General features: G+C 61.0%; 58 protein-coding genes and 1 tRNA gene (1 of these 59 running past the window's edge). 36 read left to right on the forward strand and 23 right to left on the reverse strand.

Annotated features, from left to right (window positions below):
* Positions 1-899 precede the first annotated feature (899 nt).
* On the forward strand, positions 900-2,315 hold the full coding sequence (locus ACIP02_RS08480) for an NAD(P)/FAD-dependent oxidoreductase (RefSeq protein WP_400615191.1): 1,416 nt from the start codon (positions 900-902) through the stop codon (positions 2,313-2,315).
* A 78-nt stretch (positions 2,316-2,393) separates the two neighbouring features.
* Complete coding sequence (locus ACIP02_RS08485; protein ID WP_400615193.1) at positions 2,394-2,891, forward strand: RidA family protein; 498 nt, start codon at positions 2,394-2,396, stop codon at positions 2,889-2,891.
* Between the two features lie 191 nt (positions 2,892-3,082).
* Here the strand turns inward: ACIP02_RS08485 and ACIP02_RS08490 are convergent, their stop codons facing one another.
* A complete protein-coding gene (locus tag ACIP02_RS08490; protein WP_400615196.1) occupies positions 3,083-3,316 on the reverse strand; it encodes a hypothetical protein in 234 nt (77 codons plus the stop codon).
* 282 nt (positions 3,317-3,598) lie between these two features.
* Between ACIP02_RS08490 and ACIP02_RS08495 the strand changes: the two genes are divergently transcribed.
* Complete coding sequence (locus tag ACIP02_RS08495; protein ID WP_400615198.1) at positions 3,599-5,104, forward strand: hypothetical protein; 1,506 nt, start codon at positions 3,599-3,601, stop codon at positions 5,102-5,104.
* Between the two features lie 27 nt (positions 5,105-5,131).
* Here the strand turns inward: ACIP02_RS08495 and ACIP02_RS08500 are convergent, their stop codons facing one another.
* Positions 5,132-5,740 carry a hypothetical protein gene (locus ACIP02_RS08500; RefSeq protein WP_400615200.1) on the reverse strand — a complete coding sequence of 203 codons (609 nt, stop codon included), beginning with the start codon at positions 5,738-5,740 and terminating at the stop codon, positions 5,132-5,134.
* Between the two features lie 761 nt (positions 5,741-6,501).
* Between ACIP02_RS08500 and ACIP02_RS08505 the strand changes: the two genes are divergently transcribed.
* Positions 6,502-6,741: a hypothetical protein gene (locus ACIP02_RS08505; protein WP_400615202.1), complete on the forward strand. Its 240-nt coding sequence runs from the start codon at positions 6,502-6,504 to the stop codon at positions 6,739-6,741.
* 118 nt (positions 6,742-6,859) lie between these two features.
* Here the strand turns inward: ACIP02_RS08505 and ACIP02_RS08510 are convergent, their stop codons facing one another.
* The 16 genes from ACIP02_RS08510 to ACIP02_RS08585 all read right to left on the reverse strand — a co-directional run bounded on the left by ACIP02_RS08510 (position 6,860) and on the right by ACIP02_RS08585 (position 17,206).
* Complete coding sequence (locus tag ACIP02_RS08510) at positions 6,860-7,504, reverse strand: tail assembly protein (protein WP_400615204.1); 645 nt, start codon at positions 7,502-7,504, stop codon at positions 6,860-6,862.
* Entirely contained in the window at positions 7,504-7,863 is a 360-nt protein-coding gene (locus ACIP02_RS08515) for a hypothetical protein (RefSeq protein ID WP_400615206.1), read from the reverse strand. Before ACIP02_RS08515 ends, ACIP02_RS08510 begins: the two co-directional genes overlap by 1 nt.
* Positions 7,864-8,122: 259 nt before the next feature.
* Positions 8,123-8,320 (reverse strand): hypothetical protein, encoded by a 198-nt coding sequence (locus ACIP02_RS08520; protein ID WP_196166100.1) that lies wholly within the window; start codon positions 8,318-8,320, stop codon positions 8,123-8,125.
* A gap of 129 nt (positions 8,321-8,449) precedes the next feature.
* Complete coding sequence (locus tag ACIP02_RS08525; protein ID WP_400615209.1) at positions 8,450-9,586, reverse strand: phage major capsid protein; 1,137 nt, start codon at positions 9,584-9,586, stop codon at positions 8,450-8,452.
* A gap of 81 nt (positions 9,587-9,667) precedes the next feature.
* On the reverse strand, positions 9,668-9,898 hold the full coding sequence (locus ACIP02_RS08530) for a helix-turn-helix domain-containing protein (protein WP_230385999.1): 231 nt from the start codon (positions 9,896-9,898) through the stop codon (positions 9,668-9,670).
* A gap of 3 nt (positions 9,899-9,901) precedes the next feature.
* On the reverse strand, positions 9,902-11,191 hold the full coding sequence (locus ACIP02_RS08535) for a tyrosine-type recombinase/integrase (RefSeq protein WP_400615213.1): 1,290 nt from the start codon (positions 11,189-11,191) through the stop codon (positions 9,902-9,904).
* 251 nt (positions 11,192-11,442) lie between these two features.
* On the reverse strand, positions 11,443-11,736 hold the full coding sequence (locus tag ACIP02_RS08540) for a hypothetical protein (protein ID WP_196166103.1): 294 nt from the start codon (positions 11,734-11,736) through the stop codon (positions 11,443-11,445).
* A complete protein-coding gene (locus tag ACIP02_RS08545) occupies positions 11,736-13,007 on the reverse strand; it encodes an AAA family ATPase (protein WP_400615215.1) in 1,272 nt (423 codons plus the stop codon). The genes ACIP02_RS08540 and ACIP02_RS08545 overlap by 1 nt, the downstream gene beginning before the upstream one ends.
* Positions 13,004-13,411, reverse strand: a complete 408-nt coding sequence (locus ACIP02_RS08550) for a virulence-associated protein E (protein ID WP_400615217.1) — start codon at positions 13,409-13,411, stop codon at positions 13,004-13,006. The genes ACIP02_RS08545 and ACIP02_RS08550 overlap by 4 nt, the downstream gene beginning before the upstream one ends.
* A 2-nt stretch (positions 13,412-13,413) precedes the next feature.
* Positions 13,414-13,710 (reverse strand): hypothetical protein, encoded by a 297-nt coding sequence (locus ACIP02_RS08555; RefSeq protein ID WP_186673534.1) that lies wholly within the window; start codon positions 13,708-13,710, stop codon positions 13,414-13,416.
* Positions 13,707-13,976 carry a hypothetical protein gene (locus ACIP02_RS08560; RefSeq protein WP_400615220.1) on the reverse strand — a complete coding sequence of 90 codons (270 nt, stop codon included), beginning with the start codon at positions 13,974-13,976 and terminating at the stop codon, positions 13,707-13,709. Before ACIP02_RS08560 ends, ACIP02_RS08555 begins: the two co-directional genes overlap by 4 nt.
* Positions 13,973-14,131, reverse strand: coding sequence for a hypothetical protein (locus ACIP02_RS08565; RefSeq protein WP_400615223.1), 159 nt, complete (start codon positions 14,129-14,131; stop codon positions 13,973-13,975). The genes ACIP02_RS08560 and ACIP02_RS08565 overlap by 4 nt, the downstream gene beginning before the upstream one ends.
* 383 nt (positions 14,132-14,514) lie before the next feature.
* Positions 14,515-14,739: an AlpA family transcriptional regulator gene (locus ACIP02_RS08570; protein ID WP_182139103.1), complete on the reverse strand. Its 225-nt coding sequence runs from the start codon at positions 14,737-14,739 to the stop codon at positions 14,515-14,517.
* Between the two features lie 113 nt (positions 14,740-14,852).
* Complete coding sequence (locus tag ACIP02_RS08575) at positions 14,853-15,707, reverse strand: hypothetical protein (RefSeq protein ID WP_400615226.1); 855 nt, start codon at positions 15,705-15,707, stop codon at positions 14,853-14,855.
* Positions 15,694-16,914 carry a tyrosine-type recombinase/integrase gene (locus ACIP02_RS08580; protein ID WP_400615228.1) on the reverse strand — a complete coding sequence of 407 codons (1,221 nt, stop codon included), beginning with the start codon at positions 16,912-16,914 and terminating at the stop codon, positions 15,694-15,696. Before ACIP02_RS08580 ends, ACIP02_RS08575 begins: the two co-directional genes overlap by 14 nt.
* Positions 16,915-17,121: 207 nt before the next feature.
* A tRNA-Leu gene (locus ACIP02_RS08585) sits at positions 17,122-17,206 on the reverse strand.
* A 106-nt stretch (positions 17,207-17,312) separates the two neighbouring features.
* Between ACIP02_RS08585 and queA the strand changes: the two genes are divergently transcribed.
* The 6 genes from queA (at position 17,313) to ACIP02_RS08615 (ending at position 23,378) form a co-directional block, all read left to right on the forward strand.
* On the forward strand, positions 17,313-18,362 hold the full coding sequence (queA, locus tag ACIP02_RS08590; RefSeq protein ID WP_400615230.1) for a tRNA preQ1(34) S-adenosylmethionine ribosyltransferase-isomerase QueA: 1,050 nt from the start codon (positions 17,313-17,315) through the stop codon (positions 18,360-18,362).
* 14 nt (positions 18,363-18,376) lie between these two features.
* Complete coding sequence (gene tgt / locus ACIP02_RS08595) at positions 18,377-19,492, forward strand: tRNA guanosine(34) transglycosylase Tgt (RefSeq protein WP_400615731.1); 1,116 nt, start codon at positions 18,377-18,379, stop codon at positions 19,490-19,492.
* 42 nt (positions 19,493-19,534) lie between these two features.
* On the forward strand, positions 19,535-19,870 hold the full coding sequence (yajC, locus tag ACIP02_RS08600; RefSeq protein ID WP_027595530.1) for a preprotein translocase subunit YajC: 336 nt from the start codon (positions 19,535-19,537) through the stop codon (positions 19,868-19,870).
* A 63-nt stretch (positions 19,871-19,933) separates the two neighbouring features.
* On the forward strand, positions 19,934-21,796 hold the full coding sequence (gene secD / locus ACIP02_RS08605) for a protein translocase subunit SecD (protein ID WP_201198609.1): 1,863 nt from the start codon (positions 19,934-19,936) through the stop codon (positions 21,794-21,796).
* Positions 21,797-21,806: 10 nt separating this feature from the next.
* Positions 21,807-22,715 (forward strand): protein translocase subunit SecF, encoded by a 909-nt coding sequence (secF, locus tag ACIP02_RS08610; RefSeq protein ID WP_201198610.1) that lies wholly within the window; start codon positions 21,807-21,809, stop codon positions 22,713-22,715.
* Between the two features lie 120 nt (positions 22,716-22,835).
* On the forward strand, positions 22,836-23,378 hold the full coding sequence (locus tag ACIP02_RS08615) for a glycine zipper 2TM domain-containing protein (protein ID WP_400615234.1): 543 nt from the start codon (positions 22,836-22,838) through the stop codon (positions 23,376-23,378).
* Positions 23,379-23,546: 168 nt separating this feature from the next.
* On the opposite strand, the gene suhB is transcribed toward ACIP02_RS08615, so the two are convergent.
* Positions 23,547-24,365, reverse strand: coding sequence for an inositol-phosphate phosphatase (suhB, locus tag ACIP02_RS08620; RefSeq protein ID WP_003248548.1), 819 nt, complete (start codon positions 24,363-24,365; stop codon positions 23,547-23,549).
* 151 nt (positions 24,366-24,516) lie between these two features.
* On the opposite strand from suhB, the gene trmJ reads away from it, so the two are divergent.
* The 21 genes from trmJ (at position 24,517) to ACIP02_RS08725 (ending at position 43,145) form a co-directional block, all read left to right on the forward strand.
* Positions 24,517-25,272 (forward strand): tRNA (cytosine(32)/uridine(32)-2'-O)-methyltransferase TrmJ, encoded by a 756-nt coding sequence (trmJ, locus tag ACIP02_RS08625; protein ID WP_201198611.1) that lies wholly within the window; start codon positions 24,517-24,519, stop codon positions 25,270-25,272.
* A gap of 3 nt (positions 25,273-25,275) precedes the next feature.
* Positions 25,276-26,061, forward strand: a complete 786-nt coding sequence (cysE, locus tag ACIP02_RS08630) for a serine O-acetyltransferase (protein ID WP_201198612.1) — start codon at positions 25,276-25,278, stop codon at positions 26,059-26,061.
* A 179-nt stretch (positions 26,062-26,240) separates the two neighbouring features.
* The gene (gene iscR, locus ACIP02_RS08635; RefSeq protein ID WP_008092572.1) at positions 26,241-26,732 is read left to right on the forward strand and encodes a Fe-S cluster assembly transcriptional regulator IscR; all 492 of its coding nucleotides are present in this window, start codon (positions 26,241-26,243) and stop codon (positions 26,730-26,732) included.
* A gap of 46 nt (positions 26,733-26,778) precedes the next feature.
* Positions 26,779-27,993 (forward strand): IscS subfamily cysteine desulfurase, encoded by a 1,215-nt coding sequence (locus ACIP02_RS08640; RefSeq protein ID WP_400615238.1) that lies wholly within the window; start codon positions 26,779-26,781, stop codon positions 27,991-27,993.
* 47 nt (positions 27,994-28,040) lie between these two features.
* On the forward strand, positions 28,041-28,427 hold the full coding sequence (gene iscU / locus ACIP02_RS08645) for a Fe-S cluster assembly scaffold IscU (RefSeq protein ID WP_003248539.1): 387 nt from the start codon (positions 28,041-28,043) through the stop codon (positions 28,425-28,427).
* Between the two features lie 28 nt (positions 28,428-28,455).
* Positions 28,456-28,779 (forward strand): iron-sulfur cluster assembly protein IscA, encoded by a 324-nt coding sequence (gene iscA / locus ACIP02_RS08650; RefSeq protein WP_060511418.1) that lies wholly within the window; start codon positions 28,456-28,458, stop codon positions 28,777-28,779.
* 8 nt (positions 28,780-28,787) lie between these two features.
* Entirely contained in the window at positions 28,788-29,309 is a 522-nt protein-coding gene (gene hscB / locus ACIP02_RS08655) for a co-chaperone HscB (RefSeq protein WP_400615241.1), read from the forward strand.
* A 42-nt stretch (positions 29,310-29,351) separates the two neighbouring features.
* Complete coding sequence (gene hscA / locus ACIP02_RS08660) at positions 29,352-31,214, forward strand: Fe-S protein assembly chaperone HscA (RefSeq protein WP_400615243.1); 1,863 nt, start codon at positions 29,352-29,354, stop codon at positions 31,212-31,214.
* Between the two features lie 3 nt (positions 31,215-31,217).
* On the forward strand, positions 31,218-31,559 hold the full coding sequence (gene fdx / locus ACIP02_RS08665; protein WP_110735783.1) for an ISC system 2Fe-2S type ferredoxin: 342 nt from the start codon (positions 31,218-31,220) through the stop codon (positions 31,557-31,559).
* Positions 31,560-31,569: 10 nt separating this feature from the next.
* A complete protein-coding gene (gene iscX / locus ACIP02_RS08670) occupies positions 31,570-31,770 on the forward strand; it encodes a Fe-S cluster assembly protein IscX (protein WP_003248529.1) in 201 nt (66 codons plus the stop codon).
* A gap of 88 nt (positions 31,771-31,858) precedes the next feature.
* Positions 31,859-32,284, forward strand: a complete 426-nt coding sequence (gene ndk / locus ACIP02_RS08675; protein WP_023533373.1) for a nucleoside-diphosphate kinase — start codon at positions 31,859-31,861, stop codon at positions 32,282-32,284.
* Between the two features lie 28 nt (positions 32,285-32,312).
* Positions 32,313-33,458 carry a 23S rRNA (adenine(2503)-C(2))-methyltransferase RlmN gene (gene rlmN / locus ACIP02_RS08680; protein ID WP_400615247.1) on the forward strand — a complete coding sequence of 382 codons (1,146 nt, stop codon included), beginning with the start codon at positions 32,313-32,315 and terminating at the stop codon, positions 33,456-33,458.
* A gap of 14 nt (positions 33,459-33,472) precedes the next feature.
* Positions 33,473-34,234 (forward strand): type IV pilus biogenesis/stability protein PilW, encoded by a 762-nt coding sequence (gene pilW, locus ACIP02_RS08685; RefSeq protein ID WP_400615249.1) that lies wholly within the window; start codon positions 33,473-33,475, stop codon positions 34,232-34,234.
* The gene (locus ACIP02_RS08690; RefSeq protein WP_400615252.1) at positions 34,231-35,268 is read left to right on the forward strand and encodes a RodZ domain-containing protein; all 1,038 of its coding nucleotides are present in this window, start codon (positions 34,231-34,233) and stop codon (positions 35,266-35,268) included. The genes pilW and ACIP02_RS08690 overlap by 4 nt, the downstream gene beginning before the upstream one ends.
* Before the next feature lie 3 nt (positions 35,269-35,271).
* Entirely contained in the window at positions 35,272-36,381 is a 1,110-nt protein-coding gene (gene ispG, locus ACIP02_RS08695; RefSeq protein WP_110744926.1) for a flavodoxin-dependent (E)-4-hydroxy-3-methylbut-2-enyl-diphosphate synthase, read from the forward strand.
* A 25-nt stretch (positions 36,382-36,406) separates the two neighbouring features.
* Positions 36,407-37,696 (forward strand): histidine--tRNA ligase, encoded by a 1,290-nt coding sequence (hisS, locus tag ACIP02_RS08700; RefSeq protein ID WP_400615254.1) that lies wholly within the window; start codon positions 36,407-36,409, stop codon positions 37,694-37,696.
* A gap of 38 nt (positions 37,697-37,734) precedes the next feature.
* A complete protein-coding gene (locus ACIP02_RS08705) occupies positions 37,735-38,376 on the forward strand; it encodes a tetratricopeptide repeat protein (RefSeq protein ID WP_201198632.1) in 642 nt (213 codons plus the stop codon).
* Positions 38,377-39,519: an outer membrane protein assembly factor BamB gene (gene bamB, locus ACIP02_RS08710; RefSeq protein ID WP_400615257.1), complete on the forward strand. Its 1,143-nt coding sequence runs from the start codon at positions 38,377-38,379 to the stop codon at positions 39,517-39,519.
* A 116-nt stretch (positions 39,520-39,635) separates the two neighbouring features.
* On the forward strand, positions 39,636-41,099 hold the full coding sequence (gene der, locus ACIP02_RS08715) for a ribosome biogenesis GTPase Der (RefSeq protein WP_400615260.1): 1,464 nt from the start codon (positions 39,636-39,638) through the stop codon (positions 41,097-41,099).
* Positions 41,100-41,217: 118 nt separating this feature from the next.
* Positions 41,218-42,366: a pyridoxal phosphate-dependent aminotransferase gene (locus ACIP02_RS08720; protein ID WP_400615262.1), complete on the forward strand. Its 1,149-nt coding sequence runs from the start codon at positions 41,218-41,220 to the stop codon at positions 42,364-42,366.
* Positions 42,354-43,145: an amidohydrolase gene (locus ACIP02_RS08725; RefSeq protein ID WP_400615264.1), complete on the forward strand. Its 792-nt coding sequence runs from the start codon at positions 42,354-42,356 to the stop codon at positions 43,143-43,145. Before ACIP02_RS08720 ends, ACIP02_RS08725 begins: the two co-directional genes overlap by 13 nt.
* Positions 43,146-43,274: 129 nt before the next feature.
* Here ACIP02_RS08725 and ACIP02_RS08730 read toward each other — a convergent pair whose 3' ends face one another.
* Positions 43,275-45,830, reverse strand: a complete 2,556-nt coding sequence (locus tag ACIP02_RS08730; RefSeq protein ID WP_400615266.1) for a PepSY domain-containing protein — start codon at positions 45,828-45,830, stop codon at positions 43,275-43,277.
* Positions 45,831-46,079: 249 nt separating this feature from the next.
* Positions 46,080-48,383 (reverse strand): TonB-dependent receptor, encoded by a 2,304-nt coding sequence (locus tag ACIP02_RS08735; RefSeq protein ID WP_400615268.1) that lies wholly within the window; start codon positions 48,381-48,383, stop codon positions 46,080-46,082.
* A gap of 222 nt (positions 48,384-48,605) precedes the next feature.
* On the opposite strand from ACIP02_RS08735, the gene ACIP02_RS08740 reads away from it, so the two are divergent.
* Positions 48,606-49,286, forward strand: a complete 681-nt coding sequence (locus tag ACIP02_RS08740; protein WP_400615270.1) for a Fe2+-dependent dioxygenase — start codon at positions 48,606-48,608, stop codon at positions 49,284-49,286.
* A 3-nt stretch (positions 49,287-49,289) separates the two neighbouring features.
* Positions 49,290-50,039 carry a tetratricopeptide repeat protein gene (locus tag ACIP02_RS08745; RefSeq protein WP_400615272.1) on the forward strand — a complete coding sequence of 250 codons (750 nt, stop codon included), beginning with the start codon at positions 49,290-49,292 and terminating at the stop codon, positions 50,037-50,039.
* 138 nt (positions 50,040-50,177) lie between these two features.
* Here ACIP02_RS08745 and ACIP02_RS08750 read toward each other — a convergent pair whose 3' ends face one another.
* Entirely contained in the window at positions 50,178-51,341 is a 1,164-nt protein-coding gene (locus tag ACIP02_RS08750; protein WP_012270610.1) for a type III PLP-dependent enzyme, read from the reverse strand.
* A 493-nt stretch (positions 51,342-51,834) separates the two neighbouring features.
* On the opposite strand from ACIP02_RS08750, the gene ACIP02_RS08755 reads away from it, so the two are divergent.
* The 3 genes from ACIP02_RS08755 (at position 51,835) to ACIP02_RS08765 (ending at position 55,853) form a co-directional block, all read left to right on the forward strand.
* Positions 51,835-52,332: a sigma-70 family RNA polymerase sigma factor gene (locus tag ACIP02_RS08755; RefSeq protein ID WP_400615276.1), complete on the forward strand. Its 498-nt coding sequence runs from the start codon at positions 51,835-51,837 to the stop codon at positions 52,330-52,332.
* Positions 52,333-52,352: 20 nt separating this feature from the next.
* On the forward strand, positions 52,353-53,315 hold the full coding sequence (locus tag ACIP02_RS08760; RefSeq protein WP_400615278.1) for a FecR family protein: 963 nt from the start codon (positions 52,353-52,355) through the stop codon (positions 53,313-53,315).
* 108 nt (positions 53,316-53,423) lie between these two features.
* Positions 53,424-55,853 carry a TonB-dependent siderophore receptor gene (locus tag ACIP02_RS08765; protein ID WP_400615281.1) on the forward strand — a complete coding sequence of 810 codons (2,430 nt, stop codon included), beginning with the start codon at positions 53,424-53,426 and terminating at the stop codon, positions 55,851-55,853.
* Between the two features lie 102 nt (positions 55,854-55,955).
* Here the strand turns inward: ACIP02_RS08765 and ACIP02_RS08770 are convergent, their stop codons facing one another.
* A protein-coding gene (locus ACIP02_RS08770) for a betaine/proline/choline family ABC transporter ATP-binding protein (RefSeq protein WP_400615283.1) crosses the window boundary here: on the reverse strand, positions 55,956-56,190 show its 3' portion. It continues 923 nt past the right edge of the window; the window shows 235 of its 1,158 coding nt (coding positions 924-1,158); its start codon lies off the right edge, out of view — the gene reads right to left on this strand; it ends in the stop codon at positions 55,956-55,958.

Consider the following 56,190-nt stretch of genomic DNA (forward strand, 5'->3'; position numbering starts at 1 on the left):
CGGTGTTCGCGGCTAAAGCCGCTCCTACGGGCCAGCGCGGTCGATGTAGGAGCGGGTTCACCCGCGAAGCAGACGCCGCGGAGCATGGCACCGGCTGTGCCGGTGTTCGCGGCTAAAGCCGCTCCTACGGGCCAGCGCGGTCGATGTAGGAGCGGGTTCACCCGCGAAGCAGACGCCGCGGAGCATGGCACCGGCTATGCCGGTGTTCGCGGCTAAAGCCGCTCCTACGGGCCAGCGCGGTCTGTGTGTAGGAGCGGGTTCACCCGCGAAGCAGACGCCGCGGAGCATGGCACCGGCTTTGCCGGTGTTCGCGGCTAAAGCCGCTCCTACGGGCCAGCGCGGTCTGTGTAGGAGCGGGTTCACCCGCGAAGCAGGCGACGCGGTGGATGGCACCGGCTGTGCCGGTGTTCGCGGCTAAAGCCGCTCCTACGGGCCTGCGCGGTCTGTGTAGGAGCGGGTTCACCCGCGAAGCAGGCGACGCGGAGCATGGCACCGGCTTTGCCGGTGTTCGCGGCTAAAGCCGCTCCTACGGGCCAGCGCGGTACATGATTCTTGCGCGGTCCCTGTGGGATCGGTTTTGTGTCGTGATGGGCCATGCGAACACAAGTTAGTGAATTTGCGTGCCTGTTGACTCAGCAAACTTTCAAAACCAAGCCAACTTTTTTGCAAACTAACTTCCCTATTCCAAATTCTGCGTGTCGCCATATCAACTATTTATGTCCCCTGCATGATAGTTTCCAAATGCCTGAACTAAGTATTTGCCCACAGCGCTTTTTCCCGAAGCAGGTCGTCAACAAAATAGCCGCCCTTCATTTTTAACCAACCGCCTGACGCGATGGCCGCAAAGTTGACCGCAGCGGCTGGCGGCCAGGCATGTGACTCCAGGAAAGGAAAGTGTCATGGGAATGACGAGGCGTAAATTTTTGATCGGCGGCAGCGTCGTGGCTGTCGCAGGTGGCGCAGGCATTCTGACCCCCTTGCTAACCCGCGAAGGCAGGTTGATCCCCGGCAAACCGCGGTTTGGCTTTGTACAAGGCACCGAAGGTGCACTTCCCGAGCAGGCAGACGTGGTAGTTGTAGGTGCCGGCATTCTGGGGCTCATGACCGCGATCAACCTCGTCGAACGTGGCCTCTCTGTCGTCATTGTTGAAAAAGGTGATATTGCCGGCGAGCAGTCTTGCAGGTTCTATGGTCAGGTCATGACCTACAAGATGCCTGATGCGACGTTCCAGTTGCACCATCTTGCCAAACAACGTTGGCGCGAAATGAATGCCAAAGTCGGTGCAGATACCAGCTATCGCACACAAGGCCGGGTCGAAGTTCCTTTCGATGAAGAAGACCTGGAAGGCGTCAGAAAGTGGATTGATGTTAAAAGCCGCGAAGTTGCCGCGGACAATCCCTTCAAGACCCGGATCATTCAGGGTAATGAACTCGAACAGCGGCTGCGCGGTGCGTCGTCGAGCTGGAAAATTGCAGGTTTCGAGGAAGACTCCGGTAGCCTTGACGCCGAGCGCGCATCGTATGTCATGGCCGAGTACGCCAAGAAAGTGGGTGTGCGCATTTACACCCAGTGCGCCGCAAGGGGCCTGGAAACCCAGGCCGGCGTCATTTCCGATGTGGTGACCGAGAAGGGCGCCATCAGGACGTCTCGCGTGGTCGTGGCCGGTGGTGCCTGGTCCAGGCTGTTTATGCAGAACCTGGGTGTCGATGTGCCGACCTTGCCTGCCTACCAGTCCCAGCAAATCATCAGCGCGGCACCCCGTGCACCGGGGGGCAACGTTGCATTGCCGGGGAATATCTACTTCCGCGAGCAGGCCGACGGTACATACGCCACCTCGCCGCGCGTGGTCGTTGCCCCGGTGGTCAAAGAGTCGTTCATGTATGGCTATAAATACTTGCCATTGCTGGCCATCCCCGACTTCCCGGTGCACATCTCACTCAACAGGCAACTGATCGATTCGTTCACGCAGCCTACCCAGTGGAAGCTGGACGAGGTATCGCCGTTCGAGAAAAACCGGCTGATGACGGCGGCTCCGGATATTCCTGAGCTGGATGCGTCACTGGAAAAACTCAAAGTCGAGTTCCCTGCCTTCAAGGATGCGAAGTTGATCGATCAGTGGAGCGGTGCCATGGCCATCGCCCCGGACGAGAACCCCATCATCTCGCAGGTAAACGAATACCCAGGCCTGGTCATCAACACCGCGACCGGTTGGGGCATGACGGAGAGCCCGGTGTCGTCCGAGTTGACGGCGGACCTGCTACTTGGCAAGGCGCCGGTGCTGGACCCGAAACCCTTCAGTCTGTACCGATTCTAAGTACACATACCGCAATGGAATGACCCGTCCACGCATCATCGATGCGTGGACATTCTTGTATAACCACAGGAGAGAAGTATGAAATTCGCTTTCAAGACCGTTGCTGCATTGGCGTTCGGACTGGCCAGTGTCGGCAGCGCTCATGCACAAGATATCGTGCGCTATGACGCAGGTAGTTTCCCGATATCGTCGGCGGTAGAAATCCCTGCCGGGAAGACGGTCGTCTACCTGAGCGGCTCCGTCCCGTCGGTGATCCACCCCGATGCGCCCAAGGATTCGCTGCAAGCCTTCGGTGATACCAAGGCACAAACCATCAATGTGCTCGAAAGCATCCAGCAGCAGCTGAAAGCGCTGGGCCTTGGCCTCACTGACGTGGTGAAGATGCAGGTGTTCCTGGTGGGCGGGCCGGAGAACGGCGGCAAGATGGATTTCGACGGTTTCATGGCCGGCTATACCCAGTTCTTCGGGCCAGCCGCCAAGCAGCCGGTGCTCCCTGCGCGCTCGGCGTTCCAGATTGCAGGCCTGGCGCACCCGGCCTGGCGGGTTGAGATCGAAGTGACGGCGGTTCGTCCCTGAGGGATATTTGCCCAGCCCGACGTAATTGTCGGGCATAAAAAAACCGACCATAAGGTCGGTTTTTTCCGGATTTTGGTGCCCGAGGGAGACCCATACTGCTCAATACAGGCCTTGTTGTATGGTTGTCTCGGCTGGTTGAAGACGGAATCTACTCACAAATCTACTCACTTTTTTGCGTGCGTTGTAAACCCTCAGACATCTGTGCCGTCTATTCGGACTGATGCTTGAGCGCCATCAGCATACGGGATGCTCACCTCGACTTTTTTTCCTGACACGGTAGTGATTTCAATCACGAGCCGGTGAGGAGGGGCGGCAAAATCGTCTGTGAACAGGACGTGGACTGCCTCTTTGCATGAGTCACCTGTGGAGACCGGCCAGTAAGCTGAGCCGTCTTTGGCCGGCAGGTACACTTGAACGTTGGACATTTCCTTTCTCCTAGCTGCTTTACGTGTCTTAGCATCATGCTAGCCGACATCTATGATCCGTCTTTGACATGCCAAAATTCCGAGCGGCCCCTTGAACGCCGGGCCTATCTGTAGGCAATCTGCAACCAGTATCCCCATAGGTGCCCTGCGTGGATGCCATACCTACATGCCGGTGGCGAGGTCGGCTGGATCTGGGCCTGACGCGCCGCGGTGAGAACCCTGCCGTCGTGCGTCATGGGCTAAGGTGATTTTTTTGAGTTCTTAAATACAACGGAGCTGGTATTGAAAAGCAGTAGAAGAAAAGCAGAGTTTACGGAACGAGTTATCAAAGCCGCTAAGCTCGCGCCAATGTTTTTCCCAAAGCATCTCCGGGACTTCGCCCAAAGTCGTGATGAAATCGAATTCAGTGCCAGGGATTCGAGATTAAAAACTGCTAGCTTATTTTCAAGTGGCAACAAAAATCTCAAGCTAAAAAGCATGCATTTATTGGTAGAGCTATCGTCCAAAGAGTTAACAAACTTAGAGGAGTGGCATCAAACCAATAATAGAGGATGGATAGAGGAAAGTCACAGAAGTGCGATCTATGCCAGGCAGCTTTTGGCGAGAGCTAGAGAGAACTTTATTGGCAAAATTGGAATTAATTCTTCCACTCAGTTTGGCTGCCTCGACGTAATAAATGTCTACACTGACACCTTTAGCAGCTGTTTGTTGAGTCTTGTCCATTTGCCGACAGGTAGTGTGCTTCTAAATTTCGTAATATTTTGCACCGACAAAGCCATCAGTAGAATCCAGAGTGTAGACATCTCTGAGTTGAACCCAGTAGTGCAGTTCAAAGGCTATAATATCTTCAGGCGCGAAAGCGCTATCACTTATCATTATAGTCGACAAAATCTAGCGACAGAGTTAGTTCAGGATGAACTTGGCGCCCTCGAACAGGAATCGCTAAAAATACTGCGCGCCGCGCTAGGAAAGATGAAGATCAACCTGGACGAAGATCGTCCTATTTTTAAAGGATTTGACTTCATTAACGACAGCAAATCCCTATTGTTTCCAGCCGACGCGACTAAGGAGGCGCGTCAGGAGGAATGCGAGTTTGTACACAAGTCTCACCACTACCCACGATATCAAGAGCTGGAAAACTCCAATGTTTACCTTGATCTGAACGAATTTAAACATGAGTCATACGATTTGTTAGTCGTAAGGTCCCATGCCTTTGACTCTTTTAAAAATGAGTTCGAATTAAATAATTTCAGGTACGGCGAAAATGAGATTTTCGACTCTGCTATGGTATTCTCTTTGATTACCATTCTTACTCATAAAATCACCTTTCAAATGAAATTGCTGGAAGCAGAAACAGGCTACGGACAAAGATCTTCCAGCGACTCTGAAAAGCAGCGGGTAGTTTTTAATATTCTCGAAGCCCTCTCGCTCATAAAGGATGAGGCAAATTCTCTCATCGAAAGCGCTAACTGGGTTTGTCAAGAGAAGTATCGTCGCCTTTTTTCTCGCCGACTCGATTATCTAGTGAAGGGCCTAGAACAACTCGTTGCTCGTACAGAGCGAGAATATAAGTTTACAAGCGACAAGCTAAATATGGATGTTATACGAAGCAATGGGCGTTACTCGTTTATACTCAGTTGCTTTGCAGTGGTTCAGATAGCTTTAGCATACCTAGCGATTGACTGGCAGAAGCAACCGGATGTCAGCATTAAAATTGGACAGATCACAAATTTCTTTGCTGAGAAAGCGGCTGCTCTATACAAGGTTATGCAGCTTTTAGTAAGTTAGCTTCTTATGCTGTCTTGCCAGAGGGGCTTATACGGCTGGCGGGACATAACTGAAATCAAGTAGAATCTCGCCCCCTCGCTTGTATATCTCTCCGATGATAGCGCGCTGATCTTCAGAGATTGACATGTTAAAGTCGATTCGTTTACTACCAGGCGCCACTAGTGGAACTCCTAACAGGTTCCCGGAGCAGGCGTAAGCTAAATTTGCGAAGCCTTTCTCAAGGAGACTTTCAAAATCACACCATTGCTCAAGCTCCACCAGGTCATCGCTTTTGGGCGCATGCAAGTAATTGCCTAACCTCTCCCCGATTGAGCGAAGTTCAGGCGTCACAGGAGTATATTTGCAAAGCATGAGCGGATAGCCACCTGAAAGAAGCGTAACTCTCACTTCTTCGGTACATCCTGCAAAAGCTTCCTCCACATTGCGCCCCAAGGCGGCTATTTGCCACCCCTGCTTTTTCTTTTCAGTCACATGCTTCTGATGCTCAAGATACTCTCGCAGCCTAGATTCGATTCCGAATCTCAATTCAAGAGCACTATAAAATAGGTAGGCTGGGTCGCTTTTCCCCTTTCCCAAAAGGGTTCGGCCTCGGCTGAGGTGATTAACTGCACCTCTGAAAAATTTGTCTGCGTCCATCTAATTCACCCAATATCCGTAAATGTTTTTACTTACAAAATGAAGCGTTTCGATCATTGCTGGCTTTGACACTCTAGGCAACCGGCGGGTTTCTCGAATGGCGGGGCCCCAAGAGTGTACCTAGAGTGAGCCTAAGCTCAGAGCACCCTAACGAAAAGCCGGTGTGGTGACCAGGCTCACGGAGATGGTGGCGCTTGGAGCGATCCTTGACCGTATCTGCTTCAACGTTTGCATATGGCGCACGGCTCGACATTTTTGGCCAAGGTATCGCCGAAAGCCTCGTCCAACATCAGCACGCCCAGAATCCTACCCTTCACCTCACCTTGCAGGCTGCCACGATAAACGTTTGGGGTGGAACCAATCGGCTTTAGATGGGCGCCTCAAAACAGAGGACACCCCACCTCTAACACCAGAAATGGTGCTCGCTCCGCAGTCACCCGTTGCGGCGTGCATTTCTGTCCTGGGGACACCTTTGCTCCAGGGCGTGACGGCCTTCACCTTGTCTTGGTTAACTCTGCCCGGCAGCAGAGTTGAAGGGGCACTTTGGGGCCTCTCATCACTTGAGCGAGAGCACGTTCGCTTTTACAAACGCCAGTCTGCCGCCCTGGTTCGTTGTCGGATGCTCAGGTGTCAAAGCGGGAATCCCCGCTCTGGGCCCTAAGCCGGAATCACGGCTTTGTCAAAGCAGGAATTCCTACTTTGAGCGCCCCATACTGCGTTGATGTAGCATCGCCACTATCACACACGAAAGGGGATTCGGCATGGATGAGGACCTGATGCGTCAGATGCGAGAGGCGATCGACAACTTTCCGCCGCGACCAGACCTGGATGCGCTCATCGAGAGCGGTGACATAGTCAAGGTTTCGGGCGGATACCAAGCTCCGACAGAGAAGGGGCGCAAGGCGATTGAGAAGTACGCGGTCGGCATCACGATCAGCAACAAGGGTGAGCCGCCCGTGTATCGCCTCAGAATTCGCCGGAAACGTAAGCAATCGATGTAGCGGCGCGTTTGAACCAGACAGGGCCGGCTCCAGGGTTGAGCGCAGATTCAGGGGTGTCCTCAATACTGAGGACACCCTACATACCCGGGATTCGGGGTATGTAGGGGCTCGACTCGCTTTAAGCCTTGTCCTCTGCCACGATCGAGACCGAGATAATCGCCCCGCCCCAGCGCCGTTCACCGATGCAGATCGGGACGGGGTTTCCGCTGGCGGTGGTGTTTTTGGCGCTGCCGAAAGCGTAGGAAGGTCGATTCTCTGGTGCGGCACTTTGAGAAAGCCCCTGCGCCTGTGGGCTCAAGGCCCCGATGACGCCCTGTGCGATCATTGAGAAACCGAATGCTGCGGTGGCTGTGGCGAGCGATCCAGCGCCGGCACCCAAGAGCCCGGCACCGCCGGCTGCCAAACCGCCAGTGAAGTAGGAGGCGGCTACCACCAGGGCAATCCCAACCACGGTTTGCAGCATCCCGCCGCGTTTGCTGCCGTGAACGATAGGTACAAACCAGAGTTCCCGTGCTCCGCCCAGATCCAGCTCGCCGTCGCCAATGTTCTTGCCATTTTTGAAGATGGCGAAGCGCAGGCCTCGAGCCTCAGCATCGGCCACATCACGGGCGAAGCCTGGATAGTTAGCGTCTAGGGCCTTGACGGCCTCGCGAGCGTCGCCGCGATCGAGCACGAAGTGGTGGTGTTTACCGTATTTTTTGCCAAGGAAGTCGCCTAGGCGGATCTTGGTTTTCGGGACGTAGTGGATCGTGGTCGCGGCCATCACACGGCCTCCTGCGGCATAGCCAGGTGGACGCCTAGGCGCCGGGCAAGCATCTCGCGACACTGCAACGCCTCCAGGCGGATGGAGGCTTCTCGTGCAGGATCAGGGTTCCAGTTGGGCGCATAGCTCGACATGGAAGCGCGAGCGCCGCGCAGGGTGCCACGCAGCAAGTCGGCAGATATCCGCGCCTCCTCCTCGGTGAAGAACACGCCATCGAGCTTGACCCTCTGGCCGGCCTGAACATGGTCGACTTCCCACAACAGATAGCAGGGACCGCCTTTGTCCAGAGTGAAGGTGGCCACGTCACAGGCTCGGGCAAAACGCTCCTGAAAGGTGGATGGAGCTGGTTGAATGGTCATCAGCGGGTGGCCTCCAGGTGTTAACTCGTCGGTGTTAAAGCGTTAACTTTTCGGTGTTAAAGGTGTTAACCCCGTTAACATGGGCCGAGGGGGTAGGAATGGCCTCTAAGCCTCTATTCCCTTGGCTTGCAGCCCCATGCAAGTTCGGCATGGTTGTTAAAGCTGCTTTAACATTTTTTGTTAAAGGGGAAAAAAATCTGTACGTGGGGTCGGAGGCGGTCTAGGTCAGCGGACCTTCCAGACTTTCGACCCGCCCCCCTCAGTAGTCCGGCGCTTTGTACGGCGGCGCCGACCGGATGTGTTCCAGCGCTTCTGCTGCGCTTAGGCCGCTGGCCAACAGTCGATCGATCTCTTTGCTCAACCGCTCACGCTCCTCCATCTGGCGCAACAGGGCGCGGCTGTGGGCGATCTGGTTGAGGGCTCGTTGAACTGGCTTGGGTAGATGGGTATGGCTCATGGTCTTCTCCGGTGTGAATGAAAAGGCCCGCGAGTGCGGGCCAGTGCCGGATCACCCCACAAAGGAAAGAAGGGCTCCGACTGCTGCGGTTAGGAGGTCGTGGCACTCACAGCTAACCCACGCTCGTCGTTACGGTGTCGGAGTGCCGGCCAGCGTGACGAGTCGAGTAGCTGTGGGAGCGAACACAGCCAGGCCAGCGCGCAGCTCTGCCAAGATGGTCACCATGTTGCGGCGGAAGTTGTCACCGTCGTGGCGGCTGGCCTCCACGGTTACTTCCTGACGGTCCAGCAACGCGGCCACGCTGGTATCGAGGATCAGTGCCTCGCCTTGCGGCATGCCGTTGGTGACGACTACCGGTGTGCCCCACAGGCTGGGTGGCGCAGGGTCACGCGGCGTGCCGATCACATACTGGCCGTCACCAGCCTCGGCGCGCTCGCTCTCGATAGCGAACCAGTCACGCGGGTTCATCACGATTACGTTTGGGTTCCAGCCTTCGGCCTTGAGGTCAGTGAGGGCAGCACCGATACGATCAGCCGGCTTACCAGTGGTGATGCCAGCAGCGGTGGCTTGCTTCTTGAACCCGAGGATTTCACCCGCGCCGCCGTCGCCGTTGATGAGTTCGGCTTCCAACTTCTGGCGAACGCCCACGCTCATCAGCGTGTTGAACTGTCCCTCGAGCTGGTCATTGTCCTGCAGCACCTGGAGGCTCGCCGGAATCCAGGTGGCGATGGTGGCGATTTCCGCCCGCTCCATTTTGGTGGGCATCGACCCTTCGGCCTTCTCCTCACCTTCCTCTTTCTGGTAAGCCGCACCGTTGATGTAGCCGTCCAAGCGAACGAACTCGTAGGTGGCGCTGGTGACCGGCACGATCGGCAGCACATCCAGCAAGCTCAGCCGCGGCTGCGGAATGCCACGGATGCCGGCGCCGTCACGCTGCGGGGTAGTCGGGTAGCTGGTCGAGCCGGTGACGCCTTTGTTGGGGTTGGTGATGGCTGCACGCACGCCCACTTTGCAATTGATCTGGCCGGTGGACTTCATACCGTTACGGAAGCCGGCGATGCCATCAGCGGCCACGACCTGGTCAGTCACCGCATTGGAGTCGGTGGAGTCGTCGTTGGCGCCTCGGCGGGCGCTGACATTCACCATCTTCTGCTCGATTTCCAGAAGGCGGGCGCTGAACTCGGTCTGCTTCTCCGTGACCTTAGCGCCGACATCCTTGATGGCCTGGTTCAGTTGGTTCATGTCTTCTTGATACGGGTCTGGCATAGGGTTCTCCGGGGTGTCGAATTGATGTCGTCTACCCTATGCGCGCACGCACACCCCGGTCAGCGGTTAACTTCGACGTCCTCAGTCGGTCTCCGTCGCAAAGCGCACTATGTCGGCTATTTTGTAGAACCGCCGATTGCCACGACGCACGAATGGCAGCGGTGACCGACCCTCAGCAGCCAGGCGGCGGAGGTAGCTAGGGGCATATCCCAGCAGGTCTGCCGTGGCTGGCTCGGGCACCAAGCCTCCAATCAATGGCGTGATGCCGGCCTGAGCCAACCGCTCGGTAACGTCCTGTTCAACGTCCACCATGATTTACATGCTCCTCTGTGATGCATCCTGAATTTCGCTGTAGGCCTTGTGGTCTGTGGCCTGTGGCGAATCTTGTGAAATTGCGTATCTCGGGTATGTCTCGCCTGTGAGTGCGCTCAACCCGAGCCCGTCTAAATGGTCGTGCCAGCGCTCCAGCGCTTGGCGCTTGAGGGCTTCGGCGGTGGTGTGGATGTAGGTCGCGTCCATGTTGCGCAGGGCGTGGTTAACCAGCATCTCGCCCACCAGGTAATCGACGCCCAGGTCCATCCAGCAGGTGCGGGCGACCTTGCGCACATCGTGGCTGGTCCACTGGCGGTCGCTCAGTTCGGCAAATACCTGGCTTGCTACCGTCGCGCTAAGGGGGCCGCGCCGGCTGGCAGGGAACAGGTAGGCGCCGTGATAGCCCTGGGCGGTTTGCTGGGCTTGATAGCGGCTCAACAGTGCACAGGCTTGGCGGGTCAGCGGCAGGGTGTGGTTCTGCTTGGTCTTGGTGTCGTCGGCGGGGATGAACCACTGGCCGGCCTGCAGATCGACGTTGCGCCACAGCGCGCTGCGCGTCTCGCCCAGGCGGGTGCCGTGACACAGCATCATCAGCGCCAGCAGGGCGTCACCGGGCCGGGTATTGCTCCAGCTCGCCAGCTTGGCCAACAGATCGGGCAAGTCTCGCTCCCGCAGCCGTGACGACTTCGGCTTGATCCGCACTCCGACAAAATCCCCAAAGCGCAGCGAGCCCATGGGGTTCTGCTCGATCATCCCGAGCCGATGTGCCTTGCGCATGGCCACCGCCAGCACGTTGAACACCAGGCGCACGAACGACAGGGCATAGCGCTCTTGCAGTGGCCACATGAGCCGCTGATCGAGCGTGGCCTTGCTCACCTCGGCCAGTGGCAAGTCATGCAGCCGTGGCGTTAGGTGGCAGGTGATGGCCGACTTCGCGCCGGCCTTGCGCTTGGCCGACAGATTGCGGTCGCGCAGCATCCGATCCAGGTACCAGTCCAGCAGCTCACCGGTACTGCTCCAGGTGCTGGTCAGCGAGGTAGCCTCGGCGTCTGCGGCGCGGCGCCCTAGGATGGCCGGCAGCGCGGTCAGCATGGCCTTGCTGGTCAAGCTGGGGAAGTCGCCGGCTTTGCCCCACTTGCCCCTGACAACAACGTGCCAGGCGCCCCGGGTGCGGTCGACGGTGGAGAAGCGGAAGCGCAGTTCGGGGTAACGCGGGTCACGCAACTGGCGCACCGGCTGGCCGGCCTGCTTGCGGATCTCGGCGTCGGTGAAGGTGATGTGTTTGGTGGTCATACTTGCTCCTCAAACTGAGGGGGTATTTGCATCGAACGGGGCCAGATGATCCGAATCAGACCAAATGAGCCGATTCGGATCAGGGCGCCACTGTGTCGAAAGCAACACACTGTGGCGTTTTTCTACACAGTGGCGAACGGGGTCGGGCCATCCGATAAGGTGGGAAAATCCCGTGTTTTGCCGAAGCGGGAATTCGCGCCAACCTCGTCGAGCGCTCGCCGATTGCTCGCCTAGGTATCCACTGAGTCTCGTCACGGCCCCACCTCCGCACCTGGCCAGCGCACGCGCACGTCGGCCAGCGCTTCGTCGCGGGTAATTGGCTCGCTGATCATGGTGAATGGCCGGCACCCCGGGACCAGCACCGACCAGTTGCAGCGGCGCTCCAGGCCATCGTTCGCAGCCAGCTCGGCCAGCAGTGCGAGCCGGTGTGCCTTCACGTACTTGCGCACATCGTCGGTCAGCTTTGAGGCGGGGGAGATCCGCACCCGCATACCTTGCTTCTTTGCGGAAAATCCACGTTCCAGCAGGTAGTCGAGCGCAGCCATCACAGGTCCTCCGCGTCATCATCCAGCGATGGAAACGACGCGGCGCCCGGCTGCGGATCTCCTTGCTGATCCTCACACTCGTGCCGATTTTCGTTACTCGTGCCCACGCCAGAGGATGGGCACGAGTGGGATTCTGTGGGCATGAGTGGTTGAAAGGGCGCGAATGAGCCACCCGCTTGGGGCAATGACCAGAACGACTTCACATCCTTTTTGTTGCCGGTTCTGGCGGTGACAACAGACAGCTTTTCTCTGGCCCGGCGAATCTGCTTTTCGGTGTAGCCATTGCGCCTCATCAGGGCTTTCGCTTCATTACTTTCGAGGGGGTTGTCCTTCAAGATTCGGTAGAGGCAGTCGCTGGGATCATCCAGGTCTTGTGCCTCCTCATCACTGGATGCCTCCGCTTCTCCTAGGATTTCCCGGGCGCTACCTTCGATGGCTTCGCCCCAAACCACGCGAGAAGCTTCAATCCCATCTCCGATGTCACATGGCTCGATGGTGTAGGAGACACCTCCCTCGTCAGCGCCGATGTTCGACTTCGCTCGCGCCAGCACGCGTTGGTCGGAGTCTTCCTGCTTGGCGGCTACCAGTACTGTGCGCGCCAGCGCCGAGAACGCTTGCGATCCGATAACTCGATCAGCAGGCGACGAGCCAGCGCCACCCTTGGCAAAGTGGGAAATTCCCACCACGGCGCAAAGGTTCTGCTCGGCGAAGTCCACTACGCCTTGCAGCGCCCGACGCACGTCATTGGCCTTGTGCATGTCGCCTTTCACTGCGCTGACGATGGGGTCGAGCATCAGAAGCGAAACACCGCCAATCTCGCTGGCCGTCTCACGCAAACGGACAATGTCGTTTGCTGGGTCGAATGGATCGGCGTCGCCCCTGGCGTTGGTTAGCCCCTGGATGATGTAGACGCGGCTCATGTCAGCGCCAGCAGCGGTTAAACGGGGAATCAACGTATCCGCTGGATCATCTTCACTCGACCAGATGAGTGCATTACCCGGCTCGCTACAACGGTTGCCATCGGGCCAGCGTCCACCAGTGGTGATGGTGGCGATCAGACCGATCAGCAGCGTGGTCTTCCCGGTACCGCCAGCGCCGGCGAGGATGTGCAGCTTTCCTTTAGCCAGCCATCCAGGCCACAGCCAGCGGATGGGAACGGCCTTGATTGTCGACGCCTTAACCGCATTGACGCGCCATAGGGGGGTTACGTTTTCACGATTGATGGGGCTAAGAGGCTCGGTCCATTCTTGTGCAAAGCGATCTGTAGTCATTTGACCCCCAGGCGCAGCTTGGCGAGGTTGAAGCGCGCCAGGTCGTCACCTTCCAACTTCCCTTGTCGCTGGAGAAGGTGGCCGATTCGATAAACCATGCGCTCATGTTCAATTGCCGTCTTGCTTGGGCCGCGCCGCGGTTGTTTATTGCCCGGAAACAAGTCTCGCAAATCCAGACCGATTGCCGAGACAATCTCTTTTGTTGTGCAGCCGGCCCAGCATTTGAGCAAGACGACACCATCCGAAGTTTCGCTAATTGCCAAACTGGGATGCTTGTCACTGTGCGCGGGGCAGCAGGCTTTCCATTTGTCGGCGCCAGCAGACTTAACTTTGTCTAATCGGATAAGCACTTTATCCAGGCAAGCCGACCCCATCGGCGCATGTGCACCGTTTTGGATGTTCATGGTTATGCTCCGGGTTTGACTTCGGACAAATGGAGAGTTGCTGCTGCGCTTGTGTCAGACAAGTTAGCAACGAGACTGCCTAGGCTTTCGAGAAGCCAGCCTATATCAGTTACTGCTCCAGAGTTCAGGCCGGTGTCGTCGTTCGAGGCTGTACAAGCCAGCAGGTGACCAATGCCGGATATCCCATGCGCGAGTACGGAAACACAGCTTTCAGTTGCCTGCTCTGTCGCTTTCAACTGACCGGGAGTCATGTTCTTCAGCGCTTCGTGGCGTGGCAGCAGATCGTTCCAGTAGCTCATTGAACACCCCCAACTTCGGTCGCGCTGTAGCTATAGCCGATGTGCCGGTGCCGCCAGCAAAAGTTCTGCGAGCCGAGTTTGACGTTATCGAGCTGCGCGTAGAGGTCTTTCGAGATCGGATGCTGCTGACCAAGAGCGGGGATAATCATCGCCGTAAGGATACATTCGAGCTTTTTGAACGCCTCCCTGGCCTGGTTTTGGTGGTGGCATTCGAAATCGGCGAGAACGCCCGGCGCCAGCACTGTTTGCTTCGGACCACGGATCATTGCTCACCTCCTTGGGCTTCCAGGGCGCAGGCTTGATCCATGTGGTGGTTGTAGCGCTTCAAGCGGACGGACAGGGACGAGTTTGCGCGGAGGGCGCTGAGGGCCATCTTGCGGTGGGCAAGGGCGCGAATTTTGGACGGAATGAGGGCGGTCATGGTTGTAGCTCCTTGATTTGAGGAGCTGCCACAGATCGTCGCCAAACGATTTAGGGTGGCAGCTGTACGCAGGTTGGCGAACCGGGAATCAAGGAACCCGGCAGACCCGAAGGTCTCCCGCGCACAGCCACCATAGAGCCGAATGCTGGGCACAAAAAAAGCGCCAGATTCAGTTGGGGCGCTTATGCGCCTTGATTTGTACGGGTCGCCAAACCCGGTCGCTGAATTTGCAACGACAACCGGACGATACAGCGAGCGTTGGATGGGTGCAAGTCTTACTCGTGCCCATTTTTTCCACTTGTGCCCATCCCTGTGAGTGGGCACGAGTGAGAAATATGGGCACGAGTAAGGAGAAAGGGCATCAGTGGAGCCAGGGTAGGTCATCACGCCACCTCCCCGCGGCTGGCGGCAATCTGCTCATCGCACCAGGTGTGAATCTCTGCCTCGATCCACACGACGCACTTCGGGCCGAGCGTGACTTGCTTGGGGAAAGCGCCAGCAGCGATACGGCGGTAAATCTCGGTGCAGGACAGGCCGGTGATCGACTCAACGTCCTGGCGCTTGATGAAGCGGCGAGCGGGTGGGGTGATGTTGGTAGGGATAGCCATCGTCTGCGCCTCCTTGGGCGGTTTCGGTAATCGACGATGGCAATGCTGGCGGAAAATGATTTGAGTGAGTCCTAAGTAGGTTTTCGTAATTCCTACTTAGGTTTTTTCTGGCCCTATTGACTGTCCAAGGCGTCCACCAAAGCACCTAGAACTTTGCGGATGGTCTCGTCATCCACACGAGCGCCCAGTTTCTCGGTGAGTTTCTCGATGCGTTGCGCGGCACCTCTTGCTTGTGGATTGATTTTTGCCTCCTCACACAACGCGGCGATCAATATGAGCAGGGTTTTCCTATGCCTAGGAGATGCCGGTGCCTCGTTTCTTGAGGGTGCAGCGTTAGTGGATGTGGATAGTGCTAGGCTCAGTCGTTCATTTTCTAACTGAAGGGCTTGATATGCAGCCCGAATTTCTTCAATTGTACAATTGTCCGATAGAGGCGTTATGTTCACTTTCGAGTATGCAGACTTTCTGTTATCTCTATACGCTTTTGACCTTAGCCAGATGATCTCTTCAGAGATTTTTACGCTGATGCTTAGCTCTTTGTCGAAATAATCTTGGAAGATATCCCCGGGAGGAAAGTCTCGCTCGTTTAACCAAGCCTCGAAGTCGGTTAAGTCTACGAATGTTTTATCTTCGTCAATACTCTCATCTAGATCTCGCTTGATAAGAGTGGTCGGAAGCCTTCCAATATCTACCCCCTTCTTTAGAATTTCGAGGTATTCGTCGGTGCTGGGTTTTAAAGCGGCGAGCAGAGATTCGTCATAAATGTCGATCCATTCCTGTGGGTCGGCCTCTACTTTGAGGTCGCCACTGGTAAAGACCTCCAATGACATAAGCTCAGCAGCTCGCCTGAGGGACAGCTGGAGGACACCGAAATCTTTGAGTTCCAGTATCTGATTTTTAAGCTGGGCCAGTTCGGCAAAGCTATCGATTTTTCGGTAGCGGTCACTTGCTGTTTCAAGGCTTATCATTCGTAGACCTCCTTATCGCAGTCACATCTGCGCCTGCGCAGAGCGCATCTATCTCATCGGCCCATGCCTGCATCATGACCCGGCGTTGCTCCAGGTAGTGCGCATGGTTATAAGTGTCGCGGATCGAGTCTTGATCGCCATGGGCCAGTTGCCGCTCGATCCAGTCCCGGTTATAGCCTCGGGTGTTCAGGCTGGTGCTCAGCAGATGGCGGAAACCGTGGCCAGTCTGGCGCCCCTCGTAACCCATTGAGGAAAGCGCCTTGTTCACCGTGTTCTCGCTCATTGGTCTGGCCCGGTTGTTGCGCCCAGGAAAGGCGAGGGGATAGGAGCCGGTCAGTTCATGCAGGGCACGCAGCAGAACCACGGCCTGGCGTGGGAGCGGGACGATGTGAGGACGCCGTGCCTTCATCCGTGCTGCAGGGATCGTCCAGGTAGCTGACTTCAGGTCGAACTCGTCCCAGGGCGCCAGCCGCAGCTCACCGGGTCGCACTGCTGTCAGCATTAGCAGGCGAATGGCGATCTTGCTGGTGATATCACACTGGGCCGCGTCCAGTTTCTCCAGCAGATCTGGCAGTTCGCCTTCTGATACGTGCGGATGGTGGCGAGTGCGCGGGGCGTGAGCGGCTACCACGTCCAGATCGGTGGCGGGGTTGCCGGGTACCACGCCCTTGGCCAAGCCGAAACGGAATATCTGGCTCAGCCACTGGCGAACCTTGCGGGCGACGTTGAATGCCTCGCGTCGCTCGATCTTGCGCACCAGGTCGACCAGCTCAGGGCGTTGCACCTCGGCAGCGGGCCGTTTGCCAATCACCGGGAATATGTCCGACTCCAGATACTGCAGCGCTTTCGATGCGGTGGCTGGAGCCCATCGTGGCTGGTTGTAGTCGTACCATTCCCGCGCTAGCACTTCGAGCGTCAGCACCTGGGCGGCGGCAGCGGCCTTTTCCTGCTGTTTATGTGCGCTTGGGTCTATGTCCTGTGCCAGCAACTTTCGCGCGGCATCCCGGCGCTCGCGTGCATGGGCAAGTGTGACGGCGGGGTAGGCGCCCAGGCCCAGCATCTTGGCCTTGCCCTCGAATCGGTAGCGAAGGCGCCAGAGCTTCCCGCCAGCGGTCGTCACCTCAAGGCAAAGGCCCTGGGCGTCAGCGAGGCGATAGAGCTTGTCGCGTGGTTTGGCGGTGCGGATGGCGGTATCTGTGAGCGCCACGGCTATTCCCTTGCAGTGCCGAACCGCGCTGGATTGCGGTCGGTGTGTGAGTAGGATTCTGGACCGAACTCGTCCTACTCACAAATCTACTCACATACTTGCGGGCTTACAAGGGAACCACTGGGAACGATGGGCACAAAAAAACCGGCCAAGTGGCCGGTTTCTCTGGTGTTCCGGGTCTGGTAGGGACCGCTTGGAACTATGTGATGGTGCCCCGAGGGAGACTCGAACTCCCACTCCTTTCGAAAACGGATTTTGAATCCGCCGCGTCTACCAATTCCGCCATCAGGGCAGTGGCGCGCAGTATAGAGAGGTGCCGCTGGTCGGTCAATCGGCTTTCATGGTCAATTTTCACACATTGGGCTAAACTTCCCGGCCCTGCCGAACCGAACATCATCATGCGCGTCGCCGATTTTTCCTTCGAACTCCCCGATTCCCTGATCGCCCGCCACCCATTGGCCGAGCGCCATGGCAGCCGTCTGCTGGTCCTCGATGGGCCGAGCGGCGCGCTCTCGCATCAGCAATTTCCCGACCTGCTGGACTACCTGCGCCCCGGCGACCTGATGGTGTTCAACAACACCCGGGTGATCCCGGCGCGGTTGTTTGGCCAGAAAGCCTCCGGCGGCAAGCTGGAAGTGCTGGTCGAGCGCGTGCTCGACAGCCACCGGGTGCTGGCCCATGTGCGTGCCAGCAAGGCGCCGAAAGAAGGCGCGGTGATCCTCATCGATGGCGGTGGCGAGGCCGAAATGGTCGCGCGCCACGACACGCTGTTCGAGCTGCGCTTCACCGAAGAGGTGCTGCCACTGCTCGACCGCGTTGGCCACATGCCGCTGCCGCCGTACATCGACCGCCCTGACGAGGGCGCCGACCGTGAGCGCTACCAGACCGTGTACGCCCAGCGGGCCGGTGCAGTCGCTGCGCCTACCGCAGGCCTGCACTTCGATGAGGCGCTGCTCGAGAAAATCGCCGCCAAGGGCGTCGAGCGCGCCTTCGTCACCCTGCATGTGGGTGCTGGCACCTTCCAGCCGGTGCGGGTCGACAAGATCGAAGACCACCACATGCATAAAGAGTGGCTCGAAGTGAGCCAGGACGTGGTCGATGCCATCGAGGCCTGCCGCGCCCGTGGCGGCCGGGTGATCGCGGTTGGCACCACCAGCGTGCGCTCGCTGGAAAGCGCCGCGCGCGATGGCGTGCTCAAGGCCTTCAGCGGCGATACCGACATCTTCATCTACCCGGGCCGGCCATTCCATGTGGTCGACGCCCTGGTCACCAACTTCCACCTGCCGGAGTCCACGCTGCTGATGCTGGTCTCGGCCTTCGCCGGCTACCCCGAGACCATGGCCGCCTACGCGGCAGCGGTCGAGCAGGGGTACCGCTTCTTCAGTTACGGTGATGCCATGTTCATCACCCGCAATCCGGCGCCACGCGGCCCCGAGGATCAAGCATGAGTCGCACCTGTCGAATGTCCTTCGAACTGCTGGCCACCGACGGCAAGGCCCGTCGTGGTCGCATCACCTTCCCCCGTGGCACTGTGGAAACCCCGGCGTTCATGCCGGTGGGCACCTACGGCACGGTCAAGGGCATGCTGCCACGTGATATCGAGGCCATTGGCGCCGAGATGATCCTCGGCAACACCTTCCACCTGTGGCTGCGCCCGGGCACCGAGGTGATCAAGAAGCACAACGGCCTGCACGATTTCATGCAGTGGAAAGGCCCGATCCTTACCGACTCCGGTGGTTTCCAGGTGTTCAGCCTGGGCGCCATGCGCAAGATCAAGGAAGAGGGCGTGACCTTCGCCTCGCCGGTCGATGGCTCGAAGGTGTTCATGGGCCCGGAAGAGTCGATGCAGGTTCAGCGTGACCTGGGCTCGGACGTGGTAATGATCTTCGACGAGTGCACCCCGTACCCGGCCGAGCACGATGTGGCGCGCACCTCCATGGAACTGTCGCTGCGCTGGGCCCAGCGCTCGAAGAACGCCCACGCCGACAACACCGCGGCGCTGTTCGGTATCGTTCAGGGCGGCATGTACCAGGACCTGCGCATGCGCTCGCTGGAAGGCCTGGAAACCATCGGTTTCGACGGCCTGGCCATCGGCGGCCTGTCGGTCGGCGAGCCCAAGCACGAAATGATCAAGGTGCTGGACTACCTGCCGGGCCAGATGCCGGCTGACAAACCTCGTTACCTTATGGGGGTAGGCAAACCGGAAGATCTCGTTGAGGGTGTGCGCCGCGGCGTCGACATGTTCGACTGCGTGATGCCGACGCGTAACGCGCGTAACGGTCATCTGTTCGTCGATACAGGGGTGATCAAGATCCGCAATGCGTTCCATCGCCACGATGAATCGCCGCTGGATCCGACCTGTGACTGCTATACCTGCACCCACTTCTCGCGCGCCTATCTCCATCACCTGGACAAGTGCGGCGAAATGCTGAGCAGCATGCTGAATACCATCCACAACTTGCGCCATTACCAGCGCTTGATGGCCGGTTTACGCGAGGCTATTCAACAGGGTAAATTGGCCGCCTTTGTCGACGCCTTCTACGCCAAGCGCGGGCTTCCCGTACCGCCTTTGGACTAACTGTCTGCATCCATTATTAGAAAATTACCTTAGGAGTGCCCAATGAGCTTCTTGATCCCCGCCGCATACGCGGACGCTGCAGCACCTGCCGCTGGCCCAGCCGGTACCGGCTTCGAGTGGATTTTCCTGGTCGGTTTCCTGGTCATCTTCTACCTGATGATCTGGCGCCCGCAGGCCAAGCGTGCCAAAGAGCAGAAGAACCTGCTGGGCAACTTGCAGAAAGGTGACGAAGTTGTCACCAACGGCGGCATCGCCGGCAAGATCGTCAAAGTCACCGATGACTTCGTGGTACTGGAAGTGTCCGACACTGTCGAGCTGAAGTTCCAGAAGGGCGCGATCGCTGCGACCCTGCCAAAAGGTACGCTCAAGGCTATCTGAGTTACCGGTTTTATTTTCCAGTCGGGGCGCGCAACGCGCCCCGCGTCTTGAACGGGCGGCGTGATGCTGAACAAATACCCTCTGTGGAAATATGCACTGATCGTGCTGGTACTGGTGGTCGGTTTCATTTATTCCGCTCCCAACCTGTACCCGGATGACCCGGCGGTGCAGATCAGCGGTGCCAGCTCGGCGCTGCAGGTAAACCAGGCCGACCTCGATCGCGTCAGCAAGGCGCTGGTCGATGCCAAGATCGCCGTCAAGGGCACCAGCCTGGGTGAGAAGGGCAGCGGGCTGATCCGCCTGACCAACCAGGAAGACCAGCTGCCGGCCAAGGATGTCGTGCGCAAGGCACTCGGCGATGATTACGTCGTGGCCCTGAACCTGGCCCAGACCACCCCGCAATGGCTGCGCAACCTGGGGGCAAGCCCGATGAAGCTGGGCCTGGACCTGTCCGGTGGTGTGCACTTCCTGCTGGAAGTGGACATGGACAAGGCCATGAGCGCCCGCATGAAAGTCTACGAAGGCGAGGTCAAGACCTTGCTGCGCAAAGAGCGCATCCGCTACCGCAGCCTGCCTCAGCAGGATGGCGGCATCATGCTGGGCTTCTCTGACGACGCTACCCGCGAACAGGCACGTGCCCTGATCCGCAAGAATTTCAATGATTTCGACCTGACCACCACCGAGCGCAACGAGCTTGCGGTGCTGCGCCTGGCGCTGACCCAGGCGAAAGTCGCCGAGATCCGCGAATACTCGATCAAGCAGAACCTCACCACCGTGCGCAACCGCGTCAACGAGCTGGGCGTGGCCGAGCCGCTGGTACAGCGTCAGGGCGCCAACCGTATCGTGGTCGAGCTGCCAGGCGTGCAGGACACCGCCGAAGCCAAGCGTATCCTCGGTAAAACCGCCAACCTGGAGTTCCGCTTCGGTGCCGAGCCGGGCGCGTCCAAGGCCACTACCGAGGTGTTCGAGTTCCGTGAAGGCGGCCGTTCCGCCCCGGTCGAGCGCGGCCTGATCATCACCGGTGACCAGGTTACCGACGCCCAGGCCAGCTTCGACGAACACGGTCGCCCGCAGGTGAACATCCGCCTGGATGGTCACGGTGGCGAGCTGATGAGCCGTGCTACCCGTAGCAACGTCGGTCGCAGCATGGCGGTGATCTTCATCGAGCAGAAACCGGTCACCCGCTACGTCAAGCAGACCGTCGACGGCGTCGAGAAGGACGTTGCCGTACAAAGCTTCGTCGAAGAGAAGAAAATCATCAGCCTGGCGACCATCCAGTCGCCGCTGGGCAGCCAGTTCCGCATTACCGGCCTGAACGGCCAGGGCGAATCGTCCGAGCTGGCCCTGCTGCTGCGTGCCGGTGGTCTGGCCGCGCCAATGTACTTCGCTGAAGAACGTACCATTGGTCCAAGCCTGGGTGCCGACAACATCACCAAGGGTATCGATGCGTCGCTGTGGGGCATGCTGTTCGTCTCGCTGTTCATCATTGCCATCTATCGCGGCTTCGGCGTGATCGCCACCATCGCCCTGGCGGGCAACATGGTGCTGCTGCTGGCCTTGATGTCGCTGCTGGGCGCCACCCTGACCCTGCCGGGTATTGCCGGTATCGTATTGACCATGGGTATGGCGGTGGACGCCAACGTGCTGATCTTCTCGCGTATCCGCGAAGAGCTGAAAGCCGGCATGTCGGTACAGCGCGCCATCCACGAAGGTTTCAACCGCGCCTACACCGCGATCATCGACGCCAACCTTACCAGCCTGCTGGTCGGCGGCATCCTGTTCGCCATGGGTACCGGCCCGGTCAAGGGCTTTGCGGTTACCATGTCCCTCGGGATTTTCACCTCGATGTTCACCGCCGTCATGGTGACCCGCGCAATGGTCAACCTGACCTGTGGCGGGCGTGACATCAAGAAGCTGTGGGTTTGAGGGAGCTGCGATGAAAACCATCAACTTCATGGGCGTGCGCAACGTTGCGTTCGCCATTACCGTGCTCCTCACCGTGCTGGCGCTGTTCAGCTGGTGGCAGAAGGGCCTGAACTTCGGCCTGGACTTCACCGGCGGTACGCTGATCGAGCTGACCTACGAGCGCCCGGCCGACCTCAAGGCAGTGCGTGCCGAGCTGGTCGATTCCGGCTTCCACGAGGCGGTGGTGCAGAGCTTTGGCGCTACCACCGACCTGCTGGTGCGTATGCCGGGCGATGACCCGCAGCTGGGCAACAAGGTAGCTGCCGCGCTGCAGAAGGCTGGCGGCGACAACCCGGCCACGCTCAAGCGTGTCGAGTTCGTCGGCCCGCAGGTGGGTGAAGAACTGCGCGACCAGGGCGGCATGGGCATGCTCCTGGCCTTGGGCGGCATCCTTATCTACCTGGCCTTCCGCTTCCAGTGGAAGTTCGCCGTGGGCGCGATCATCTCGCTGATCCACGACGTGGTGGTGACCCTCGGTATCCTGTCGTTCTTCCAGATCACCTTCGACCTGACGGTGCTGGCAGCAGTGTTGGCGATCATCGGCTACTCGCTGAACGACACCATCGTCGTATTCGACCGGGTGCGTGAGAACTTCCGCGTCATGCGCAAGGCCTCGCTGATCGAGAACATCAACGTTTCCACCACGCAGACCCTGCTGCGCACCATCGCCACTTCGGTTTCGACCTTGCTGGCCATTGCTGCGCTGCTGTTCTTCGGGGGTGACAACCTGTTCGGCTTCTCGCTGGCCCTGTTCATCGGCGTCATGGCCGGTACCTACTCGTCGATCTACATCGCCAACGTGGTACTGATCTGGCTGAACCTGAACAGTGAAGACCTGATCCCTCCGGTCAAGGCCGAGGGTGTGGATGACCGTCCATAACGGTTAGCCATCGCCGTCTGGCAGCCCGAAAGGCGAGAGTATTGAACTCGCGCCTTTTTTTTTGCTCCAAGGCTGGGAGAAGCGCGGGTTGATACCCGCTGGTACGATCAGGAGGTCCACGTGAACAAATCAATGCTGGTGGGTGCGGTACTGGGTGCTGTCGGTGTGACTGCCGGAGGTGCTGTCGCGACCTACAGCTTGGTCAACAAGGGGCCTGAGTACGCCCAGGTCACCGACGTGCAGCCGATCAAGCAACAGGTGAAAACCCCGCGTGAGGTGTGCAAGGACGTCGCGGTGACGCGTCAGGCGCCGGTCAAGGACCAGCACCAGATCGCCGGTACCGTGGTGGGCGCCCTTGCTGGCGGCCTGCTGGGTAACCAGATTGGTGGTGGTACCGGTAAGAAGATCGCCACCGTAGCCGGTGCGGTCGGTGGTGGTTATGCCGGTAACAAGGTGCAGGAAGGCATGCAGCAGCGTGACACCTACACCACCACGCAAACCCGCTGCAACACGGTCAACGACATCAGTGAAAAGGTGGTGGGCTACAACGTGAAGTACACCATTGGTGACCAGGTGGGGCAGGTTAAGATGGACCGCGAGCCGGGGTCGACCATTCCGGTGGACAAGAATGGCAAGCTGATCCTGAGCGAAGCTGGCCAGTGATTTGTGTTGCCTGTGCTGGCCTCTTCGCGGGTAAACCCGCTCCTACAAGGGTAAGGCGATCGATGTAGGAGCGGGTTTACCCGCGAAGAGGCCGGCACAGGCTATACAAAACTGTCAGGCACAAAAAAGCACCCCGAGGGGTGCTTTTTGTTTGCCGGCAATCCGCGCTTAGCGCTTCATGCTTTCTGGCAGGTGCGGCTGGATAGCGGTCAGTACGGCCTTGAAGCACTTGATGTTGCCTGCAACGATGTGGCCCTTGTCGAGGAAGTCGTGGCCACCGTTGAAGTCGCTCACCAGGCCACCGGCTTCCTGGATCAGCAGCACGCCGGCTGCCATGTCCCACTCGGACAGGCCCGACTCCCAGAAGGCGTCGAAACGGCCGGCGGCCACGTAGGCCAGGTCCAGGCTGGCGGAGCCGGCGCGGCGGATGCCGGCGGTCTGGCCAGTCAGGGCGCGGAACATGCCCAGGTAGTTGTCCATGTCGGCCATCTGGCCGTCACGGAACGGGAAGCCGGTACCCAGCAGGGCGCCTTCCAGGCTGGTGCGCGAGCTGACACGCAGGCGGCGGCCGTTGAGCTGGGCGCCACGGCCACGGCTGGCGGTGAATTCTTCCTGGCGAACCGGGTCGACGATCACGGCGTGCTCAAGGCGACCACGGTATTTGCAGGCGATGCTGACAGCGAAGTGCGGGATGCCGCGCAGGAAGTTGGTGGTGCCGTCCAGCGGGTCGATGATCCACAGGTAATCCTTGCCTTCTTCGCCGCTACCCGCGTGCAGGCCGGTTTCTTCGCCCTGAATGGAGTGGTTCGGGTAGGCCTTGCGCAGGGCGTTGACGATGCTCTGCTCGGCAGCGCGATCGACTTCGGAAACGTAGTCCTTGGCCTCTTTCTCATCGACCTTGATGCTATCCAGGCGTTCGATGGAGCGGAAAATCAGTTCACTGGCGCTGCGAGCGGCGCGCAGGGCGATATTCAGCATAGGCTGCATGGGCGGGTCACCTGGAGATGTTAAAGAAGAAAGCCGATCATTCTAGCAGAAAACTTTGGCGGCAGAAGTGTCACATTTGCTTTCATGGCGTTACGTCTGTCGGTTCTGTAAGATCGAAGGCCCTGATTCCTGCATCTGTGAGCACAACACCTTGCTGCAAAATATTCGTGTTGTTCTGGTCAATACCAGCCACCCCGGCAACATCGGCGGCGCTGCGCGTGCCATGAAAAACATGGGCTTGTCGCGTCTGGTGCTGGTGCAGCCGAAAGAATTCCCCGCCGCGGAGGCCAGTGCCCGTGCCTCGGGCGCCGACGATGTGCTGGATAACGCCCAGGTGGTCGACAGCCTCGAACAGGCATTGGTCGGCTGCAACCTGGTGATGGGCACCAGCGCCCGCGAGCGCAGCATTCCCTGGCCGTTGATCGGTCCGCGCGAGTGTGGCGACAAGGCGGTGGAGCATGCCAACGGCGGCGAAGAAATCGCCCTGGTGTTCGGGCGCGAACACGCCGGCCTGACCAACGAAGAACTGCAGCGATGTCACTTCCACGTGCACATTCCCTCCAACCCCGACTTCAGCTCGCTGAACCTGGCTGCCGCCGTGCAGGTGCTCTCTTATGAAGTGCGCATGGCCTGGCTGGCTGCCGGTGCGGCACCGGGCAAGGTCGAGAAGGTTGACGCCAGCGAGCTGGCGACCATGGACGAAATGGAGCTGTTCTACGACCACCTGGAAAAAACCCTGGTGGGCATCGGCTTCCTCGACCCGGAAAAGCCCAAGCACCTGATGCCGCGCCTGCGCCGGTTGTATGGGCGGGTGGCGGTCGAGCGGACGGAAATGAGCATTTTGCGCGGCATCCTTACCGAGACCCAGAAAGTGGTCCGGGGCGAGCCGCATAAACGGAAGGACTGACAGATGTTTGAACGCCTGCGTGAAGATATTCAAAGCGTATTCCACCGTGACCCGGCTGCGCGCAATGCCTTCGAGGTGCTCACCTGCTACCCCGGCATGCATGCCATCTGGTTGCACCGCCTGGGCAATGCCCTATGGAAGCGCGATTTCAAGTGGCTGGCCCGGCTGGTGTCGAACTTCGGCCGTTGGCTGACCGGTATCGAGATCCATCCGGGGGCCACCATTGGCCGGCGCTTCTTTATTGACCATGGCATGGGCATCGTCATTGGCGAAACCGCCGAGATCGGCGACGACGTCACTCTGTACCAGGGCGTGACCCTGGGCGGCACCAGCTGGAACAAGGGCAAGCGCCACCCCACCCTGGAAAACGGCGTGGTGGTAGGGGCGGGGGCCAAGGTGCTGGGCCCGTTCACCGTCGGTGCCGGGGCCAAGATCGGCTCCAATGCGGTGGTGACCAAGGCGGTGCCGGCGGGCGCCACGGCGGTGGGTATCCCCGGGCGGATCATCGTCAAGAGCGAAGACAGCGAAGTCGAAGCCAAGCGCAAGGCCATGGCCGAGAAGATCGGCTTCGATGCCTACGGTGTCAGTGGCGACATGCCCGACCCGGTGGCGCGTGCCATCGGCCAGATGCTTGACCACCTGCAGGCCGTCGACGAGCGCTTGGAGGGTATGTGTGGGGCGCTGACCAAGATGGGCAGTGACTATTGTGCCAAGGAGCTGCCGGCCTTGCCGGACGATGACTTCACCGAAGTTGCCCAGGTGGCTCAGCGCGACACTCAGTCGCATTGATTGCGCCGCGCTGAAATCATAGTGACATACGGGGCGTGTGATCGCGCCCCTTGTCTGCTACAATCGCGCCCGCCTCCCCGATGCAAACCCGACTAAAGCAGTAGGTCTAATAGTTGACTTAAATGCTCGGGAATCGCATACTCGCACACATCCCGAAACTCCCGTGGTACCCAATAGCCATGCGACTGACTACCAAAGGCCGATACGCCGTGACTGCCATGCTTGACCTGGCGTTGCACGCGCAGCATGGGCCGGTGTCTTTGGCCGACATTTCCGAACGCCAGGGCATTTCCCTCTCTTATCTGGAACAGCTGTTCGCCAAGCTGCGCCGCAGCAGCCTGGTTTCCAGCGTGCGCGGTCCAGGTGGCGGCTACCAGCTGTCGCGGGGCATGGAAACCATCCAGGTGGCCCAGGTCATCGACGCGGTCAACGAGTCGGTCGATGCCACCCGTTGCCAGGGCCTCGGGGACTGCCATGCCGGTGATACCTGCCTGACCCACCACCTGTGGTGCGACCTCAGCCAGCAGATCCATGAATTCCTCAGCGGCATCAGCCTGGCCGACCTCGTCATGCGCCGTGAGGTGCAGGAAGTCGCCCAGCGCCAGGACCTGCGTCGTGTCGCAGGCCGAACCGCCCAGCTGGACAAGATTGAGACGTCTGCCGTCGATTGATCCCGCAGGGACGACGAGCGACGCCACCGCCTGATAGGAGAGACAAATGAAGTTGCCGATCTACCTCGATTACTCCGCGACCACTCCGGTTGACCCACGCGTCGCCCAGAAGATGGCCGAATGCCTGCTGGTTGACGGGAACTTCGGTAACCCGGCTTCGCGCTCCCACGTCTTCGGCTGGAAGGCCGAGGAAGCGGTCGAGAACGGTCGCCGCCAGGTTGCCGAGCTGATCAACGCCGACCCGCGTGAAATCGTCTGGACCAGCGGTGCTACCGAGTCCGACAACCTCGCGCTGAAAGGTGTCGCGCACTTCTATCAGACCAAGGGCAAGCACATCATTACCTCCAAGATCGAGCACAAGGCGGTCCTGGATACCGCTCGCCAGCTGGAGCGTGAAGGTTTCGAAGTCACCTACCTTGAGCCAGGCGAAGACGGCATCGTCACCCCGGCCATGGTCGAAGCCGTACTGCGTGACGACACCATCCTGGTCTCGCTGATGCACGTGAACAACGAAGTCGGCTCGATCAACGACATCGCCGCCATCGGTGAACTGACCCGTTCGCGCGGCGTGCTGTTCCACGTTGACGCCGCCCAGTCGGCCGGCAAGGTCGAAATCGACGTGCAAAAGCTGAAGGTCGACCTGATGTCGTTCTCGGCGCACAAGGTCTACGGCCCGAAAGGCATCGGCGCGCTGTACGTCAGCCGCAAGCCTCGCGTACGCCTGGAAGCCATCATTCACGGCGGTGGCCATGAGCGCGGCATGCGTTCGGGCACCCTGCCGACTCACCAGATCGTCGGCATGGGCGAAGCCTTCGCCATTGCCAAGCAGGAAATGGCCGCGGAAAACGTGCGCATCAAGGCCCTGAGCGACCGCTTCTTCAAGCAGGTCTCCAGCCTTGAAGAGCTGTACGTCAACGGCAGCCAGACTGCCCGCGTACCGCACAACCTGAACCTGAGCTTCAACTACGTCGAAGGCGAATCGCTGCTGATGTCGCTGAAGGACATCGCCGTATCGTCCGGTTCGGCCTGCACCTCCGCGTCGCTCGAGCCGTCGTACGTACTGCGCGCTCTGGGCCGCAACGACGAGCTGGCGCACAGCTCGATCCGCTTCTCCTTCGGTCGCTTCACCAGCGAAGAAGAAGTCGACTACGCCGCGCAGAAAGTCTGCGAGGCCGTCAACAAACTGCGTGAACTGTCGCCGCTGTGGGACATGTACAAAGACGGCGTCGATATCTCCAAGATCGAGTGGGCCGCCCACTAAGCAGTCGCCGGCAAGAGCGGCTCCCCTGATGAGGAAGGAATAGCACCATGGCATACAGTGAAAAGGTCATCGACCACTACGAAAACCCACGCAACGTCGGCAAGATGAATGCCGAGGACCCGGATGTCGGTACCGGCATGGTCGGCGCCCCTGCGTGCGGTGACGTGATGCGTCTGCAAATCAAGGTCAACGAGCAGGGCGTCATCGAAGACGCCAAGTTCAAGACCTACGGCTGCGGTTCGGCCATCGCTTCCAGCTCCCTCGCCACCGAGTGGATGAAGGGCAAGACCCTGGACGAAGCCGAAACCATCAAGAACACCCAGCTGGCCGAAGAACTGGCGCTGCCGCCGGTCAAGATTCACTGCTCGGTACTCGCCGAAGATGCCATCAAGGCAGCTGTACGCGATTACAAGCAGAAGAAAGGCTTGATCTAAGTCGCCTGTTGCAAGGTAAGGAGTCCTGATGGCTATCAGCATGACAGAAGCCGCCGCCAACCACATTCGCCGCTCCCTTGACGGGCGCGGCAAAGGTGAGGGCATTCGCCTGGGCGTGCGCACCACCGGTTGCTCGGGCCTGGCCTACGTGTTGGAGTTCGTCGACGAACTGGCGGACGAAGACACCGTGTTCGAGAACCATGGCGTGAAGGTGATCATCGATCCCAAGAGCCTGGTCTACCTCGACGGTACCGAGCTGGACTTCGTCAAGGAAGGGTTGAACGAAGGCTTCAAGTTCAACAATCCCAACGTGCGCGGTGAATGTGGCTGCGGCGAAAGCTTCAACGTTTGAGGCTGGCTGTGGGTACTCCTTGTCATTACGCATTGTTTGACCTCCAGCCAAGCTTCCGCCTGGATCTCGACAAGCTGGCCACTCGCTATCGCGAACTGGCCCGCGAAGTCCATCCCGACCGCTTTGCCGACGCCTCCGAGCGCGAGCAGCGGGTAGCGCTGGAAAAGTCCGCAGCCCTCAACGACGCCTACCAGACCCTGCGCAGTGCGCCGCGTCGCGCCCGCTACCTGCTGGCCATCAGCGGCCACGAAGTGCCTCAGGAAGTCACGGTCCATGACCCGGACTTCCTGTTGCAGCAGATGCAGTGGCGCGAAGAACTCGAAGAGTTGCAGGACGAAGCCGACCTTGACGGTGTCGGCGTGTTCAAGAAGCGCCTTAAGGTCGCCCAGGACACGCTGAACGAGGACTTTGCCGCCTGCTGGGATGCTCCAGGCGAGCGCGACAAGGCCGAGCGCCTGATGCGCCGCATGCAGTTCCTCGACAAGCTCGCCCAAGAAGTGCGCCAACTGGAAGAGCGCCTCGACGATTAACCCGGTGTCGCCCGTGATGACACCTAAGGTATTCAGATAAGCATGGCCCTACTGCAGATTGCCGAACCCGGTCAAAGCCCTCAGCCGCATCAGCGCCGCCTGGCGGTGGGGATCGACCTGGGTACCACCAACTCTCTGGTCGCTGCATTGCGCAGCGGCCGCAGCGAGCCCCTGCCTGATGCGCAGGGTAACGTCATTCTGCCGTCCGCGGTGCGCTACCTCGACGGGCGCATCGAAGTGGGGCAGGGCGCGCGTGATGCCGCTTCCAGCGACCCGCTGAACACCGTGCTGTCGGTCAAGCGCCTGATGGGGCGCGGCCTGGCCGACGTCAAGCAACTGGGCGAGCAACTGCCGTACCGCTTTGTTGGCGGTGAGTCGCACATGCCGTTCATCGACACCGTGCAGGGCCCGAAAAGCCCGGTACAAGTGTCTGCCGATATCCTCAAGGTGCTGCGTGAACGGGCCGAAGCGACGCTGGGTGGCGAGCTGGTGGGGGCGGTGATCACCGTGCCGGCCTATTTCGACGATGCCCAGCGCCAGGCCACCAAGGACGCTGCGCGCCTGGCAGGCCTGAACGTGCTGCGCCTGCTCAACGAGCCGACTGCGGCTGCCGTGGCCTACGGCCTGGACCAGAACGCCGAAGGCGTGGTGGCCATCTATGACTTGGGCGGCGGTACTTTCGATATCTCCATCCTGCGCCTGACGGCTGGCGTGTTCGAAGTGCTGGCCACCGGTGGCGATACCGCCCTGGGCGGTGATGACTTCGACCACGCCATTGCCGGCTGGATCATCGAGCAGGCCGGGCTGTCGTCCGATCTGGACCCGGCTACCCAGCGCGCATTGCTGCAAACTGCTTGCGCCGCCAAGGAAGCCCTGACCGACGCCGATGTGGTCAGTGTCAGCCATGGCGCCTGGCAAGGCGAGCTGAGCCGTGCCGCTTTCGAAACCATGATCGAGCCAATGGTCGCTCGCAGCCTCAAGGCTTGCCGCCGCGCCGTGCGCGACAGTGGCGTGGAGCTGGAAGAAGTCAGTGCCGTGGTCATGGTCGGTGGTTCAACCCGCGTACCGCGTGTGCGTGAAGCCGTGGGCGCGCTGTTCGGCCGTACCCCGCTGACCTCGATCGACCCCGACCAGGTGGTGGCCATTGGTGCCGCCATCCAGGCCGACACCCTGGCCGGCAACCGCCGCGAAGGTGGCGAACTGCTGCTGCTCGACGTCATCCCGCTGTCGCTTGGCCTTGAGACCATGGGCGGGCTGATGGAGAAGGTGATTCCACGCAACACCACCATTCCGGTGGCCCGTGCACAGGAATTCACCACGTATAAAGATGGCCAGACGGCCATGATGATCCATGTGCTGCAGGGCGAGCGCGAGCTGATCAGCGACTGCCGATCGCTGGCCCGCTTTGAACTGCGCGGCATCCCGGCCATGGTCGCCGGCTCGGCAAAAATCCGCGTTACCTTCCAGGTCGATGCCGACGGCCTGCTCAGCGTCGCCGCTCGCGAGCTGGGTTCAGGCGTGGAAGCCAGTATCCAGGTCAAACCGTCCTACGGCCTGACCGACGGCGAAATCGCCCGCATGCTCAAGGACTCGTTCGAACACGCCGGTTCCGACAAGCATGCCCGCCAGTTGCGCGAGCACCAGGTGGACGGCGAGCGCCTGCTCGAAGCGGTACAGGGCGCCCTGGACGCCGACGGCGAACGCCTGCTTAGCAGTGATGAGCGCGACGCCATCGAATTCCAGATGCAAGAACTACGTGATTTGCTGAAGGGCACCGATGGCGCAGCCATCGAGCAACAGACCAAGCGTCTGTCGCAGGTGACCGACGCATTTGCCGCCCGTCGCCTTGATTCGACGGTCAAAGCCGCACTGGCCGGGCGCAACCTGAATGAGATCGAGGAGTAATCGATGCCGCTGGTGACTTTCCTGCCGCATGAGAAGTTCTGCCCCGAAGGCCTGACCGTGGAAGTGCCTGCCGGGACCAACATCCTGGAGCTGGCCCACGACCATCACATCGAGATGGAAAGCGCCTGTGGTGGTGTCAAGGCCTGTACCACTTGCCACTGCATCGTGCGCAAGGGCTTCGATTCGCTTGAAGAGGCTGACGAGCTGGAAGAGGACATGCTGGACAAGGCCTGGGGCCTGGAGGCGCAATCGCGCCTGGGTTGCCAGGTAGTGGTCGCCGACGAAGACCTGACCATCGAGATCCCCAAGTATTCGCTGAACCACGCTGCCGAAGCACCGCACTGAGGGCCTGTACATGAGTCTGAAATGGGTTGATGTACTTGAAATCGCAATCCAGCTTGCAGAAAGCAAGCCTGAGGTCGATCCTCGTTATGTGAATTTCGTCGACCTGCACCGCTGGGTGCTGGCATTGCCAGAGTTCAGCGACGATCCGTCACGCGGCGGTGAGAAAGTGCTTGAGGCTATCCAGGCTGCCTGGATTGACGAAGCCGACTAAGCGTCACGTGCAGGTTAGGCAATCCCCTGAAACCCGCGTATAATTCGCGGGTTTAATTTTTCGTAACACTCATATTCTGGAGTTTTCCATGGCTGTTCAACGTACTTTCTCGATCATCAAGCCTGACGCAGTTGCCAAAAACGTCATCGGCAAGATCACCACCCGCTTCGAAGAAGCCGGCCTGAAAATCGTTGCCTCGAAAATCAAGCAACTGTCCAAAGCCGAAGCCGAAGGCTTCTACGCTGAGCACAGCGAGCGCGGCTTCTTCGGTGACCTGGTTGCCTTCATGACTTCCGGTCCGGTTGTTGTTCAGGTGCTGGAAGGCGAAAACGCCATCGCCAAGAACCGTGAGCTGATGGGCGCTACCAACCCTAAAGAAGCTGCTGCCGGCACCATCCGTGCTGACTTCGCCGAGTCGATCGACGCCAACGCCGTTCACGGTTCGGACTCCGAAGCTGCTGCTGCTCGCGAAATCGCTTACTTCTTCGCTGCTACCGAGGTAACCACTCGCTAAGCGAAAGCTTACGGGTGAGGGTGAATCCATGACGACATCTACTGGCAAAATCAACCTGTTGGGCCTGACCCAGCCGGAAATGGAACAGTTCTTCGACTCTATCGGGGAGAAGCGCTTCCGTGCCGGCCAGGTGATGAAATGGATTCACCACTTTGGCGTGTCCGACTTTGCGGCCATGACCAACGTAGGCAAGGTCTTGCGCGAAAAGCTCGAGGCCGTTGCCGAGATTCGCCCCCCGGAAGTGGTCAGTGAAGACATTTCCGCCGACGGCACCCGCAAATGGGTGATCCGCGTTGCCTCCGGCAGCTGCGTCGAGACCGTCTACATTCCTACCGACGATCGCGGCACCCTGTGCGTGTCGTCGCAAGCCGGCTGTGCCCTGGACTGCAGCTTCTGCTCCACCGGCAAGCAAGGCTTCAACAGCAACCTCACTGCCGCCGAAGTGATCGGCCAGGTGTGGCTTGCCAACAAATCCTTCGGGACCGTTCCTGCCAAAGTCGACCGCGCGATTACCAACGTGGTGATGATGGGCATGGGCGAGCCCCTGCTGAACTTCGACAACGTCATCGCCGCCATGAAAATCATGATGGATGACCTGGGCTATGGCATTTCCAAGCGTCGCGTCACCCTGTCCACTTCGGGCGTGGTACCGATGATCGACGAACTGGCCAAGCACATCGACGTGTCGCTGGCCCTGTCGCTGCATGCGCCGAACGACGCGCTGCGCAACCAGCTGGTGCCGATCAACAAGAAGTACCCGCTGAAAATGCTGCTGGAATCGTGCATGGGCTACATGGCCACCCTGGGTGGCAAGCGCGTGCTCACCATCGAGTACACCTTGCTCAAGGACGTCAATGACCAGCCGGAGCACGCTGCGCAGATGATCGAACTGCTGCGCGACGTGCCGTGCAAGATCAACCTGATCCCGTTCAACCCGTTCCCGCATTCGGGCTATGAGCGGCCAAGCAACAACGCCATTCGTCGCTTCCAGGACCTGCTGCACCACGGTGGTTTCAACGTCACCACCCGTACCACCCGGGGCGACGACATCGACGCCGCCTGTGGTCAGCTGGTTGGCCAGGTCAACGACCGTACCCGCCGCAGCGAGCGCTACATCGCCGTGCGCCAGCTTTCCGCGGACGTCGAGCTGCAAGACAGCGCCGCCAGCCACTGACCGGGAACTTGCCCATGAGCCTGCGCGCCGCGCTGTCGATCCTTGCGCTTTCGCTGCTGGCCGGCTGCGTGTCGGGCGGCGCGGGCGACCCCCTGGCCAACCGCCAGGGCAGGGCGCAGGCGGGGCAGGCTTATGTGCAGCTTGGCCTGGGTTATTTGCAACAGGGTTTGACCGAGCAGGCGAAGGTGCCACTGGGCAAGGCCCTGGCCCTGAACAGCACCGACGCCGACGCGCACGCCGCCCTGGCCTTGGTGTTCCAGGCCGAAGGCGAGCCGGCACTGGCCGAAGCGCATTTTCGCAAAGCCCTGCAAATTAGCGGCGCAGACACGCGAATTCGCAACAATTACGGCAGTTTCCTTTATGCTCAGGGGCGATTTGCCGAGGCCAAGCAGATGTTTCGCCTGGCCAGTGCCGATACCCTGTATCCTGAGCGCTCGCGCGTGTACGAGAACCTTGGCCTGACCGCCTTGAGGCTCGAGCGCCGCGAGCAGGCGCACGCCTATTTGTTGAAAGCGTTGCAACTCAACCAGCGGCAACCGAAAGCATTGCTGGAAATGGCTGAGTTGTCCTACGAAAACGGGCATTATGTGCCGGCCCGGGACTACTACGATCGTTTCAGCCAGTTGAGCGAACACGATGCCCGTAGCCTGCTGCTGGGTAGCCGCCTTGCCAGGGTGTTCGACGAGCAGGGCGCACTGGCCGAAACGGGCCAGCAATTACAACGACTTTATCCCGGTACGCCGGAATATCAGCAATACCTGTCGGAGCAACGATGAACGCCGCGCATCCCGAAGTAGCCGTAGCGCCTGGCCAGAACCCCGGTGAGCTTTTGCGCCTGGCCCGTGAGAAACGGGACTGGTCTCAAGCCGAGGTGGCCCGCAAGCTCAACCTCACTGTCAGTTCGTTGAACCACGTGGAAACCGGCGCCTTCGACAAGCTGCCCGGGCATACTTTCGCCCGTGGCTACATTCGCGCCTATGCCAAGCTGATGGACCTCGACCAAGCCGCCCTGGTCGATGCCTTCGACCGCTACACCGGCACCCACGCCAAAGGCAGCGAAGTGCATTCGCTGGGTCGTATCGAAGAGCCTGTGCGCCTGTCGCACAACATCCTGCGCGGCGTCAGCCTGTTGTTGCTGGTAGCCGTGGTGGGAGGTGGCTTTGTCTGGTGGCAGGACCAGGGCAGCCTGCGTGGCAAGGACCTGGCCAAGATCGCCCTGGAGCACGTCGAGGTCGAAAGCGCCGACGGCACCACCCAGATTCACCCGCTTGATGAGCCTGAAGACCAAGCCGTTACCGCGGGCCAGCAGCCTGAATCTGCACCGCTGCCGTTGGCACAGGGCGCCCCCGAGCAACCGGCCGCTGCTGGCGAACAGGTAGCGGCGAGCCCGGCACCTGCCGCAGCCGCTACGCCGGCACCTGCCCAGCAGGCACCGGTACAGCCAACTGCCAGCGTACCTGCGGCCACGCCTGCCCCGGTAGCACCGGCTACCCCGGCGCCTGCGGCTGCTGTGCCTGCTGCACCTGCAGCGCCGGTAACCGCCAGCGAGCCTGCCGCAGTGCCGGCCGGCAGCGCCAAGGTCGCCATCCAGTTCACCGCCGATTGCTGGACCCAGGTTTCCGACGGCAACGGCAAGGTGCTGTTCAGCGCCGTCAAGCGCAAGGGGGACAACCTCGAGCTGACCGGCAAGCCGCCGTTCGCGGTACGCCTGGGCTTTGCCCGTGGCGCCCAGGTCAGCTACAACGGCCAGGCCGTCGATGTTGCCCCGTTCACCAGTGGCGAGACTGCTCGCCTGAAGTTGGGACAGTAAGTCATGCACGGCGAATCTCCGATCAAACGTCGCGAATCCCGCAAAATCTGGGTCGGCAATGTGCCGGTGGGCGGTGATGCGCCCATCGCGGTGCAGAGCATGACCAACACCGACACCAACGATGTGGCCGCCACCGTGGGGCAAATCCAGCGCCTGGTCGATGCCGGCGTGGACATCGTGCGGGTATCGGTGCCGGACATGGACGCCGCCGAGGCGTTCGGCAAGATCAAGCAGCTGGTCAGCGTGCCGCTGGTCGCCGACATCCACTTCGACTACAAGATCGCCCTGCGGGTGGCTGAGCTTGGCGTCGACTGCCTGCGCATCAACCCGGGCAACATCGGCCGTGAAGACCGTGTGCGCGCCGTGGTCGATGCCGCCCGCGACCGCGGTATCCCGATTCGTATCGGGGTTAACGCCGGTTCCCTGGAAAAAGACCTGCAGAAGAAGTATGGCGAGCCGACCCCGGCAGCGCTGGTCGAGTCCGCCCTGCGCCATGTCGAGCACCTCGACCGCCTGGACTTCCAGGACTTCAAGGTCAGCGTCAAGGCCTCCGACGTGTTCATGGCCGTCGAAGCCTACCGCCTGTTGGCCAAGCAGATCGTGCAGCCGCTGCACCTGGGCATCACCGAAGCCGGTGGCCTGCGTTCGGGGACGGTGAAATCTGCCGTCGGCCTCGGTATGCTGCTGGCCGAAGGCATTGGCGATACCATCCGTATCTCGCTGGCGGCCGACCCGGTCGAAGAAGTGAAGGTCGGCTACGACATCCTCAAGTCGCTGCACCTGCGTTCGCGTGGCATCAACTTCATCGCCTGCCCGAGCTGCTCGCGGCAGAACTTCGATGTGGTCAAGACCATGAACGAGCTGGAAGGGCGCCTGGAAGACCTGCTGGTGCCGCTGGACGTGGCGGTGATCGGTTGTGTGGTCAACGGCCCGGGTGAAGCCAAGGAAGCCCATGTAGGCCTGACCGGCGGTACGCCGAACCTGATCTACATCGACGGCAAGCCGGCGCAAAAGCTGACCAATGACAACCTGGTCGATGAGCTGGAAAAGCTCATCCGCCAGAAAGCGGCTGAAAAGGCCGAAGCTGACGCGGCGCTGATCGCCCGTGGCTGACACACAGAATTCGTAAGGACTTTTCGTGAGCAAATCGCTGCAAGCCATCCGTGGCATGAACGACATCCTGCCAGAACAGTCGCCGCTGTGGCGCTACTTCGAAGGCACCGTGGCCGGCCTGCTGGACACCTACGGGTACAGCCAGATCCGCACGCCGATCGTCGAGTTCACCGAGCTGTTCAAGCGTTCGATCGGTGAAGTGACCGACATCGTCGAAAAAGAGATGTACACCTTCGAGGACCGCAACGGCGATTCGCTGACCCTGCGCCCTGAAGGCACCGCCGCCTGCGTGCGCGCAGTGCTGGAGCACGGCATCACCGGCAATGGCCAGGTGCAGAAGCTGTGGTACATCGGCCAGATGTTCCGCCACGAGCGCCCGCAGAAGGGCCGCTACCGCCAGTTTCACCAGATTGGCGTGGAAGTGTTCAACCTGGACGGCCCGGACATCGATGCCGAGCTGATCATGCTGACCTGGCGCCTGTGGGGCCTGCTGGGCATCCAGGACGCGGTCAAGCTGGAGCTCAACAGCCTGGGCACCAGCGAAGCCCGTGCCCGCTACCGTGACGCGCTGGTCGAGTTCCTCTCGGCGCGCCTGGAGCAACTGGACGAAGACAGCCAGCGCCGCCTGAAGAGCAACCCGCTGCGCATCCTCGACAGCAAGGACCAGAACACCCAGGCGGTACTGGTCGGCGCGCCGAAACTGGAAGACTACCTGGACGAAGCGTCGCGCGTGCATTTCGAAGGCCTCAAGGCCCGCCTGGACGCTGCCGGCATTCCGTTCGTGATCAACACCAAGCTGGTACGTGGCCTGGACTACTACAGCAAGACCGTGTTCGAGTGGGTGACCGACAAGCTTGGCGCCCAGGGCACCGTGTGTGCCGGTGGCCGCTACGACGGCCTGGTCGAGCAGATGGGCGGCAAGCCGACCACGGGCGTTGGTTTCGCCATGGGTATCGAGCGCCTGATCCTGCTGCTGGAAACCCTGGGTAAAGTACCCGAGTCGATCAGCCGCACCGTCGACGTCTACCTGTGCGCCTTTGGCGAACAGGCCGAGCTGGCTGGCCTGCGCCTGTCCGAAGGCCTGCGCGACCGCTTGCCGGGTTTGCGCCTGGCTGTCAACGCTGGGGGTGGCAGCTTCAAGAGCCAGTTCAAGAAGGCCGACAAGAGCGGCGCACTGTTCGCCCTGATCCTCGGTGACGATGAACTGGCCAAGCAGGAAATCGGCTTCAAGCCCCTGCGTGGCCAGGGCGAACAACAGAACATTGCCTGGGATGCTCTTGTAGGGCACCTGGAAACCGCGATCGCGCAGGCGTAACGCGGTTCAACAACGAATAGGCGAAAAGGAGTATTGGGGTGTCGAGTACCGATGATGATGACCTGGCAGGGGTCAAGGACTGGTGGAACCGCAACGGCAAGCCGCTGCTGACCGGCGCATTGCTGGCTGGCGTGGTGGTGCTGGGCTGGAACACCTGGCACAAGTACCAGAACAACCAGTCGCAAGGCGCCTCGCAGCTGTATCAGGCGTTGCTTGAAACCAGCCTGACGCCGACTGGCCAGCCAGATACCACCAAGGTGGCGGAACTGGCCGGCAAGCTCAAGAGTGATTTCGGTGGTACCGCATACGCCCAGTACGGCAGCCTGTTCGTGGCCAAGGTCGCGGTCGACAGCGGCAAGCTCGACGACGCCGCTGCCGAGCTGAAAAGCGTGCTGGACAAGCCGGCCGATGTGACCCTGGGCGAGATTTCGCGCCAGCGTCTGGCCCGTGTGCTGGCCGCGCAGAACAAGGCCGAGGATGCCCTCAAGCTGCTTGACGGCGATGCCGACAAAGCCTTCCTGGCCAGCCGTGAAGAGTTGAAGGGTGACCTGCTGGTACAGCTGGGTCGCGCTGACGACGCACACAGCGCTTACGAGAAAGCCAAGGCTGCGCTGTCCGATGACGCGGCGGTCGGTGGCCTGCAATTGAAGCTGGATGACCTGGCCAAAGGGGACGCGTAAGTGATCGGTTGGAAACATGCAGCAGTGCTGACCCTGGCCGTACTGGCCGCAGGTTGCAGCAGCAACAGCAAGAAGGAACTGCCTCCGGCCGAGCTCACCAAGTTCACCGAGGAAGTGGTGCTGAAGAAGCAGTGGAGCCGTTCGATCGGTGACGGCCAGGGTGAAACCTACAACACCCTGGTACCGGCCATCGAGAACGACCGTATCTACGCTTCCGACGTCAACGGCGAAGTCTTTGCCCTCGACCGCATCACCGGTGACGTGGTGTGGAAGAAGGACCTGGAGCTGCAGGTTTCCGGCGCGGTTGGCGTAGGCTACGGCCTGGTCATGCTCGGCACCCTCAAGGGCGAAGTGATTGCCCTGGATTCCAGCACCGGTGAAGAGCGCTGGCGCTCCCGGGTGACCAGTGAAGTACTGGCCCCGCCTGCCAACAACGGTGACGTGGTGGTGGTGCAGACCCAGGATGACCGCCTGATTGGCCTGGATGCCGCCACCGGCGATCGCCGCTGGATCTATGAAAACACCCCGGCCGTACTGACCCTGCGTGGTACCGGTGCACCGATCGCTACCAACCGCCTGGCTGTCGCCGGCCTGTCCACCGGCAAGGTGGTGGCGGTGGATATCAACAACGGTGTGCCAGTGTGGGAAAGCCGTGTGGCCATTCCGCAAGGCCGTTCCGAGCTGGACCGTGTGGTCGACATCGATGGTGGCCTGCTGCTGTCCGGTGAAACCCTGTACGTCAGCACCTACCAGGGCCGCGTCGCGGGCCTGGACCTGCAAAGTGGCCGTGTGCTGTGGCAGCGCGATGCCTCCAGTTACGTGGGCGTCGCCCAGGGCTACGGCAACGTGTATGTCAGCGAAGCCTCGGGTACCGTCGAAAGCGTCGACGAGCGCTCTTCCAGCGCCTTGTGGAGCAACGACACCATGGCCCGTCGCCAGTTGTCGGCGCCGGAAGTGTTCTCCAGCTACGTGGCTGTAGGCGACTTTGAAGGTTACCTGCACCTGCTGAGCCAGGTCGATGGCCGCTTTGTTGGCCGTGAGCGTATCGACAGCGATGGCCTGCGCGCCCGCCCACTTGTGGTCGGCGACACCATTTATGTCTTCGGCAACAGCGGCAAGCTCGAGGCACTGACCATCCGCTGAAGCTATGCTTGAAGCCTTGGCGGGCTTCAAGCCGCGGCGTAGGACACGCCGCCCGTACCCCGGCCGCTGCCTTGCAGCGGCCTTTGCATTTTCAAGAATTCGAGAGTGGAGAGCCGATGGTTCCCGTAATTGCCCTGGTGGGCCGCCCGAACGTCGGCAAATCCACCATGTTCAACCGCCTGACCAAGACCCGCGATGCCATCGTCGGTGACCTGTCGGGCCTGACCCGTGACCGCCAGTATGGTGATGCCAGCTGGCAGGGTCGTTCCTTCATCCTGATCGACACCGGCGGTATCACCGGTGACGAAGTGGGCATGGATGAGAAAATGGCCGAGCAGTCGCTGATGGCCATTGAGGAAGCCGACTACGTGCTGTTCCTGGTCGACGCCCGCGCCGGCATGACCGCCGCCGATCAGATGATTGCCGAGCACCTGCGCAAGCGCAACAAGTCGGCGATTCTGGTCGCCAACAAGATCGACAACATCGACCCCGATGTTGCGCGTGCCGAGTTCTCGCCGATGGGCATGGGCAACGCCATTCCGGTGGCGGGCTCCCAAGGCCGTGGTATCAGCGCCCTGATGGAAGCCGTGCTGGGCCACCTGCCGCGTGACGCCGAGGACGAAGCCCTCGACCAGGACGTCGCAGAAGGCGAGGAGGCCGTGCGCATTCCTGGCCCAAGCGAGAAGGATGGCATCAAGATCGCCATCATCGGCCGCCCGAACGTGGGCAAGTCGACCTTGGTCAACCGCATGCTCGGCGAAGAGCGCGTGGTGGTGTACGACGAGCCGGGTACTACCCGTGACAGTATCTACATCCCGTTCGAACGTGACGGCGACAAGTACACCTTCATCGACACCGCCGGTGTGCGCAAGCGCGGCAAGATCCACGAGGAAGTCGAGAAGTTCTCGGTGGTCAAGACGTTGCAGGCGATCAAGGACGCCAACGTCGTCATCTTCGTCATGGACGCCCGTGAAGGGGTGGTCGACCACGACCTGAACCTGCTGGGCTTCGCGCTCGAGGCCGGCCGCGCCATCGTCATTGCCCTGAACAAGTGGGATGGCATGGAGCCGGGTGAGCGCGCTTACGTGAAGACCGAGCTGGAGCGCCGGCTGTTCTTCGTCGACTTCGCTGACATCCACTTCATCTCCGCCTTGCACGGCACCGGCGTGGGCAACCTGTACAAATCGGTGCAGGCCGCGTTCACCTCGGCGGTGACCCGCTGGCCAACCAGCCGCCTGACGCAGATCCTCGAGGATGCTGTCAGCGAGCACCAGCCACCGCTGGTCAACGGCCGCCGCATCAAGCTGCGCTATGCCCACCTCGGTGGTGCCAACCCACCGCTGATCGTGATCCACGGCAACCAGACCGAGAGCATTCCCAAGTCGTACTCGCGTTACCTGGAAAACACCTACCGCCGCGTGCTGAAGCTGGTCGGTACGCCGATCCGCATCGAGTACAAGGGCGGTGAGAACCCGTACGAGGGCAAGAAAAACACCCTTACCGATCGCCAGGTCAACAAGAAACGCCGCTTGATGTCGCACCACAAGAAGGCCGAGAAGAAGCGCCGCGACAAGCGCTGATCAGCGGCAAGCTATAAGCTACAAGCTGCAAGAAAGAGCAGACGGTGATCCATGCCGCTTTTTCTTGTGGCTTGAAGCTTGTAGCTTATAGCTCTCAGTCCCCAGGAAAGAGGGCTCCATGATCCGCAGCAAACTGCCGAATGTCGGCACGACCATCTTCACCACCATGTCCCAGCTCGCCGTGCAGACTGGCGCGCTCAACCTTTCGCAAGGTTTCCCTGACTTCAACGGCCCGCAGGCCCTGCTCGATGCAGTGGGCCGGCATGTGGCTGCCGGGCATAACCAGTATTCGCCTATGACCGGCCTGCCGGCCCTGCGCCAGCAGGTGGCAGCCAAGGTCGAGCGCTTGTACGGGGCCAGGGTGGACGCCGACCAGGAAGTGACCATCACCCCCGGCGCCACCGAGGCGATCTTCTGCGCCATCCAGGCGGTGGTGCAGGCCGGTGAAGAAGTGATCGTCTTCGACCCTTGCTACGACAGCTACGAACCGTCCGTGGAGCTGGCCGGTGGCCGCTGCGTGCATGTGCAACTGAGTGACGGCGACTTCCGTATCGACTGGCAGAAGTTCAGCGATGCGCTGAGCCCGCGCACGCGCATGGTCATCCTCAACTCGCCGCACAACCCCAGTGGTGCGCTGATCACCCGCGAAGACCTTGACCAGTTGGCCCGGCTGATCGCCGACCGCGATATCTACCTGGTCAGCGACGAGGTCTATGAGCACCTGGTCTTTGACGGCGTGCGCCACGCCAGCGTGCTGGCCCACGAGCAGCTGTACCAACGCGCCTTCGTGGTCAGCTCGTTTGGCAAGACCTACCACGTTACCGGCTGGAAGACCGGCTACGTGATCGCCCCGCCAGCGCTGAGCGCCGAGCTGCGCAAGGTGCACCAGTACGTCAACTTCTGCGGGGTGACGCCGTTGCAGTGCGCGCTGGCCGATTTCATGGCCGAGCACCCGGAACATATCGATGAGTTGCCGGCCTTCTACCAGGCCAAACGCGACCTGTTCTGCGGCTTGCTGGAAGGTTCGCGTTTCAGCTTTACCCGCACGGCGGGCACTTATTTCCAGCTGGTGGACTATTCGCATATCCGCCCGGACCTGAACGATGTCGACATGTCGCTGTGGCTGACCCGTGAGCACGGCGTAGCGACCATTCCGGTGTCGGTGTTCTACCAGCAACCCATCCCCGAGCAACGCCTGGTGCGCCTGTGCTTTGCCAAACGAGAGGAGACGCTGCGCCAGGCAGCGGAAAAACTATGCGCGATCTGAGCACACTGCCGAACCTGAAAGTTGCCCTGGTGCAAACCACCCTGGCCTGGCATGACCGCGAGGCCAACTATGCGCACTTCGAGGTGTTGCTGGAGCAGGTGGGCGAAGTGGACCTGGTGATTTTGCCGGAAATGTTCACCACCGGTTTTTCCATGCAGTCGGAAAGCCTGTGCGAGCCGGAGAACGGCCCGACCTACAAATGGCTGAAGGCCCAGGCGAAGAAGTACAACGCGGTGATCACCGGTAGCGTGATTATCCAGGCCGCCGATGGCAGCCATCGCAACCGCCTGCTGTGGGCGCGCCCGGATGGCGAGATCTTGCACTACGACAAGCGCCACCTGTTCCGCATGGCCGGTGAGCACAAGCACTACACCCCCGGCGAGCGCCAGGTGCAGTTCGAGATCAAGGGCTGGCGGGTTCGCCCGCTGATCTGCTACGACCTGCGCTTCCCGGTGTGGAGCCGCGACGCCCAGGACACCGACCTGCTGTTGTACACCGCTAACTGGCCGGCTGCACGGCGTCAGCACTGGAACCGCTTGCTGCCGGCGCGGGGGATCGAGAACCTGTGCTATGTGGCTGCGGTTAACCGGGTGGGGACGGATGGCAAGGGCTTTGCGTACTCGGGTGACAGCCAGGTGCTGGACTTCCAGGGTGAGAGCCTGCTCAGTGCCGGGGAGGCTGACGGGGTGTTTACTGCGGTGTTGAGTGCGGCGGAGCTGGCGGCTTACCGGGCCAAGTTCCCGGCTAATCTGGATGCTGATACCTTCGAGCTCCACTGACAGCCTGTTGCGGCCTCTTCGCGGGTAAACCCGCTCCCACAGGTACTGCACAGGTTTCAGAATCTGTGATTGCCCTGTGGGAGCGGGTTTACCCGCGAAGAGGCCGGTCCCGACTACATCATTTTCCGATCAATACACATCCCGCCGATACCGCCCATCCTCGATCAGTTGCTGCACAGCGGCTTCACCCAACATGCCATTGAGCGCCGCATCCACCCCTGCAGCCATCCCTTGCAGGCTGCCGCAGACATACACGCAGGCGCCGTCCGCCACCCAGCGTTTGAACTCTTCAGCCTGCTGCAGCAACACATCCTGCACATACACCTTCTCGGCCTGATCCCGTGAAAATGCCAGGTCCAGGCGTGCCAGGTCGCCGCTGTCCAGCCAGGCCTGCAGCTCGTCTCCACACAGCAGGTCATGTGCCCGGTTACGCTCGCCGAACAGCAGCCAGTTACGTTGCTCACCGCCATTCACCCGCGCCCGGATCAGGCTACGCAGGCCGGCCAGGCCGGTGCCGTTGCCGATCAGAATCATCGGCGCGGCACTTTCCGGCAGGTGGAAGCCGCTGTTGCGGCGCAGGCGCAGGCTCAGCGTGCCGTTCAACGGCAGGTGCTCGGTCAGCCAGCCGGAGCCCAGGCCGAGGTTGCCATCGGTATGGCGTTCCTGGCGCACGATCAACTCCAGCACACCATCACTGGCAATCGAGGCAATGGAGTATTCGCGGCTGCCGATCGGCACCAATGCATCGACCAACGCTTGCGGCTGTAAGCCGATCAGGTGATCACGACGGGTCGGCAGCTGGCGGCCGGCCAGGGCCTGGGCAAGGGTTTCGCTCAGGCCATTCACCTGTACCTGGGCAGCGGCGTCCAGTGCCATGCCGTTGAGGAACGCGTCGATCCGTGGCTGCCCATTGAGCGGCAGGATCTCTACCAGGTCGCCGGGCTCCCAGCTGGCCGGCGCTTGCGGCTGCAGGCCCAGCAGGTACACCGGCTGGCCCTGGCTGCCGGGGTTAAGCAGTTGGCGGCTTACCAGCGACCAGTTGCCGAAGCTGGGCGGCTGCCAGGCGGTCACGGGCTGGGCACCGGTCAGTTGCGCCAGTTCCTGCTGCCACTGCTGCAAGGCAGCCTGGTCGGCGTTGTCCACTTCCACCGGGCTGAACGCGCTGCTGGCACCGCGCTCGCCCAGCCATGCCTGCAGGCGACGTGCGAAGCCGCAGAAATGCGGGTACTGGCGGTCGCCGAGGGCGAGCAGGGCGTAGTTGAGGTTGTTCAGCGCCCACGGTTGACCGAGCACCTTGCGCTCGAAACCTCGGGCGCTGTCGGGCGCCTCGCCGTCGCCGAAGGTGCTGACCACGAACAGCGCACGGCGGGCCTGGCGCAGGTCGTCTTCACCCAGCTCGGCCAGCGCGCGTACCTGCACCGGCAGGCCGGCGGCCTGCAGTTGGCCGGCGCTCTGCCAGGCCAGTTGCTCGGCAAAGCCGCTCTGGCTGGCAAAGCCGATCAGCCAGCTGTCGCCGCTGCCACCATTGCTGGCAACGTTGCCACGGGCGGCACGCACCTGGCGCTTCTTGCGGCGGCGGTCGAGGTACAGCAGCCAGCCGGTGACGAAGAACAGTGGCATGGTCAGGCTGGCAATGGTGACAATGATGCGCCCCGGCAGGCCGAAGTATTCGCCGACGTGCAGGGCGTAGACGCTCTGCAGCAACTGGGCCTTGAAAGACTTGTCGGTGTAGCGGTCGTGGCTTTTCACCTGGCCGGTGGCCGGGTCCAGCACCAGGGTATTGAAGGCGCGTGGGTGGTCGGCGTTATCGAGCAGGTAGAACAGGTTGGCCGGCTGGCCCCCAACCGGTGGCAGGCGCAGGTTATAGGTGGCTAGGCCAGGGCCGGCAGCGTCCTTGAGGTTGGCCCAGATGGCGTCGTAGTCGACCACCAGTGGCGGGGCGTTCTTGTCGACCTTCTGCGGGCCGTGACGGCCACGGCCTTCGCCGCGCTTCTGTTGCTGGCCAGCTGCCGGTGCGTCTGCCAGCAGCTTGTTCAGGCCTTCACGGTACCACTCGTAAGACCAGAACAGCCCGGTCAGAGCAAACAGCAGGTAGAACAGCAGGCACCAGGTGCCGGCCACGGCGTGCAGGTCCCAGTTGAAGGCGCGGCCTTTCTTGGCCCAGTCGAAGGTTAGCCAGGTGCGCCAGTCCAGCGCCTTGCGCGGCCAGCGCAGGTACAGGCCCGAGAGGCAGAAAAACACCAGCATGAGGGTGCAGGCACCGGTGATCTGCCGGCCGGTATCACCCATGGCCAGGAAACGGTGCAGGGTGAGCATGAGGTTGAAGAAGCCTTGCCCGGCCGCTTCGCCCTTGAGTTCGCCGGTATACGGGTCGGCATAGCGCAGCTGGCCGCGGCGCTCGCCCGGTGGCGGCGTGAAGAAGATGCGTGCGGCGTTGCCTTCGCGTACGTCCACCCACAGCATCGACACCTTGTCGTGCTGCTGGGCTTCGACCCGCTGGACCAGTTCGGCCGGTGGCAGCACGCCTTCGGCGCGTACTTCGACCTTGAGCACATCGGCATTGAATGCGCGTAGCAGTTCTTCCTGGAACGAGTACAGCGCCCCGGTACTGCCCATCAAGGCCAGCACCAGGCCAGCGGTGATGCCAAAGAACCAGTGCAATTGGAACAGCGTCTTCTTCACCACGTCTCTCACCTTGAATTGCTGCCGCTACCTGCGCGGCGTGCATTATGCCTTGATACGCAAAAGCCCCGCTCACGGGAATGAACGGGGCCGGGGTGGGGGGGGTTAGTGGGTTGTGTGTTGCCTGTGCTGGCCTCTTCGCGGCTAAAGCCGCTCCTACAAAGTCTGCGCATAGCCCCTGTAGGAGCGGCTTTAGCCGCGAAAGGGCCGGCACAGGCGCAGCCCATTCAACAGATCAACCCCGTCCCGCCATCAGAAGTGCACGCTGGTGGTCAGCAGTGCCGTCCGCCCGGCCGCCTGGTTGGCGAAGTGGGTGGAGAAGGCCTTGTCGTAGTACACCTCGTTGGTCAGGTTCTGCACGTTCAGCTGCAGGTCGACGTTCTTGGTCAGCTTGTAGGCGGCCATGGCGTCGTAGCGCACATAGCTGTCGACCACAGTGGTGTTGGCCACGCTGCCGTAAACCTCATCCACATAGAACGCACCGCCACCAATGGTCAGCTTCGGCGTAATGGAGTAGGTGGTCCAGAGGCTGGCGCTGTTGTTCGGGGTGTTTGGCAGCTGGTTGCCGTCGTTGGCCTTGCCCAGCGGGCCGCCGTCGATCTGGCGCGCTTGCATGTAGGTGTAGCCGGCAAACACTTGCCACTTGTCGTTGATCTTGCCGCTGGCCGACAGTTCGATACCTTGTACGCGGGTTTCGCCGACGTTTTCGTAGCTGGTGGTGTCCACCTGGACGCGGGCGTTTTCCTTCTCGGTGCGGAACAGCGCGGCGGTCAGCGACAGGCGCTGGTCAAGCAGGTCCCACTTGGTGCCGATTTCGTAGTTGGTGGTTTCTTCCGGCTCCATGTCGCTGCTCAACAGGTTGCCGGAGCGGTCGGTGGTGTTGCCCAGCGGGTTGGCTTCCATACCTTCGCCCAGCATCGCACCTGGCGGGGTGGCGGAGGTGGCGTAGGAGACGTAGATGCTGCCGTTGTCTGCGGGCTTCCATACCAGGCCCAACTGGCCGGTGACGAACTCGCTGGTGTCCTTGCCTTTAGAGGCTACGCCTTTGGCGTCGACCACGGTGGCGCCAGAGGCGTCGTAGGTACGGTATTGGGTGTCGAAGTGGTCGTAGCGCAGGCCCATGTTCAGCAGCCACTCAGGCGACAGTTCGAGGGTGTCGAACACGTAGAGGGCGCGGGTGTTGCTCTTGGTGTCGGTACCGGCGTAGTTGCGGGCAATGCTGCCGTTCCACGGGTCATCCGGGTTCGGGTTGCTCAGCGAGGTGCAGTTGTAGCCGCTGTTGGCGCCGATCAGGCTTGGGTTGCAGCCGGTCGAACCCAGGCCGGTGTTGGTGTCCACGGTGTAGCTCGAACGCTTGCTCTCTTCACGGCTCAATTCGATACCGGTGGAGAAGCTGTTCTTCAGGCCCCCGACGTAGAACTCGCCAAACAGGTCGGTCTGGTTGGTGGTGGTGGCGGTGTTGCCAACACGGGTGTTGGCACGGCGCCAGACGCTGCCGTTGTTGACGTTGCCCTTGCTGTCGTCAGGCTGGGTCAGGATGTAGTCCTGCATGCTGTTGCCGTGACGCAGGGTGTTCTTGATGGTCAGCGCGTCGGTCAGGTCGTGCTCGATGGCAAAAGTGGCGATGTCCACGCGGCTCTTGCGGAAGTCGCGACCGGTCAGGCCGTAGAAGTTGTCGCTGTCGCCACCGTCGTATGGCTTGCTCGGGTGCGCCGAGGTACGGCCGCCGCTGCCATTGGTCGGGAGGGTGTACGGAATGCCCGAGTCCGGCAGGTCGTCGCTTTCCAGGTGGTAGTAGTCGAGGTTGACGCGGGTCGGCGTACCCAGGCCGAAGGCCAGCGACGGGGCGATACCCCAACGGTCGTAGTTGACTTTGTCGCGGCCGGCGACGTTGCTTTCGTGGGTCATCAGGTTCAGGCGGCCTGCAACGGTATCGCTGAACTGGTAGTTGCCGTCGAACGTGTAGCGCTGGGTCTGGTCGCTGCCCCAGGTCCAGGCGCCGTCCAGCGAGTTGCCCAGGTGGGCGCGCTTGCTGACCAGGTTGATGGTACCGCCCGCCGCACCACGGCCGCCGATGGCCGAGTTCGGGCCCTTGGCCACTTCCACCGACTCGATGGCGAAGATTTCGCGGGTTTGCGCGCCAGTGTCACGCACGCCGTCCAGGTAGGTGTCGCCCTGGGCGTCGAAGCCACGGATAAACGGGCGGTCGCCTTGCGGGTTGCCACCTTCACCGGCACCAAAAGTGATGCCTGGAACGGTGCGCAGGGCATCCTGAAGGGTCAGGGCGTTGGTGTCCTTGATCACCTGCTGCGGGATCACGGTGACCGAGCGCGGGGTGTCCACCAGCGGTGCGGTGTACTTCTGCGAGGAGGCCTTCTCGACCTTGTAATCGGTGCTGGCTTGTTCAGCCTTGCCGTTGACGCTGGTAGCGTCGAGGGTGATTGCGCTGTTGGGGGCCGGGTCGGCGGCGTAAACCGACGAGGCACTCAGGGCGACACCGATGGCAGACACGATCAGGCGTGGTGAGCTCACTGCAGATGGTACGTACTGGTGCATTGCTTAGGACCTTCCCCAAGGTATTGAGGCGGCGGATCTTAATGTAAGCAATTGTGACTCACAATTGAGAGTCGTTACCATTCGTTAAGAATTTACAATCTTTACAATTTACCTTTACGGTTTCACACAGCTGAAACGTCTTAAGCGGCGAATGGGGCTTGTGCCACGCAAAAGGGAATCAATATCATTGGCGACTTTACATTTCCTAACGGTGCTGCCGCCATGCTGCTTCACATCCCAGGCCTGTTCGACGCAGATGAACTGGCCCGTATCCGCGAGGCACTGGAGCAGGCCGATTGGGCCGATGGCAAGGTCACGGCCGGCTACCAGTCGGCCAAGGCCAAGCACAACCTGCAGTTGCCGGAGGGCCACGCGCTGGCCAAGGAAATCGGCAGCGCGCTCATCGACCGCCTGTGGAAAACACCGCGCTTCATGTCGGCAGCGTTACCGCACAAGGTGTTCCCGCCGCTGATCAACTGCTACCGCGAGGGCGGCAACTTCGGCTTCCACATCGACAACGCCCTGCGCCAGCCCAAGGGCAGCCCGGAGCGGGTGCGCACCGACCTGTCTTCCACGCTGTTCCTCAGCGACCCGGACAGCTACGACGGCGGCGAGCTGGTGATCCAGGACACTTACGGCGTGCAGCAGGTAAAACTGGCGGCCGGTGACCTGGTGCTGTACCCCGGCACCAGCCTGCACAAGGTCAACCCGGTGACCCGTGGCCAGCGCTATGCCGCGTTCTTCTGGACCCAGAGCCTGGTGCGCGAGGACAGCCAGCGGGCGCTGCTGTTCGAAATGGACAATGCCATCCAGCAACTGACCGCCGATGTGCCGGAGCACCCTTCGTTGCTGCAACTGACCGGCACTTACCACAACTTGCTGCGCCGCTGGGCTGAGGTCTGAGCCGTGTCCTATCAGTTGCGACGTGAAGAAGTGGTGGATGTGGCCGGTTTGCAGGCCATGCTCGAAGAAAGCCCCGGCAAGGCTGCGCAGGCGATCCTGGCTGCGGCGGGGCAAGGCGTGGTCGAGGCCCAGTTGCTGCTGGGGCAGATCCTGCTCGACGGCCGCGGTATCGAAGAGGATGCCAATGTGGCCCGGCGCTGGTTCGGTATTGCCGCGCAGGGTGGCAGTGCCATGGCGCACAACATGCTCGGGCGCTGCCTGGAGCATGGCTGGGGGGGCGAGGTGAGTCTGTCACAGGCCGCCGTTCACTACGCCCGTGCGGCCGATGCCGGGCTGGATTGGGGCCTGTACAACCTCGGCAACCTGCTGGCCACCGGGCGTGGGGTGCCGGCCAACCAGACGCAGGCGCTGATGTGCTACGAGCAGGCGGCGCAGTTGGGCCATGCCAAGTCGATGAACCTGTACGGGCGTTACCTGGAGCAGGGAATTGCCACGGCGCCCAGCCCGGCGCGGGCGGTGCGCTGGTACCGGCGTTCGGCTGAGGCGGGGGATTTTCGCGGGATGTTCAGCCTGGCGCTGGTGCTGGTCGAGCGTGGCCAAGTGGCGGAGGCCGCGCCCTGGCTGGAGCGGGCGCGGGTGGAGGGCAATATGAACTTCCTGCGCGCTGCGTTGGTAACCTTGCAGGGGGCGGGGCCGGTGTTGATGGCGTTTGCTGGGCGCTATGCCGAGGAGATCGAACGGCGCGGGGAGTGAGGGTGCCTGTGCCGGCCTCTTCGCGGGTAAACCCGCTCCTACATTAAAACCAGTCCCCTGTAGGAGCGGGTTTACCCGCGAAGAAGCCAGCACAGGCAGCACACAAATGAAAACGGGGCCTTGCGGCCCCGTTCTGCATTACAGGTAGTAAGCCTTCAGCGGCGGGAACCCGTTGAACTCCACTGCGCTGTAGCTGGTGGTGTAGGCACCGGTCGACAGCCAGTACAGGCGGTCACCGATGGCCAGGTTCAGCGGCAGGCCGTACTTGTAGTTTTCGTACATGATGTCGGCGCTGTCGCAGGTCGGGCCGGCGATGACCACTTCTTCGGCCTCGCCTTTCTTCTCGGTCCAGATCGGGAACTTGATGGCTTCGTCCATGGTTTCGATCAGGCCGGAGAACTTGCCCACATCGGTGTAGATCCAGCGCTCGACGGCGGTGCGCGATTTGCGCGCGACCAGCACCACTTCGCTGACCAGGATACCGGCGTTGGCGATCAGCGAACGGCCTGGCTCGAGGATGATTTCCGGTAGCTCGTCACCGAAATCTTCCTTCAGGAAGCGGATGATCTCTTCGGCGTAGGTTTCCAGGCTGTTGGTACGGGTGATGTAGTTGGCCGGGAAGCCGCCACCCATGTTGATCAGCTTAAGTTCGATGCCGTCTTCTTCCTTCAGGCGCTCGAAGATCACCTTGACCTTGGCGATGGCCGCATCCCACACGCTGATGTCGCGCTGCTGCGAACCGACGTGGAAAGAAATGCCGTAAGGCACCAGGCCCAGGTCGCGGGCGAGGATCAGCAGGTCCATGGCCATGTCAGTCTGGCAGCCGAATTTACGGGACAGTGGCCAGTCGGCAGTGGTCGAACCTTCGGTCAGGATACGCACATAAACTTTCGAGCCCGGGGCGGCCTTGGCGATGTTGCGCAGGTCGGCTTCGGAGTCGGTGGCATACAAGCGCACGCCCTTCTCGTAGAAGTAACGGATGTCCTTGGATTTCTTGATGGTGTTGCCGTAGCTGATACGGTCGGCGCTGACGCCACGGTCCATCACCTTGTCCAGCTCGTAGATCGAGGCGATGTCGAAGCTCGAACCTTTCTCTTTCAGCAGGTCGATGATCTCGACGGCCGGGTTAGCCTTGACCGCGTAGTAGACCTTGGCAAATTCGAAACCGGCGCGCAGGTCGTCATAGGCCTGGCTGATCATCTGGGTGTCGATGAGTACGAACGGGGTTTCCTGCTTGTCCGCGAACGCCTTCATTTTCTGGAAGGTGTCACGCGCGAAATAGTCTTCGACCTGGATCGACATGCTCAGGGACTCCATGGGCAAACAAAAAGATTAAGTGGCTGCAAACTGAACGTCCTCCGTATCCCCACTTTGGTTCGCCTACTCAGTACTTGAGCCGGATGGATCGTTTCCAGCATGGACGTTCGGCGCGCACTTTAGGGCGTGGAGAATGCAGAATCAACAGGCAATCCGGGCGCGATCGGCGTGGATCGACGACCCGCCATTTGAATAACCGACTCGTGTGACCGGCTGATGTTCCCCGCAATGTTTCAAGCGTAAAAAATTGTGGAATAGACCTTGCTGGCCTCTTCGCGGGTGAACCCGCTCCCACAGGCTTTTCACTATCCCTGTGGGAGCGGGTTCACCCGCGAAGGGGCCACAGGTGTTCATATTTATGGCCACAAAATCCTGGTACCCCCGTACATGAAATGACGCATAAATTTTTGTTACCGACTGGCGGATTTGCCAGTTTTGATGAGAAACATTACTATTCGCACCCTTATCTGCCTCCCTGATGACCCCGACCGTGTCCGGACCCAAAGGCTTCCTCGACCATTACCATGAGCTGATCGGCACCTGGACGCGCAAATTGCGCAGTCGTCAGCAGGCCGAGGACCTCACGCACGATGCTTTTGTCCGGGTACTGGAAAACCCGCGCGAGCAGGTCGAGCAGCCGCGCGCGTACCTGCACCAGACTGCGCGCAACATTGCCGTGGACGGTTTCCGCCGCGAGGACCGGCGCCAGGCGCTTGAACTGGAAGCCTTCGATGAGGGCGCGGCCGGCAGCGGCGACCCGGAGGCCTACGTACACGCCCTGGAACTGGCCGACAGCGTCGAGCGGGCGCTGGCCGAGCTGCCACTCAACTGCCGGCAGGTGTTCATCTGGCAGAAGCTCGAGGGCCTGACACAGGCCGAGATTGCCGAGCGCATGGGGTTGAGCAAGAACATGGTCGAAAAGTATATGATCCGCACGCTCCGGCACCTGCGTGAGCAGCTGGAGGTGTCGGCATGACGAGTCAGGAGACCTTTTCGATGAAACAGCACGGTACCGAGACCGTCCGCGAGCAGGCGGCCGCATGGTTCGTCCGCGTGCAGGATGCGCCCAAGGATGCCGGGCTGCAGAAACAGTTGCGGGCCTGGTTGGCCAGCGACGAGCGCCACCGCGAGGAATACGCGCATCTTTGCCGCGTGTGGCAGGCCGCCGACTTCATTCCACGCCAGCGCCTGGAGGCCCTGTGCCAGCCAGACCCGGTACAGCAGTTGCCACGCAGGCGTTTGCTGCGTCAGGCGCGGGCCGCCAGTGTGGCGGTGATGGCGCTGGGCCTGGGCTGGGCGGGCTGGCATTACCAGCAACTGAACCACCAGGGCAGCTTGCACACCGCGTTTAACGAGCGCCGCCAGGTCGAACTGCCAGATGGCTCGCACCTCGAACTTAATGGAGGCACGCAATTGCAGGTCGACTTCAGCACCGGGCAACGGCATATCCGCCTGACTGCCGGTGAAGTGATGTTCAGCGTCGCCCATGACAGCAGCAGGCCTTTCGTGGTCGATACTGCCCAAGGCAGCGTCACCGTCACCGGCACCCGCTTCGATGTGCGCCTGGGCCCGGCCAGCACCCGGGTGGCGGTGGAGCAGGGCTCTGTGCGCGTACAGGGCCAGGGGGCTTCGCTGGCGCAACTCACGGCCGGGCAGGGTTCGCATATAGATGCGCAAGGCCGGGTCGCCGCACCCTATGCGGTCAATACCGGTGCGGTCACTGCCTGGCGTCAGGGCAAGCTGGTGTTCGACAACGCGACCCTCGCCGAAGTCGTGGCCGAAGCCTCGCGCTACCGCAGCCAGCCGTTGCGGGTCGCCCCTGGCAAGGTTGCCCAACTGCGCCTGTCCAGCACCTTCAACACCGACGACACCGACGCCCTGCTGCGCGCCTTGCCGAGCATCCTGCCGGTGGCCATCAAGGCCCATGAAGACGGCTCTCGCGAAATAATTGCGAAATAGATTCAGGTTTTTTTCCGCTCGTTCGTCTTCCTCGCCAGCTGCAACTGCCAAGCATTTCCATTTGCACGCGGTTGGCGTTTATTCCGCATTCCAGGATGTTTCGACGACGTGAACAACAACAAGTCCCTCCCACGCTTCCGCGCCCTGGCGCTGGCCCTGGCGGTCAGTGCCGCGGCCGTCAACAGCCAGGCCGCGCAGGCCGCCAGCACCCTCCAGATCCAGGCTCAGCCGTTGGCATCGGCGTTGAACCAGCTTGGCCAGCAGACCAACCTGCAGCTGTTCTTCAGCCCCGAACTGGTGGCTGGCAAGCAGGCCCCGGCGGTATCGGGCCAGATGGCGCCCGAGCAGGCGCTGCAGCAGCTCCTGCAAGGTAGCGGCCTGACCTACGAGATGTCCCAGGACACCGTGGTGGTCAAGCCGGCCCAGGCCGATGGCACGCTCACCACCGGCAGCCTGGAGCTGGCGCCCACCGACATCAAGGTGGTCGGCGACTGGCTGGGTGATGCCCAGCAGAGCGTGGTGCAGAACCACCCCGGCGCGCGTACCGTGGTACGCCGCGAGGCCATGGTGGAGAAGGGCGCAATGAACGTGCGCGATGTGCTGCGCGGCATTCCGGGCGTGCAGGTGCAGGACTCCAATGGCACCGGTGGCAGCGACCTGTCACTGAACGTTGGCGTGCGTGGCCTGACCTCGCGCCTGTCGCCGCGCTCTACGGTGCTGATCGACGGCATCCCCGCTGCCTTCGCGCCGTATGGCCAGCCGCAGCTGTCGATGGCGCCGATTTCCTCGGGCAACCTCGACAGCATCGACGTAGTGCGTGGCGCAGGCTCTGTGCGCTATGGCCCTCAGAACGTCGGTGGGGTGATCAACTTCGTTACCCGGGCAATCCCGGAGAAAGCCTCGGCGGAACTCTCCACCACCCTGGAAACCTCCCAGCGTGGCGGCTGGAAGCACACCGAGTCGGCCTTCGTTGGCGGCACGGCAGACAACGGCATGGGCGTCGCGCTGCTGTACACCGGGGTGAACGGCAACGGCTACCGTGCAAGCAACAACGGTAACGACATCGACGACGTTATCCTCAAGACCCACTGGGCGCCGACCGATGTCGACGAGTTCTGGCTCAACTTCCACTACTACGACGGCCGTGCCGACATGCCGGGTGGTCTGACCCAGGCCCAGTACGACAGCAACCCGTACCAGTCGCTGCGTGACTACGACTATTTCGCTGGTCGGCGCAAGGACGTGTCGTTCAAGTGGCAACGGCAGCTCGACGATGCCACCCAGTTCGAAGTGCTGACCTACTACACCGACAGTTTCCGCGGCAGCGCCATTGCTGCGCGTGACATGAAGACCTTGTCGTCGTACCCGCGCAACTACCACACCTTCGCCATCGAGCCACGCCTGTCGCGAATCTTCTTCGCCGGCCCGACCACCCAGGAAGTCAGCGTCGGTTACCGCTACCTGAAGGAAGCGATGCGCGAACAGTCGACCCGCCTGGCGCTGATCGACAATGTGCCAACGCCCACTCCGACCTCCGATGGCCACGTGTTCCAGGACCGCAGTGGCGGCACCGAGGCCAGCGCTTATTACATCGACGACAAGATCGACGTAGGCAACTGGACCATTACCCCGGGCATTCGCTTCGAGCACATCAACACCGACTGGCGCGACCGCCCGGTGCTGGATGCCAACAACCGTCCGGTGGCGGAGAAGAACCGCAGCATCACCAGCAACGAGCCGCTGCCTGCGCTGAGCGTGATGTACCACCTCTCCGATGCGTGGAAGGTGTTCGCCAACTACGAGACCTCGTTCGGCAGCCTGCAGTACTTCCAGCTGGGCCAGGGCGGTGCTGGCGACAGTACCGCCAATGGCCTGGAGCCAGAAAAGGCCAAAACCTATGAAATCGGTACGCGTTATGACGATGGCGGTTTTGCTGGCGAGCTGACCGCGTTCTACATCGACTTCGATGACGAATTGCAGTACATCAGCAACGACGTCGGCTGGACCAACCTCGGCGCGACCAAGCACCAGGGTATAGAAGCCTCGGTGCGTTATGACCTGGCTGGGCTGGACCCGCGCCTGGACGGGCTGTCGGTGAGCGGTGGCTACACCTATACCCGCGCAACCTATGAAGGGGACATTCCGGGCTTCAAGGGCCGTGACCTGCCGTTTTACTCACGTCAGGTGGCCACTGCCGGGGTGCGTTACGCGGTCAACCGCTGGACCTGGAACCTGGACGCCTACGCCCAATCCAAGCAGCGTGCGCCGGGGACCGGGATCAATGCCGATGGCAGCTTCAATGGTGACTACATCATCGAGCCGAGTGCGGATGGGCAGTATGGCGATATTCCGGGTTATGTCACCTGGCATGCCCGTGGCGGGTATGAATTCGGGGCAGACATGTCCAACCTGAAGCTGGCGGCGGGGGTGAAGAACCTGTTCGACAAGCAGTACTTCACCCGTTCCAGCGACAACAATGCCGGGATCTATGTGGGAGAGCCGCGGACCTTTTATGTGCAGGCCAGTGTAGGGTTCTGACACCGCGTCGCCTTCTTCGCGGGTGAACCCGCTCCTACAAAAGAACGCGATCCCCTGTAGGAGCGGGTTTACCCGCGAAGGGGCGCAAAGCGCCCCCAGCAATTACGAAACCACCGCCTCAGCCGGCGAAACGATGCTGGTCTTCGCCCCACGCGAGCGCCCCGAACTCAGGTACGCGGCAATCGACTCCTGCGTCACCTCGCCCAGGAACACCTGCTCGGCATCCAGCACCGGCAACCACGCGCGGTTGAACTCGTACATGCGCGACAGCAGGATGCGCAAGTGCTCATCGTGCGAAGCCGTGGCATTGAACTGGCGCAGGAAATCGCCACACGTC

Origin of the sequence: Pseudomonas sp. NPDC089408, from assembly GCF_044749445.1 — a bacterium.
Taxonomy (GTDB): domain Bacteria; phylum Pseudomonadota; class Gammaproteobacteria; order Pseudomonadales; family Pseudomonadaceae; genus Aquipseudomonas.

Coding starts and splice junctions, on each gene's coding strand:
- ACIP02_RS08725 (WP_400615264.1), top strand. CDS start 42,354: ATGCGCGATCTGAGCACACTGCCGAACCTGAAAGTTGCCCTGGTGCAA.
- ACIP02_RS08720 (WP_400615262.1), top strand. CDS start 41,218: ATGATCCGCAGCAAACTGCCGAATGTCGGCACGACCATCTTCACCACC.
- ACIP02_RS08735 (WP_400615268.1), bottom strand. CDS start 48,383: ATGCACCAGTACGTACCATCTGCAGTGAGCTCACCACGCCTGATCGTG.
- queA (WP_400615230.1), top strand. CDS start 17,313: ATGCGCGTCGCCGATTTTTCCTTCGAACTCCCCGATTCCCTGATCGCC.
- ACIP02_RS08740 (WP_400615270.1), top strand. CDS start 48,606: ATGCTGCTTCACATCCCAGGCCTGTTCGACGCAGATGAACTGGCCCGT.
- ACIP02_RS08560 (WP_400615220.1), bottom strand. CDS start 13,976: ATGATCCGTGGTCCGAAGCAAACAGTGCTGGCGCCGGGCGTTCTCGCC.
- der (WP_400615260.1), top strand. CDS start 39,636: ATGGTTCCCGTAATTGCCCTGGTGGGCCGCCCGAACGTCGGCAAATCC.
- ACIP02_RS08575 (WP_400615226.1), bottom strand. CDS start 15,707: ATGATAAGCCTTGAAACAGCAAGTGACCGCTACCGAAAAATCGATAGC.
- rlmN (WP_400615247.1), top strand. CDS start 32,313: ATGACGACATCTACTGGCAAAATCAACCTGTTGGGCCTGACCCAGCCG.
- ACIP02_RS08520 (WP_196166100.1), bottom strand. CDS start 8,320: ATGAGCCATACCCATCTACCCAAGCCAGTTCAACGAGCCCTCAACCAG.
- ACIP02_RS08480 (WP_400615191.1), top strand. CDS start 900: ATGGGAATGACGAGGCGTAAATTTTTGATCGGCGGCAGCGTCGTGGCT.
- ACIP02_RS08540 (WP_196166103.1), bottom strand. CDS start 11,736: ATGGCTGCGCTCGACTACCTGCTGGAACGTGGATTTTCCGCAAAGAAG.
- ACIP02_RS08690 (WP_400615252.1), top strand. CDS start 34,231: ATGAACGCCGCGCATCCCGAAGTAGCCGTAGCGCCTGGCCAGAACCCC.
- ACIP02_RS08545 (WP_400615215.1), bottom strand. CDS start 13,007: ATGACTACAGATCGCTTTGCACAAGAATGGACCGAGCCTCTTAGCCCC.
- ACIP02_RS08755 (WP_400615276.1), top strand. CDS start 51,835: ATGACCCCGACCGTGTCCGGACCCAAAGGCTTCCTCGACCATTACCAT.
- iscX (WP_003248529.1), top strand. CDS start 31,570: ATGAGTCTGAAATGGGTTGATGTACTTGAAATCGCAATCCAGCTTGCA.
- ACIP02_RS08640 (WP_400615238.1), top strand. CDS start 26,779: ATGAAGTTGCCGATCTACCTCGATTACTCCGCGACCACTCCGGTTGAC.
- suhB (WP_003248548.1), bottom strand. CDS start 24,365: ATGCAGCCTATGCTGAATATCGCCCTGCGCGCCGCTCGCAGCGCCAGT.
- ispG (WP_110744926.1), top strand. CDS start 35,272: ATGCACGGCGAATCTCCGATCAAACGTCGCGAATCCCGCAAAATCTGG.
- secF (WP_201198610.1), top strand. CDS start 21,807: ATGAAAACCATCAACTTCATGGGCGTGCGCAACGTTGCGTTCGCCATT.
- ACIP02_RS08570 (WP_182139103.1), bottom strand. CDS start 14,739: ATGGCTATCCCTACCAACATCACCCCACCCGCTCGCCGCTTCATCAAG.
- ACIP02_RS08515 (WP_400615206.1), bottom strand. CDS start 7,863: ATGACCATTCAACCAGCTCCATCCACCTTTCAGGAGCGTTTTGCCCGA.
- ACIP02_RS08510 (WP_400615204.1), bottom strand. CDS start 7,504: ATGGCCGCGACCACGATCCACTACGTCCCGAAAACCAAGATCCGCCTA.
- iscR (WP_008092572.1), top strand. CDS start 26,241: ATGCGACTGACTACCAAAGGCCGATACGCCGTGACTGCCATGCTTGAC.
- ACIP02_RS08505 (WP_400615202.1), top strand. CDS start 6,502: ATGGATGAGGACCTGATGCGTCAGATGCGAGAGGCGATCGACAACTTT.
- ACIP02_RS08550 (WP_400615217.1), bottom strand. CDS start 13,411: ATGAACATCCAAAACGGTGCACATGCGCCGATGGGGTCGGCTTGCCTG.
- ACIP02_RS08500 (WP_400615200.1), bottom strand. CDS start 5,740: ATGGACGCAGACAAATTTTTCAGAGGTGCAGTTAATCACCTCAGCCGA.
- ACIP02_RS08565 (WP_400615223.1), bottom strand. CDS start 14,131: ATGACCGCCCTCATTCCGTCCAAAATTCGCGCCCTTGCCCACCGCAAG.
- ACIP02_RS08525 (WP_400615209.1), bottom strand. CDS start 9,586: ATGCCAGACCCGTATCAAGAAGACATGAACCAACTGAACCAGGCCATC.
- ACIP02_RS08485 (WP_400615193.1), top strand. CDS start 2,394: ATGAAATTCGCTTTCAAGACCGTTGCTGCATTGGCGTTCGGACTGGCC.
- cysE (WP_201198612.1), top strand. CDS start 25,276: ATGTTTGAACGCCTGCGTGAAGATATTCAAAGCGTATTCCACCGTGAC.
- ACIP02_RS08760 (WP_400615278.1), top strand. CDS start 52,353: ATGAAACAGCACGGTACCGAGACCGTCCGCGAGCAGGCGGCCGCATGG.
- iscA (WP_060511418.1), top strand. CDS start 28,456: ATGGCTATCAGCATGACAGAAGCCGCCGCCAACCACATTCGCCGCTCC.
- fdx (WP_110735783.1), top strand. CDS start 31,218: ATGCCGCTGGTGACTTTCCTGCCGCATGAGAAGTTCTGCCCCGAAGGC.
- tgt (WP_400615731.1), top strand. CDS start 18,377: ATGTCCTTCGAACTGCTGGCCACCGACGGCAAGGCCCGTCGTGGTCGC.
- yajC (WP_027595530.1), top strand. CDS start 19,535: ATGAGCTTCTTGATCCCCGCCGCATACGCGGACGCTGCAGCACCTGCC.
- ACIP02_RS08535 (WP_400615213.1), bottom strand. CDS start 11,191: ATGACCACCAAACACATCACCTTCACCGACGCCGAGATCCGCAAGCAG.
- hscA (WP_400615243.1), top strand. CDS start 29,352: ATGGCCCTACTGCAGATTGCCGAACCCGGTCAAAGCCCTCAGCCGCAT.
- ACIP02_RS08530 (WP_230385999.1), bottom strand. CDS start 9,898: ATGGTGGACGTTGAACAGGACGTTACCGAGCGGTTGGCTCAGGCCGGC.
- ACIP02_RS08555 (WP_186673534.1), bottom strand. CDS start 13,710: ATGAGCTACTGGAACGATCTGCTGCCACGCCACGAAGCGCTGAAGAAC.
- ndk (WP_023533373.1), top strand. CDS start 31,859: ATGGCTGTTCAACGTACTTTCTCGATCATCAAGCCTGACGCAGTTGCC.
- secD (WP_201198609.1), top strand. CDS start 19,934: ATGCTGAACAAATACCCTCTGTGGAAATATGCACTGATCGTGCTGGTA.
- iscU (WP_003248539.1), top strand. CDS start 28,041: ATGGCATACAGTGAAAAGGTCATCGACCACTACGAAAACCCACGCAAC.
- ACIP02_RS08490 (WP_400615196.1), bottom strand. CDS start 3,316: ATGTCCAACGTTCAAGTGTACCTGCCGGCCAAAGACGGCTCAGCTTAC.
- ACIP02_RS08750 (WP_012270610.1), bottom strand. CDS start 51,341: ATGTCGATCCAGGTCGAAGACTATTTCGCGCGTGACACCTTCCAGAAA.
- pilW (WP_400615249.1), top strand. CDS start 33,473: ATGAGCCTGCGCGCCGCGCTGTCGATCCTTGCGCTTTCGCTGCTGGCC.